This window comes from Gordonia sp. SCSIO 19800 (assembly GCF_018132775.1).
Taxonomy (GTDB): Bacteria; Actinomycetota; Actinomycetes; order Mycobacteriales; family Mycobacteriaceae; genus Gordonia; species Gordonia hongkongensis.
Genome location: NZ_JAGRQM010000003.1, coordinates 171,545 through 228,837 on the forward strand (window position 1 = coordinate 171,545; position 57,293 = coordinate 228,837).

The following is a 57,293-nucleotide window of genomic DNA, read 5'->3' on the forward strand; positions in this document are numbered from 1 at the left end:
TGCCTGCCGGGTTCGGACACCCGCGCCGGGGCGCCGCTCGTGGACGGATGGGACCTCACCGTCGCAGGCCGCCTCGAGACGCCGGTGTCGGTGTCGATCGTCGGCGGATCGCGCCTGCTTCTCGTCGGACGCAACGGAACCGGCAAGTCGACCCTGCTCGCGGTGCTCGCCGGACTGCTCCCGCCCGACGAGGGCCGGCTCGACGTCCGTGCCGGTGCGCACCTCGGTTTCCTCACGCAGGAGGTCCCGCGGTGGGACCCCGACCGGACCGCGCACGAGATCTACGACGAGCAGCGGCGTCGGCTCGAAGTGCGCGGCGCCGACGCCCCGTCGCTGCGCGGCCTCGGTCTGCTCGACGCGGACGCCGCCCGCACCCCGGTCTCGCGGTTGTCGCAGGGGCAGCAGCGACGGCTCCACCTGGCGTCCTGCCTGGTCGCCCGGCCGGACGTCCTGCTCCTGGACGAGCCGACGAATCACCTCTCGGCCGGCCTCGTCGACGAGCTGACGGCCGGACTCGCCGACGCGGCGTGCGCGGTCGTGGTGGCCACTCATGATCGGCAGATGCGAGACGATCTCGACGGGTGGCCACGCATCGAACTCACCGATGGACGCGAACCGTGACGGTGAGCCGTCGCGGCGGGTGTACGGTCGTCGGGGGAGCGGAGGCGAGCCCGTTTTGGGTCCACCGCCCCGGTGATCTACACTGAAGTGTCTGATTGATTCAGACTTGCGCGCTACCCATAGGGTGGCGCGTTGGTTTTGTCGGCGACGAAACGTCGACGGGCCGCGAGGCCGGATCGAGAAGGACGGCAACGCCGACCACTCCGGTGGCGGGCGTCGCAAAGGGGCGTAGCTCAATTGGCAGAGCAGCGGTCTCCAAAACCGCAGGTTGCAGGTTCAAGTCCTGTCGCCCCTGCCCTGGTGAAGGGCACACGCTGACGAGAGGACCGCGAAGTTGAGCAAGCGAGACCGGGCCGCCCGCGCCAAAGACGCCGCAGAGGGTTCTGCGGCCGATTCGGCCGCGGCTGAGCTCGACGGTCGCGACGAGGCCACCGACGCGGGTACGGACGACGAGACGTCGACCGGAACCGCGAAGGAGCTGCGTCCGTCCGGTAAGCGCTCGGCTCGCGGACGTCGCTCGGCGGCGGGTGCAACCGACGGTGACACCGACTCCGACACGGGGTCCGTCGCCGTCAAGGAACGCAAGACCAAGAAGAAGGCGTCTGCCGAGGAGAGCCGGAATCCGTTCGTACGGATCTGGGTCTTCCTGACGCAGGTCGTCGCCGAGCTGAAGAAGGTCATCTGGCCTACGCGGCGCGAGATGATCACCTACACGATCGTCGTGCTCGTGTTCGTCATCGTGATGACCGCGTTCATTGCCGGCCTCGACCTCGCCTTCGCCAAGGGCGTGCTCTGGTTGTTCGGCTGACCCACGCGGTGGGCTCGGCCGGCGACGAGGAACACGACCGCCAGATGAACCATAAGGAGCGTGGGCTGCAGTGAGCACCCCGGAGAACGAACTCGCCTCGACCGATTCCGTCGACGTGGCTGCTGCCGACGTCGACGCTGTCGACGCGGCCGTGACCGACGCGGTGGACACCGAGGGTGACGCGGTCGCCGACGACGCGGTCGTCGAGGGTGACGAGGCCCCCGCCGAGGACACCGTCTCCGAGGATGCCGACGAGGTCCCGGTTGACGAGGCCGCCGCTGACGAGGCCCCTGTCGAAGAGGCCCTGGTTGAAGAGGCGGAGGTCGATCCGGTCGAGGAACTGCGCAAGCAGCTCCGCCGCGCGCCCGGCGACTGGTACGTGATCCACAGCTACGCCGGTTACGAGAACAAGGTCAAGGCCAACCTCGAGACCCGCGTGCAGAATCTCGACGTCGGCGACTACATCTTCCAGGTCGAGGTGCCGACCGAAGAGGTCACCGAGATCAAGAACGGCCAGCCCAAGAAGGTCAACCGCAAGGTGCTGCCGGGCTACATCCTCGTCCGCATGGAGCTCAACGACGAGTCGTGGGGCGCCGTGCGCAACACGCCGGGTGTCACCGGCTTCGTCGGGATGACCAGCAAGCCGTCGCCGCTCTCGCTCAACGAGGTGCTGCAGTTCCTGATGCCGCGGACCGAGGCCAAGAAGCCCGCCGCGTCGCGCGGTGCCGCTGCCGAGGGCGTGGAGGCCGCAGCTGCTGCCGCGTCGAACGTCATCGAGGTCGACTTCGAGGTCGGCGAGTCGGTCACCGTCATGGACGGCCCGTTCGCCACGCTGCCCGCGTCGATCAGCGAGGTCAACGCCGAGCAGCGCAAGGTCAAGGTCCTCGTGTCGATCTTCGGTCGCGAGACGCCGGTCGAGCTCGGGTTCAACCAGGTCGAGAAGATCTAGGGCCGGACCACAACCCAGAACTTTCACGTCTCCAGCGGGCGTGAATTCGCAAGGAAACAAGCAAGGAACAGAAGATGCCTCCCAAGAAGAAGAAGCTCGCCGGGATCATCAAGCTCCAGATCTCGGCAGGCCAGGCCAACCCGGCCCCGCCCGTGGGTCCGGCGCTTGGTCAGCACGGCGTGAACATCATGGAGTTCTGCAAGGCGTACAACGCGGCGACCGAGTCGCAGCGCGGCAACGTCATCCCGGTCGAGATCTTCGTGTACGAAGATCGCTCCTTCGACTTCAAGTTGAAGACCCCGCCGGCTGCGAAGCTCCTGCTGAAGGCCGCCGGCCTGCAGAAGGGCTCCGGCGAGCCCCACACCAACAAGGTCGGCAAGGTGAGCATGGACCAGGTCCGTGAGATCGCCAAGACCAAGGCCGAAGACCTGAACGCCAATGACATCGACCAGGCCGCGAAGATCATCGCCGGTACTGCTCGGTCCATGGGCATCACCGTCGAAGGCTGACAGACCTCATCATCACCGTGGGAGGGCCGGCTCGGCCCGCACCACACACCCCGCCGACTGACGGCGGAGAAGGAACAGAGCAATGAGCAAGAAGAGCAAGGCCTACGCGGCCGCGGCCGAGAAGGTCGACAAGACCAAGCTGTACAGCCCGCTGGAGGCTGTGGAGCTGGCCAAGGACACGTCGTCGAAGAACACCGACGCGACCGTCGAGGTCGCGATCCGGCTGGGCGTCGACCCCCGTAAGGCAGACCAGATGGTTCGAGGCACCGTCAATCTGCCGCACGGCACCGGTAAGACTGCCCGCGTGATCGTGTTCGCCGCCGGCGACAAGGCCGCCGAGGCCACCGCCGCCGGTGCCGACGAGGTCGGCGCCGAGGATCTGATCGAGCGCATCCAGGGCGGTTGGCTGGACTTCGACGCCGCGATCGCCACCCCGGATCAGATGGCCAAGGTCGGCCGTATCGCGCGTGTCCTCGGACCCCGCGGCCTGATGCCGAACCCGAAGACGGGCACCGTGACCACAGATGTCACCAAGGCCGTCAACGACATCAAGGGCGGCAAGATCAACTTCCGCGTCGACAAGGCTGCGAACCTGCACTTCGTCATCGGCAAGGCCTCGTTCGACCCGGCCAAGCTGGCCGAGAACTACGGCGCTGCCTACGACGAGATCATGCGCGCCAAGCCGTCGGCCGCCAAGGGCCGCTACATCAAGAAGGTCACCGTCTCCACGACGACGGGCCCGGGCATCCCGGTCGACCCGGCGGTCACCCGCAACTTCGCGGAGGCACCGCAGGCCTGATCTGATCAGGCGCACTGACACCCACGAGGGGCCCGGCATTCCGATGCCGGGCCCCTCGTGTTGTGTGCAATCACGCGTGGTCGGTGAGTATGCGTGCGAGTGCGGCTTCGACCGGGGTCAGCGGTGGGGTGGTGAGGTGCTCCGGCGGTGTTCGCGGATGGACGAGTTCTCGGTAGGCGAGTTCGAGGCGCCGGCCGCGGTCGCCGTAGCCGACGGCATCGGGGCGCCCGCTGCTCCCTGAGGAGCGCCCGGAGCTTGCGGAGGGCGCGTCACGAAGGGTTGGGCGTGACTCATCGCCGGGCCCGCTGCTCCCTGAGGAGTGCCCGGAGCTTGCGGAGGGTGCGTCACGAAGGGTCTGGCGACCGAGCCTGCGAAACCCTCGGGTGGCCGGCCCGTGGATCTCGTTGCGCACGGTGTTCAGGTGTTGTGCGAACCGCCGGGGTATGTCGGGTCGGCGGTTGAGGCGTTCGGGGTTGGGCGGGGCGCCGGGTTCGACGTTCAACCGCCACAGGCAGCGGCCTTCGTCGGGTCCGGACCGTTCGATGCGGGTCGTGTATTGGCCGGGTTGGTCGCCGACCATCCGGTTATGACGGGGGCAGGCAGGGGCGAGATCATCGATGTCGGTGAGACCGCCCTTGGCCCAGTCCCGTTGTGCGTGGTGGAGTTCGACCTGGGTGGCGGGCTGGTCGCAGCCGGGTGCCGAGCATACTTCCCCGTCGGGGCGGGCGAAGGAGACGAGGCGCTGTTCGCGGGTCGCCAGGCGTTTGCCCCGCCCGAAGTGCAGCGGCACAGCGGTGGCGTCTTTGAAGATCGCCAACCAAGGTTGGACGTCACCGGCCATCGCGATCAAGTCCCGGATGGGCAGCAGGGTGCCGGTGGCGGTGGTGGCGAGTCCGGCTTCTCGGATCAGGTCCCCGAGGTCGGCTTTGACGATCAGTTGCACGGGCAGGCCGCGGTGCGAGGTTCCCAGTGTTCCGTCGGCGAAGCCTGCGGCCAGGGCGGCGTCGAGCGCGTCGTGATTCGTTTGGGCGAAAGTGCGACCGTCGCGGTCGGCTGCGGCGGTCAGGGCGTCGGGGTCGGCGGTGCCGGCCGGCCCGCGTGGCGACTGCGGGTCGTCGGAGTTGTTCAGTCCAGGTTTGCCCCAGACCGCGAACATCATCGACAACCGGGCGTGGAGTTCGGGAGTCAGCGTGCCCGAGATCTTTGCGGTCCCGTCAGCGCGTTGCCGACCGATCCACAGGCCGCGGCGCCTCTTGCGTTCCGAATCGTCGGCCAGGGTGCCGTCGGGGTCGAGGTGGGCGAGCAGGCGGGCACCGAGTTGGGTGATCTCGGCGGGGGTGTGGGCTTCGGCGATCTCGGCCATCTGTCGTTCGGCGGCGACCTTGATGTCGTGGTCGATGGTGCCCGGGATGCGGTCGAGGACATCCACTGTGGCCTGCACGTGCGCGGTGCCGACTGCGCCCTGTGCGAAAGCTTCCGCAAGGCAGGGGTACTCGGGTGGGAGGACCTCGCCACCGAGGCTGGTCCGGTGGGCGGTGGCGTCCATCTGCTTACGGCGCCGCATCGGGTTCGACACTCGTAGCTGGTGCGTCATGTACTGCATGAGGGTGCGGCAGCCGGCCTTGCGTGGCAGGTCGCGAGCGACGGCCTGATCGATCTGCCGGTCACCGGCGACGGTCAGACGTGCGATGGCGCGTTCGGTCTCCGCGGCCACTTCAGCGAGTTCGGCATCGGTACACGGTGACAGGTCCACGGTCTGCAACTTGTCGAGGGTGCGGTGCAGGTCGGCCACCAACTCGAGGGCACGCGGTCGCCGCGACGCTTGTTCGTCAGACATGGTCACCCCCGAGAACCGTTGCCGCGAATGTACGTTCGAGTGTACACCGGTGCGAGCGCATTGCAAGCCAAAACTGATGTTGTGCAACGCTATTCGGAGCCGGTAACTTGTCGGTGCCTCGTGGTAGGGGTCCACCGACTTCTCCGTGGGGCGGCGGCATGACGATCGCCGCGGCCCCACGTGTTCAACGGGGCGTCCCGCGACTCACTCCAGCCAGTTGTTGCCCCCGAGGTCCAATTGCGCGACATCCAGGGACGGGGTGATACCGGATTCCGGTGCGAGGCCGTGGTTCTCGAGAACGCCGCGCATGATCTCGGCGGCGTCGATGTTGAGTGGGCTCGACACCCACATCGCGTACGGCAGGTTCACGAAGCGGTTCTCGCGCACGGCCTTCAGGTTCCGGCTCGCCGGATTGGAACGCAGGGCGGCGATCTTCTCGTCGACCGACTGGCCGGGATAGTCGACGAACACGATGACGTCGGGGTCCGCGGTGGTGAGGCGTTCCCAGCTCACGGCGGTCCAGGTGTCCTCGATGTCCTCGGTCGCGTTGCGCGCGCCCGCGGCGTCGATGATGCCCTGCGGGCCGCCGAAGGATCCGGAGGAGAAGATGGTGTCCGAGACGCTGTCGAAGACGAAGACCGTCGGTTTCGCGGCGGGTTGTGGTGCGGCGCGCAGCTTCTCGAGGCGGTCGGCCACCTCGTCGGCCGCGGCGGCGCCCTGCTCGGGATTGCCGGTGAGGGTGCCGATGTTGCGCAGATCGGTGTCGAGCGCGACCCACGGGTCCATGGTGCCGCGCTGCGCCTCGCCCTCGGTCTGCCGGCACGCCTCGGACAACTGGTACACGTCGATGCCGTGTCCGGCGAGGATCTCGGGTGTGATCCCGCGCGATTCGCTCATGCCGTAGTTGTATCCGGCATACAGCACTTGGGGTTTCGCCGCGACGATGTTCTCGAGGGTGGGACGTTCGGTCGCGACCTCGTTCAGGGTGTCGACCTGGGGTCCGTACTCGAGCCGCAGGATGTCCTTGTCCCGGGCGAGCGCGCTGACCGCCACCATGTTGTCACGGGCACCGGCGGCGAGTGCGATCGCAATCATGCCGCCGTCGTTGACGAACAACCGGTCGAGGGGTTGCGGGAAGGCGACGTCGGCTCCGCAATTGGTTACGGTGACAGTGCTTTCCGACGCTGCGGTGCTGTCGGCACCGCAGGCGGTGGCAGTTCCCAGGATCAGTGTCGCCGCCACGATGGCGACGGTCGGGTGGACTCGGGACGTACGTATGGTCAAAGGATGTCCTCTCACGGGATGTCTTTCGTCAGAGCGCTGGGGGCGGGTGTGGTGGTGGGAGTGTTCAGGAGCAGATGGGGCAGGCCCGTCGATGGATGGTCGACGACGGTGCCGGACACCTCGAAGACGTCGGCCAGCAGAGCCGGCGTCAGCACCTCGACGGGTGGTCCGTGCACGATGACACCACCGTCGGAAACCACTGCGACGGAGTCGAAGTGACGCAACACCAGGTCGAGGTCGTGCATCGCCGCGACCACGGTGGCGTCGAGTTCGTCGAGGATCTCCATCAGTCGTAGTCGCCAGGCGGCGTCCAGGTGATTGGTGGGTTCGTCGAGCACCAGGATCGGGGTCTGCTGAGCGAGCGCGCGGGCGAGGACGACGCGGTGCCGTTCGCCGCCGGACAGCTGGGTGCACGAGCGGGTGCCCCAGCCGTCGAGCCCGACCTGGATCAACGCGCGATCGACCACCGTCTTGTCGTCGGAACTCCCGGTGGACCAGGCCGACCGGTACGGGGTCCGGCCGAGGCCGACCGCCTCGCCGACCGTCAGCTCCGCGGAGGGCTGTTCCTCCTGGCCGACCACCGCCATCGACATGGCGCGGCGTCGCGAGGGGATGCGGTGGAGGTCGTTTCCGTTCACCTCGACGGTGCCGGCGACCGGGCGTTCGAGACCGCACAGCGTGCGCAGCAGGGTGGTCTTGCCGGAACCGTTGGGCCCGACGATGGCCAGTCGGGTGCCGGCGGGGACCGCGAGATCGACATCCCGCAGTACGACGCGGCCACCTCGACGGCACGCAAGCGCGTTCGCGCGCAACGACATCGACGATGCGCGGGCGGGGTCGGTCACGAGCCTCCCCCGAACACGTACTGGCGTCGTCCCATGAGGAACAGGAAGATCGGTGCCCCGATCAGTCCGGTCACGATGCCCAGCGGCATCTCGCGCGGTGCGGCCGCCACCCGCGAGATCACGTCGACCCACACCAGGAAGAGCGCACCGCCGCAGACCGCCACCGGCAACATCGCGCGGTGGGTGGCGCCGACCAGGAGCCGCGCCGCGTGCGGGACGATCAGACCGACGAAGCCGATGCCGCCCGCCACCGCGACGAGCACGCCGACCAGGAGACCCTGGACACCGAACAGCGCGTTGAGCATCGCGCGTACCGGCACGCCCAGCGACGTCGCGGTGTCGGTGCCGGCCGCGTAGGCATCGAGCCAGGAGTGGATGGCGAGCATGGCCACGACGGTGACCAGCACGACCGCCCCGGCGATCTGCACTTTCGCCCAGGTGGCGCCCGCGACGCTGCCGAGCATCCAGAACATCACGTTGTCGGCGGCGTGCGGGTCGGCGGCGGTGAACACCAGCAGCGACGACAACGCCATGAACGCCGAGGACAACACCACCCCGGACAGGATGAGTCGCAGCGCGGTCAGCCCGCCCTGGGCGCGGGCCACCAGGTACACCGTGACGGTGGCGGCCAGCGCGCCGAGTAGCGCCCCGCCGGACAGCGCCCAGACTCCCAGTCCCGCGAGCACGCCGAGGGTCATTACCGCGGTGGCCCCGACCGCCGCGCCGGCGGACACACCCAGCAGATACGGCTCGGCCAGCGGGTTGCGGACCAGGGCCTGCATGAGTGCGCCGGCCAGCGCCAGCCCGGCTCCGACCAGCGCGGCCAGCACGGACCGGGGCAACCGGAGATCCCAGATGATGACGGCGTGCGCGGAGTCGAGCTCGGCCCCGGTCATCCGGCCGACGACGGTGTGCCACACGTCGCCGACGGGGATGGTCTCCGCGCCGAAAGCGGTGGCCAGGGCGATGCTGAGGAGGGTGAGGACGAACAGTACTGCGGCTAGCGGCGTCGACGGGAGTCGCCGGACCGGCGGGGCGGTCGCGCTCTCGGTCGTGCCGTCGGTACGACGGGACACGGGTGGTACTGCCTATCGGTCTGGGTATCTGTGCGCGAGATACACGATGGACTCGAGCGAGAACGGCCGGTAATCGGACTCGGGATCGTGGCGCCGGCGCCTTCCCGGGTCGCCCCGGTGTCCGCGCCGAATCCGTCTCCCATACCGTTGCGCGCCAGTCCCGGATTCACACCGGGTTCCCTGACACCCACGTGTGCGGGTGTGACCGTTCTCGGGGCTGAACATACCAACAACGATTCGCTACACCTGAGTCAGATGTCGCAGTTCGTGGTTCTGGGCGCAACGATGCGCGACAACGGTGCCCGGACAGCCGACACGCGAGCACCTACGCTGGGTGCCGACGATCGATGAACCCGACGCGGAAACGGTGAAGCGATGGACGTACGAGACACGAAGCTGGCCATCATCGGGGCGGGTGCGGTGGGCACCGCGATCGCCTACTCGTCCCTCATCCGAGGTGTCGCACGGACCATCGCCCTCCTCGACATCAACGCTGCCAAGGTGACCGCCGAGGTGCTCGACATGTCGCATGGCCTCGAGTTCGTGCCCCGCGCGGACATCATCGGATCCGACGACGTGTCGGTGTGCGCGGACGCCGACGTCGTCGTGTTCACCGCCGGCGCGAAGCAGAAGCCCGGGCAGTCGCGCCTCGAATTGGCCGAGGCCACAATCGGTCTGACACGCGCCATCCTCCCCGGGGTCTTGGCGGTGGCCCCGAACGCGATCTATGTGATGGTCACCAACCCCGTCGACATCGTCACCTACGCCGCCCAGGAGATCAGCGGGCTGTCACCGCACCAGGTCTTCGGGTCGGGCACGGTGCTGGACTCTTCCCGGCTGCGGTTCCTGATCGCGCAGCACTGCGGGGTCGCGGTGCAGAGCGTGCACTCCTACATCGTCGGCGAACACGGCGACAGTGAGATCCCGCTGTGGAGTTCGGCGTCGATCGGGGGCGTGCCGCTCACCTCGTGGACGCCGCTGCCCGGCCGTCCGGCGATGGACGCCGTTGCGCGCGAACGTATTCACCACGAGGTCGTGCACGCCGCGTACACCATCATCGAGGGCAAGGGGGCGACGAACTACGCGATCGGTCTGGCCTCGACGCGCATCGTCGAGGCGATCCTGAACAACGAACACCGGGTGCTGCCGGTGTCGACGAGGGCGGACGGCATCGAGGGGCTCGACGGCGTGTGCCTCTCGTTGCCGACCGTCGTCGACCGCGGTGGTGCCCAGACCCGCCTCGATGTCCCGCTGTCGGACTCCGAGCGGGCGGGTCTGCTGGCATCGGCGGAAACGCTGCGCGGGATGCAGGCGCGGTTCGGGTTCTGACGTCACACGGGGACGGTCCCGCGCAAGAACTCGAGCTGATCGGCGACCACCCGCTCGAAGTCGTCGCCGACGTAGATGTCGAAATGTCCTGCCGGATAACGAATCACTCGCGCTGCCGGGGCGCGGCGGGTGTACCGGGCAGTCGGTCCGGCCGGCGCCACGGTGTCCTCGTCGCAGATGCACACGAGCGTGGGACAGGTGAGCTTTCGCAATGCCCGACCAGGCGTGTGCAGCGGGATGGCGAGACCGACCCGCGCGGCGACCTCGTTGATGAACTCCAGGTCGTCGGGCACCAGCGGCAGGTATCCCGACACCGCGTCGGGTGCCGTCATCAGGGCGGCCGAGCCGGACGCACCGGCGAGGCCGACGGTGACCGGCGGACGGCCCAGTGCCGAACCCGCCAGATCCGCGAGCGCGCGCACGGTCACCTTTGCCCCGGACGCCACTCCCAGGGCAGCGGTGGAGGCTATTCCACTGGTGAAGGGGCACTGGGAGATCACCGCGGCCACCCGGCCGTCGCGTTCGCCCGCGACGAGGGCGTGTCCGCCGCCGAAGGAGGTGCCCCACAGTACTATTCGTGAGGTGTCGACACCGCTGAGTGTTCGGGCGAAGGCGATTGCCGCGGCCCAGTCGTCGAGTTGGCGGCGAATGGACAGCAGCTGTCGCGGTTCGCCGTCGCTGTCGCCGAAGTGGCGGTAGTCGAACACCAGGCACGAGTATCCCGCGGCGGTGAAGCGCTCGGCGAACGCGTCCAGGCGCATCCGCCGGACCGCACCGAGCCCGTGCGCCATCACGATGACCGGCGCCGGAGTGGTTCCCTCGGGCAGGTACCACCAGGCCCGGCATGTCGTCCCGGACGAATCGAACTCGACGTCGTTCCTGATCATCGTTTCCCCCGCTGTCGGTGGTTGCCTGGCCGGACTGTACCAATACGCGTTGTCGAATGGCAGGCTCGTGGCAGGCTGTGGAAAGCGAGATGGAACCCGACGTCGACGCTGCTAGCGTCTGCCGTCGTGAAGAGATTGATAGCGGGGGCGTTGATCGCCGGAACAGCAGTATTCGGATTGGCCGTGGGCGCGGGTGATTCCGACGCCAAGATCAAGCCGGGCAACTACAAACATCAGCAGCTCATCTACGGGGTCATCCCGACCCCGGAGTCGAACGTCCGGGTCATCGGCAACGGGTTGTACACCGACTACTACGGACTCGGACCGTGGAATCTGTCGCGTCAGCAGATCCAGCACACGAAGAGTGGTGGCGTCGTCGCGTTGACCGCGGACCCGCCCGTGCAGTGGTACCAACGGGTCGAGTATCGGCGTACCAAGAACGGTTACACCGGTACGACGTACATCCTCGGCGGCATCCCGACCGGCAACGTCCTGCTCAAGGAGCAACCCCGCCGCTGACCCCGCGCCTTCCGATCCCAGGTCCGGCCGATGGCGTGTCCGTCGGCCGGACCAATCTTCGCGTCGCATGCGCTTTTCGCCGGCCGGAACCCGTAGTGTCACTTCGTCACGTTGAGGTGTCGGGGGACACTACGAAGAAGGCCAAGCACGATGCGTTGCTCGCGAAAGATGGTTCTCGGATTCCTGGTCGCGGCGTCGATGACGATCGCTCCGCTGATGGTGGCGGCACCCGCCGCGGCGGCAACCGACTACGCCAATTGCACCGAACTGCGCGGCGACTACCCGCACGGTGTCGGGAAGACCGGCGCCGTCGACTCGACGTCGGGTACGCCGGTCACGACGTTCACCGTCGACGACGAACTGTACGAGGCGAACTCCGAGAGCGACCGCGACGGGGACGGCATCGCCTGCGAGAAGCACTGAGCGTGCGTCACACTGGGTGACGTGTTCACCCAGGTCGAGGACGAGAACCGCCGGTTGCTCCGTGCGCGCGACGCCATCGACCGCTCCTACGCCGACGACCTCGACATCGCAACGCTCGCCCGCATCTCGCTGATGTCGCCGTCGCACTTCATCCGCCGGTTCCGGGCCGTGTTCGGGGAGACGCCGCACCGCTACCTGCAGCGTCGGCGCATCGAGCGGGCCTGTGCCCTCCTTCGGACCACCGACGTCCTGGTGCTCGACGTCGCGTTGCTGGTCGGCTACGACAGTCCTGGCACGTTCGGCCGGACGTTCAGCCGAATCGTCGGCTCCAGTCCCACGGCCTACCGGCAGCGTGTCGCTCCGATTCCCGTTCCCGGTTGCTTCGTGCGCCAGTGGACCAGGCCGAGCGATGCTGCCACCGGGGTCCCGCGAGCGGCCGAAGTGAGCGATTTCGGAGAAGCGCCGGCCGGGCCGCCGGTCGTATCGTCGGGCGCATGATCAACGGCATCGGTATCCATTCCGTCTACGTCCTCGATCAGGACGTCACACTCGACTTCTACGTCGGCACACTCGGTTTCACGGTCGACACCGACGTCGACATGGGTTTCATGCGGTGGTTGACGATCGCGCCGCCCGGTCAACCCGACCGGCTCATCCTGCTCGAGAAGCCCGGGCCGCCCGCGCTTTCCGACGAGACCGCCGCGAAGATCCGCGACCTCGTGACGCAGGGGGCGATGCCGGTGACGATCCTGTCGACCGACGATTGCCGCGGCACCCACGCGGCGCTCGTCGCACGCGGCGTCGAGTTCACCCAGGACCCCGAAGACCAGCCCTACGGCACCGATTGTGCGTTCCGGGACCCGTTCGGCAATGCGTTGCGAATGACCCAGCGGGCCGTCTCCGCCCGGCCGATCCGAGCCGAGGACATCGCCTGCTGGGCACCGGACGATTGACCTGGTCCGCCGACCATCCCGACCGGCACGCAGGCGTTAGATTCGTGCCCATGGCGGTCCGACTCGACAAGTACCTGAGCAGCAACCACCCGGACATCGCGATCGCGGCGGCGTTGCTGTTCCTGGCCGGGCTGGTCGACGCCATCGCGTTCGTCGTGCTCAAGGGCAGCTTCGTCGCGTTCATGTCCGGCAATTCGACGATCCTGGGAGCGTCGACCGCCGCGGGCGGGTGGTCGACGATCGCGATCGTCGCCGGACTCGTCGCGGCCTTCTTCGGCGGGGCCGTGGGCGGCGCGGCACTCGGTCGCTGGGGCGGACAGCACTCGCCGGTCTGGGTTCTCGTGGCCGTGACGGTGACGCTTCTCGCCGGCACCGTTGTCGCGCTGACCGCGTCGCCGACGGCCGGGATGATCGTGGTGGCGACGGCGACCGGCGCGATCAACTCGGCGCTGTCGCACACGTCGGCGGTGCCGGGCGGCTTGACGTACGTCACCGGCACGCTGGTGAAGTCCGCGCACGAGCTGGTCGCCTCGCTGGGTACCGATCGACCGTGGGCGTGGCTGGCGGTGTTCTGGATGTGGCCGGTGTTCGTCCTGGGCGCGGTGTGCGGCGGTTTCGCAGAACGTCACTGGGGTGTCGCCGGGTTGTGGGCCGGGGTCGCGATCGCCGCCTGCACCCTCCTCCTTCGGGTTGCCGAGACGTTGTCTCGGGGCAATTCGCGCTCAGATGGAACCGATCTTGCCGCTGGATAGTCTGAGTTACATGCGCGACGACAAGCTGCTCACCCGGATCTCCGCCCTTCTCCGTCAAGCGGAGAACACCGACAACGAGCACGAGGCCGAGACCTTCATGCAGGCCGCCCAGCGGCTCGCGACGGCGTCGTCGATCGACCTGGCGGTAGCGCGGGCCCACGACCCCGCGGCGCGCAAGAAGGTCACCCCGATCAGTCGACAGATCGCGATCGGCGAGCCCGGCAAACGCGGACTGCGGACCTACGTGCAGCTCTTCGTTGCCATCACCGCCGCCAACGACGTGACCGTCGACGTGGCGAGCAACTCGACCTTCGTGCTCGCCTACGGGTACGAAGCCGACATCGACGCCTGCGAGGCCCTCTACACGTCGCTGATCGTGCAGATGGTCGCGGCCAGCGACGCCTACCTGCGGTCGGGTGCCTACAAGGGCGAGACGTTCGCGCGGGTCGTCACCCGCGGGAACGGGTGGCGAGCCCGGCGGGTGATCGAGGAGAAGCCGTTGTCGCCGATCACGGCGCGGCTCAACTTCCAGTCGGCGTTCGCCGAACGCATCGGCAAGCGTCTCGCCGAGGCCCGCGACGCGGCGCGTGCGGAGGCCCTGGCCGCCGAACGCGACTCCGGGGAGACCACGCGCTCGACGGCGGTCGCGTTGCGCAACAAGGAGATCGAGGTCACCGACTTCTACCGGACCGAGTCGAGCGCCCGCGGGACGTGGCGTCCGTCGAGCGCCTCGGCCGGCTACTCGGAGGCCGCACGCCGCGCCGGCGACCGCGCGGGACGTCGCGCGAAGATCGGTGCCGACCGCGAGTTCGGCGGTGCGCGTGGCGCTTTGGAGGGTTAGGGCTCCACGCGCGTGGGCGGGGCGTCCACCGGACTCCCGGGAGGCCGGTCGTACCAGGATGCAGACGGGTGCGGGACGAACGGTGTCGGTGTGCCGGCCCACCGCCGCACCCACCGGCCCAGACGACCCTCGTCCGTTGCCACGGCGTGCACGACGATGGCGGTGACGACGAGGATCAGCGCGAACACGAACAGCCAGCTGATCGCGACGAAGACGACACCGAGGGTGCCGTAACTGCGGATGGTGCCCGCCGCGAGCGTCGGCAGTGCGACGCGGCTGCCGGCGAGCAGGGCGGTGATGAGGATGCCGGTACCGAGGCCGTTGAGGACGAGCAGCTTCATCGGTACCTGCGACGACACCAGGAGCCGCGGGATCGCGGTGAAGGTGACCGACCAGATCAACACGGTCACGGCGACGATGAGCCCGATTCCCAGGACGCCCCGATCGCCGATGTGCATGCCAAACAGCGAGGTGGCCTCCACTCCGGTGGACAGACCCTGCACGGTGACCGCGGCGGGGATGAGGAAGACGACGACGACCCATCGCCAGAAGCTGCTCCACGGCAGTTTGGCGACGTCCCAGATCGACACATACATTCGGCCGAGAGCACGGGACAGGGAGGTGGCGCCGGCGATGGTCATCAGCGCACCGACGATGCCGAAGGTCGTCGCCGAGGTCGGGTCGTCGATCGTGGGCGTGTCGAGACTGCTGACGGGGATACCGAGCTGGGTCAGTGCGTCGTCGACGACGCTGGCGCCCGGCAGGGTGAGCACCAGGATCACGACCGGGAGGATCGAGGTGAAGGCCTGCGCGGCCAGGGTCATCGACCGGTCCGTGAGATTACCCCGAGCCATGTCGATGACGATGCGGAGCATCAGGGAGGCGCCGGGCAGTCGCATCACGCGCTCGCGTACGGCATCGAGGTCGGGACGGCGCATGAAGTCTCCCATCGGCTCCGGGGTGAGCTTCGGCCCGCTCGCTTCGCTCCCGGCGCCGTGGCTCCTCGGCCCGCTCGCTTCGCTCCCGGCGCCGTGGCTCCTCGGCCCGCTCGCTTCGCTCCCGGCGCCGGGTCTCTCATCATCGGCGATGCCGTGAGTGAACGGGACACCGGGCGCGCACGATTCTATGAGGCCGAGCACCTCGTGCATCGCCTGTTCGACAACGTGTCGTCGTCACGGACGGTGCAACTCGCCGGCACCGAGGTCACCCTCCCCGCGGAGGCGCGCTTCGCCTCGATCGACGCCGTCGACGACTACGTGGGCCGCGTGCTCGCGCTGCCGGGTGTGCGGTCGAGTTTCGAGCGCGCGTCGCACCCGGTATCGGTCCGCGAACGGCGCGGCCAGCGGTCCGCCCACTACGCGGCGCGGGTTCGCAGATCCGACGGTGTGCCGGTCGCCGCCGAGATCGCCATCCCGTCCGCGGCCGACGGACGCTGGGCGCTGCGTGAACTGGTGGTGCTGCACGAGCTCGCCCATCACCTCGACGGCACGACCGGCCCGGCTCACGGGCGCGGATTCGTGCTGACGCTCATCGAACTCGTCGGGCTCGTACTGGGGCCCGAAGCCGCGTTCGTCTATCGCGTCGTGCTGTCGGATTCCGGGGTGGGGTGAACGACCTCAGCGCAGCCCGTCGCCGGCGAGCAGCGTCAGGTGGCTCGGGTGGTCGGGGTCGAGGACCAGACGCTGGTGTCGTCGTCCGCGTGCCTTGATGAGGTCGGGCACGAGCGTCAGGTAGCGCGGCAGGCTCGCGGCGTAGACGTCGACCCGGAGCCGATGGCCCGGCTGCAGGACCGCGTCGGTGGGGACGAGATCGACGTCGAGGCGGATCGGTTCGTCGGCGGGCACCGGCAGCTTGCGCTTGCGGGACAGATAGTGGTGCGCCGAGAGCAGGCTGCCGTCGTCGGCGTACGTCGACTTCGATTGGTCCAGTGCGCGATTCGACGCCGACAGCGCGCCGTTGGTCAGCACCACCGACGTACCGTCGGGTGCGACGTCGTTCACGGTCACCGCCCAGACGGCCTCGTGTGCCGTGGTGGCGACGTTGAGGCGCAGGTTCATCGCACCGCTGATCGGAGTGGCCTCTCCGACCGGCTCGGTGGTGAACGACAACGCGCCCCGCTCCTGGTATCGCGCGTCCCGGGCGAAGTCCGCGCCGAGGGCCAGCGTCGCCCCCGCGGTCACCTGGGTCATGTCCCGGGACCGGAGCCCCCGGGTGTCGGGCCGGACGTGTAGGGACGAAACACCCTGTGCGGGAGTGGTGCTCAGCGAACCGTCATGGACGCAATGGTCGGCGGTCGACGACGATTCGGCAGTCAGGTAGAGCCGCGTCGGGGCCACCCCGGGACGGGGGAAGCTCTGGCCCGCGGTCCACGCCCCGCCCTGCTGCAGCATGGTGACCGGCCCGTAGTACTCGATCCCGTTGCGGTGCCCCTTGAGCCAGCGGTCGAACCACGCGCGTTCGAGGACGTCCAGGCGCGGTGGAGCGAACTTGCCGCCGTATCCCGACCCCACGTCGAGGTGATAGCCGTCGCCGACGATCATCTGCTTGCGGCCCGGCTCCATCTGCAGGCGTTCGTACACCCCGGTTGCGCTGCGGCCGAACAGATCATGCCAGGCACCGACGGTGAAGGTGGGAGCTTCGATGCGGTCGACGATCGGGTCGCGGTCGTCGAAGTACGGGTCGTCGAAGATGCGTGGATCGCGGGCGGTGAGGAACCCCCACAGCAGCGAGGGGATCTCGGTGGCCGGGGATTTCACCCGGTCGATCGCCCAGCGCACCGCGTCGCCGCGCACGAGGTCGCGGATCACGTTGGCGGGGTTGGGAACCCACTTGAGCATGTTGACCGCGGACAACCACACCGGGATGAAGGCCGACGGCATGCCGCCGGTGATGTAGATGTCGCGCACAAGGTCGTCGCAACCCTCTACGGCGAACACGGCTTTCAGCTGTGGCGGCCGCTTGTCCGCGGCCTGCAGCGAGTTGATCGCCGAGTACGACCAGCCGGCCATCCCGACGGTCCCGTCGCACCACTCCTGCTCGGTCACCCAATCGATGACCTCCACCGAGTCCTGCTGCTCGCGAGGGCCGAGGATCTGCCATTTACCCAGGCTCGCGCCGGTTCCGCGGACGTCGACGACGACCTGCACGTACCCGCTGCGTACCAGGTTGCGATTGATGCCGAAGACGTCGAAGACCCCGCCCGACAGGGTCTGTGTCAGCGTCGTGAGTCCCTCGAGGGCCGTGCCCGTCGCGTCCATCGACCGGGATGCAGTGTGCAGTGCCTTGCCGAGGACGGGGGCGTGGAGGGTCTGGTCGATGAAGTCGATGGCCGCGCGGTTGTACGGGTTGATGTTGATGACCGCGGGATAGGGCGTGAGGATCGTCTGCCCGAACCGGTTGGCGGGCCGGATGACCGTGGCGCGCAGCACCACGCCGTCGCTCATGGTGATGGAGACGTTCCGGTCGATGACGACGCGCGGGTAGAGCTGCTTGCCGTCGACCTGCTCGCGCCAGCGGATACCGTCGGCGCCGCCGGTGGGATCACCCAGGGGGAGCGTGCCGAAATGCGGCGCACCAGTGGTGCGGGTTCGCGTCGACGGAGCGACACGGGCGCGCGGCTGTGTGGGATCCAGCTGGTACGTCATGGTGCATCACCCTGCCTGGGATGAGGTGTCGCACCCGCGAGTTGTTGCACGGATCGAGACGGCCGGGTGGACACCGACACCCCGTCGTGTCGGTCGCTTGCTTCCCGGCCCGTCCGCTGGCTGCGGATTACAGTGTGGTCCAGGTCACTTCACGTAGTCGCTGAAGGATAACTCAGCGGCGGTATCGGATGGCTAACGAGGGGGCGTCTTTTGGTCATGCCCGCGTGTGTTCCTGGTCACATTCAGGTAAACCCAGATCGATGGCGGCCGCCGCCTCGAGCACCATCCACGCCGACAACTGCACCGACAGATCCCGCTCCGGGACCTCGGAAGGATTGACGGCGCCTGCCACGAACTGGGCTTTCGTGCCGGCGTCGGTCGGGATCACCGCGTTTCGTCGCCAGTCGCTGGAGAAGATCACCCGTCCGGCGACCTCGGTGCGATGAGCCCACGCGGCGTCCGCGCTACGGGTCACGATCCGGGCTGCCCGCGTACGGAGTTCATCCGAACCGTCGACCTCGGGCAGGTCGGTGGCGATGAGTGCGAGGTAGCGGGCCAGCACGCCGTGGAAGAGGCCGCCGTCGCCGCCGCCTCCGCCGTTGATCACCCCGTCGGTGCAGGAGTGGTGCTCGACGGCGCCGAGCAGCCGGGCCAGCCGGTCGAGGTGCCGGCGATCTCCGGTCGCCCGCAACGCCTCGAGTTCGGCGCCCAGCACGACGCCCTGGCAGTAGGTGTAGGTGCCGGTCTCGGGTTTCAGTGAACCGTCGGGCAGCTTCTTGAGACCGTCGATGACCAGATGGGTGTCGGGATCGACGAGGTTGGCGTCCATCCAGTCGCACATCGCCACGGCGCGTTCGACGTGACCCGTGCGTGCCAGCAGGATCGCGGCCGGGCCGTTGGCCGGTGCGTTGAAGAACTGATCGGCCTTGCGCCAGGGGATGCCGCCGCCGTCCGCGGGCACCCAGGCGTCGAGCATCTGCCCGGCGAGGACACGGAGTCCGCTCGCATGGTCGAGGTGCAGGTGCCGGTCGGCGCGTTCGATGGCCAGTCCCAGCCACGCCATGTCGTCGTAATAGTTGTTGGTCCAGCGGCCGCCGTTGCGGACCCGGATGCCGCGCAGCAGCCGGTTGGCGTCGTCGGCGACGTCGGGGTCGAAGGAGCGGTCCGAGCCGACACGGTGGATCGCGGCGTCGACGATCAGGTCGACGAGGTGTGCCTGCCACCAGTAATGCCAGGATCCGAACTGGGCCTGCACGCGCCCGATGGGCCAGGCGACAGCTCCGGCACGTGTCCCCGGCAGCCAGAAGGCCCGCTGCAGGTGACGGTCGTAGATGGCGTCCGCGGCGGCCTGTGCGCGGGCGTTGGGGTCCCGCAGGTCCGACGATTTGGATTGTTCGTCCACGTCCGCGTAGCCTAGTGGTCGATGTGATGCACACCCGTGCGTCGTATCGGTTCAACCAGAGACCGTTGGTCGTCGGGATTTCCCGGACGAAGGCGCGACGAGGTCGCCGGCCCACGCAGGATGAACGAGGAATGTCGCTCCACACGAACAGTGTGTGCGTTCACGCCCCGTGCCTGTGTGCCGGGGCGTTTGTCATCTCCGCCCTCGATCGCCTCCCGATGCCCGTCGCTCTTTTGTTGGACTCGACCAACTCATAGTGACGAGGAGAGGAGGCGAAGTATGGCCAAGTCCGAAAAGGTCGCCGCAGTTGCGGAGATCGCGGAGCAGTTCAAGAGCTCCACGGCGACGGTTGTCACGGAATACCGTGGCCTGTCCGTCACCCAGATCAGCACGTTGCGACGTTCCCTCGGTGAGGGTGCAACCTACTCCGTCGCCAAGAACACCCTGGTGAAGCGTGCCGCTGCTGAGGCGGGCGTGGAAGGGCTCGACGAGCTGTTCACCGGTCCGACCGCCATCGCCTTCATCGAAGGTGAGCCGGTCGTGGCCGCGAAGGCGATCAAGACGTTCGCCAAGGACAACAAGGCGCTGGTCATCAAGGGCGGGTACATGGACGGCCGCGCGCTGTCCATTGCCGAGATCGAGCAGATCGCCGACCTTGAGACCCGTGAGGTCTTGCTGGCCAAGCTCGCCGGTGCCATGAAGGGCAACTTGGCTAAGGCCGCCGGTCTGTTCAACCAGCCGGCTTCGCAGGTGGCGCGCCTGGCCGCGGCCCTGCAGGAGAAGAAGAACGAAGCCGGCGAGACCGAATAGGTCGTCCGCCGCACCACACCAATCCCCGAACCGTACGGGGATGAACACCAAAGCCCCGTACGGGGACTGACAGGAAGGACGCCAACCATGGCGAAGCTCACCGCTGACGAGCTCATCGATCAGTTCAAGGAACTGACCCTGCTGGAGCTCAGCGATTTCGTGAAGAAGTTCGAAGAGGTCTTCGAGGTCACCGCTGCGGCTCCGGTCGCCGTCGCCGCTGCCGGTGCCCCGGCTGCCGGTGGCGCCGAGGCCGCTGCCGAGCAGGACGAGTTCGACGTCATCCTCGAGGGTGCCGGCGACAAGAAGATCCAGGTCATCAAGGTCGTCCGCGAGGTCGTCTCGGGCCTGGGCCTGAAGGAAGCCAAGGACCTCGTCGAGAGCGCTCCGAAGGCCCTGCTGGAGAAGGTCGACAAGGAGGCCGCCGAGGCTGCCAAGGCCAAGCTCGAAGAGGCCGGCGCCAAGGTTTCGGTCAAGTAAGACCGACTCACGCGCAAGCGTTTCACGAGCCCGGGACAGCATCGCTGTCCCGGGCTCGTTGCTGTCTGCTGTCTGCGCCCCTCGCCCTCGGTCCGCGGCGAACTCGTCGGCCTGCTGCGGCTTCGGCCGGCGGTCTCCCCGGATTGAAGTCGCACGCGACATCGATCCGTCGGTGCGACCTCGATCGAAGTCGCACCGACGGACTGACATCGCATGCGACTTCGATCCGGGGGCTCGGCGCACGGTGCGCAGGGGGAAATCCGGAATGGGATGCAACCGAGACGGGGTCGTGTGCGTCCAAGACGCATGGCCTGGTTCCCTGCTGACAGTTTTCCCACCGACCGCCACGGGCTGATCCGTCGAGAGGCGACACTCCGGGCGGGTATCGGCGATGGCGTGGTCACCACTGCAGTCGCACGGGGAGCACTCGTCCGTCTCGCGCCGGGCGTGTGGATCGCCGCGTCGGCGGAGTTCGACGGCCCCGACGGCGCCGACAGGCTCTATCGGAAGCGGTCGATCGCCGTCGCCACCTCCGCGCGAGACCGCGGTGTCGCGACCCTCAGCCATCAGTCCGCTGCCGCTCTTCTCGGCCTCGCGACACTGCATCCTCAGCGTGAGACGGTCCACCTCACCAAGCCGTCGAGTTCGAGCGGCGGGTTCGTCCGTGGGCACCGCCACGTCCACAACGGCCCACTGGGCAGAGATGAGACGGTGGTCGTCGAAGGTGTCCTGGTCACCCGCGCCGAACGCACCGCGGTGGACATCGCCATGTCCGGCGACTTCGCTCAAGCGCTCGTCGTCTTCGACCAGGCGCTGCGCATGGGGGCGGATCCCGGGCTGATGTCCACGATGGTCGACAGCCGCGCAGGCTGGCGCAACGTCGGTGTCGCACGTCAGGCGCTGGATGTTGCCGACGCGCGCGCCGAGAGTGTCGGTGAGTCGTGGAGCCGAGCGCAGATGGTTCTGGCCGGACTGCCGACGCCGCGCCTGCAGCACACGTTCCAGACGCCGCACGGCGAGGCGCGGGCCGACTTCGACTGGGATGGACGAATCATCGGCGAGTTCGACGGTCTCCAGAAGTACGGACTCGTGGGTCCGGGCGAATCCCCTCGGGATGTGTTGATCCGAGAGAAGCGGCGCGAGGACGCCCTCCGCGCCCAAGGGATCGTCGTGATCCGTTGGACGTGGGCGACGCTGGAATCCGGCGAGCTCGTCGGCCTCTTGCGGCCGTGGCTGGCGAAATTCGGTCACACAGCTGCCTGAGCCGCACCTCCGCGCTAACGCCGGAGACCGCCGGATCGACATCATTCCGACGCCACCGCCCATCGACTTCGAGGGTGGTCATTGGGCGTCGGATCGTGTTCCACAGGTGGAGCCCAGGTCTGCGGTGGCCGTCACATCGAGGGGCCGGCCCGACTTCCCTCACCGCGAACCATCGGATATTGTCATCGTCGCGGCGAGAGTTACCGGGCGGTAGGTTTCCCGCAGCCATCACCGAGAACCACGCGGCGGCGTTGTGGGCGGGGACGGGTCGGTTAGAGTGACCCCAACCACAAATGCCACCGGTTGGTGTGCGGTCACACCGTGGCCGCCTTCGGGGGCAGCGATCGTCTGGAGGAAGTTGTGGGTGTTGAGGTCAGTGTCGAGGGGCTCACGAAGTCGTTTGGTTCGCAGAATATTTGGCGTGATGTCACGCTGACCCTCCCTGAGGGTGAGGTGTCTGCGCTGCTCGGTCCGTCGGGTACCGGTAAGTCGGTGTTCTTGAAGACGTTGATCGGGTTGCTGCATCCCGAGCAGGGGTCGGTGATCGTCGATGGCACCGATATCACGCAGTGTTCGGCCAAAGAGCTCTATGAGATCCGCAAGCTGTTCGGTGTGCTGTTCCAGGATGGTGCCCTGTTCGGTTCGATGTCGTTGTTCGACAACATCGCGTTCCCGCTTCGTGAGCACACGAAGAAGAAGGAGAACGAGGTCCGCGACATCGTGATGGAGAAGATCGATCTGGTCGGTCTGACCGGTGCCGAGGACAAGCTTCCCGGTGAGATCTCCGGTGGTATGCGCAAGCGTGCCGGTCTGGCGCGCGCGTTGGTGCTCGATCCGCAGATCATTTTGTGTGACGAGCCGGATTCGGGTCTGGATCCGGTGCGTACCGCCTACATCAGCCAGTTGTTGATCGACATCAACGCCCAGATCGATGCGACGATCCTGATCGTGACGCACAACATCAACATCGCGCGCACGATCCCGGACAACATCGGCATGTTGTTCCGGAAGGAGCTGGTGATGTTCGGTCCGCGTGAGCAGTTGCTGACCTCGGAGCAGCCGGTGGTCAAGCAGTTCCTCTCCGGTGACCGGTTCGGTCCGATCGGTATGTCGGAGGAGAAGGACGAGGCCGTCCAGAAGCAGGAAGAGGCCATGCAGGCCGCGGGTATCTCCGGTGGTGGTACCAAGGAGGACTTCACCGAGATCATCCCGCAGGTCCAGCCCAATCCGGGTATGCCCGAACGCAAGGCGGTCGCCCGTCACCGTGAGCGCGTGCATGCGATGCTGCCCGGCCTGCCGCAGAACGCGCAGGAGGCCATCCGTCGCAGCCAGGAGCAGGAAGACCAGATCCGCGAGGAGAGCCGCGCCCACGCCGAGGATGTGGCGAACGGACGCCACAGCGGGGACAACGAGTGGACGAGCGCTTCCTCGGGGAACCTGGCCGTCGCCGACGCCAAGACCGACGTGATCGACTACGGCGGCAGCGATGCGCCGACAGAGCAGTGGCAGACGCCCGGTGGCGGCGACGCACTGACCAAGCCCAGTCATCGTGCTTCAGACGCAAACGAAGGGCGGACGATCCAGGGATGACCAATGCCACCACGCGTGGCGTCGACCGAATCGCGCAGGCCGGAACGGGCGCCCTAGCCCAGACCGGCAATATCGTTCAGCTCTTCGTCGATGTTGCACGCCAGACCTTTGTGCGCCCGTTTCAGTGGCGGGAGTTCATCCAGCAGGCGTGGTTCATCGCCAGTGTGACGATCCTGCCCACCGCCCTGATCGCGATTCCGTTCGGCGCGATCGTCTCCTTGCAGACGGGTTCGCTGATCAAACAACTCGGCGCCGAGTCGTACACCGGTGCGGCCAGCGTGTTGGTGGTCATCCAGCAGGGGTCACCACTCGTGACCTCGCTCCTCATCGCGGGTGCGGCCGGGTCGGCGGTTGCCGCCGACCTCGGTTCGCGCACCATCCGCGAGGAGATCGACGCGATGGAAGTGTTGGGCATCAACCCCATCCAGCGACTCGTGGTCCCGCGTGTGCTGGCCATGGTCCTGGTCGCGATACTGCTCAACGGTCTGGTCGCCGTCATCGGCATCGGTGGTGGTTACTTCTTCAACGTGGTGATGCAGGGCGGCACCCCGGGCGCCTACCTGGCGTCGTTCGGTGCCCTCGCCCAGCTGCCCGACCTCTGGGTGTCGACGCTGAAGGCCGCGGTCTTCGGTGTCCTCGCCGGCGTCGTCGCCGCCTACAAGGGCCTCAATCCCAAGGGCGGCCCGAAGGGTGTGGGTGACGCCGTCAACCAGAGCGTCGTCATCACATTCCTTCTGCTGTTTCTCGCCAATCTGATCATCACTGCGGTCTACCTGCAGATCGTCCCACCGAAGGGGAGCTAGTCGTGACCGATGGTGGCGGCGGCGTGACGATCGCCAAGAGCAGGCCCGAGTACTACATGTACGAGGCCCGCAAACAGCTGGGCAGACCACTCAAGGTGCTCGACGGCGCCGGTGAGCAGATGTCGTTCTACGGCCGCACGCTCGCGTGGATGCCGAAGACGCTGGTGCACTACACCCGTGAGGTCCTGCGCCTACTCGCCGAAGTTGCCTTCGGCTCGGGCGGACTCGCGGTGATCGGCGGCACCATCGGCGTGATGGTGCTGATGTCGGGCTTCACCGGCGTCGTCGTCGGCCTTCAGGGTTATGCGGCACTCGACCAGATCGGGTCGCAGGCACTGACCGGCTTCCTGTCGGCCTATGTCAACACCCGTGAGGTGGCGCCTCTGGTGGCGGGCCTCGCCCTGTCCGCGACCGTCGGCTGTGGCTTCACCGCCCAGCTCGGCGCCATGCGCATCTCGGAGGAGATCGACGCCCTCGAGACGATGGCCGTGCCGTCGATCCCGTTCCTCGTGTCGACGCGCGTGATCGCCGGGTTCATCGCGGTCATCCCGCTGTACGTGCTCGGTCTGCTGTCGGCGTACCTGGCGTCTCGGGTGGTCACGACGGTCTTCAATGGACAGTCAGGCGGTTCCTACGACCACTACTTCAACCTGTTCCTGCCGCCGGCCGACGTGCTCTGGTCGTTCGGCAAGGTGCTGGTCTTCGCCTTCGTGATCATCCTGGTGCACTGCTACTACGGCTACTACGCATCGGGTGGACCCGCAGGTGTGGGCGTGGCCGTCGGTCACGCGGTCCGCTCGGCACTGGTCCTCATCGCGATCCTCGACTTCTTCCTGGGACTCGCGATCTGGGGCACCACGACGACGGTCAGAGTGGGAGGTTAGCGGTGTCGGTCCTGCGTAGAAGGCTGCTCGGCCTGGTCTTCTTTCTCGTGGTCGCACTGTTCCTCACCGCGACCATCACCAAGTTCAACAAGACGTTCCAGGACTTCACCGACGTCACCCTGATGACCGACTCCACCGGCAACGCGCTGCCCGCGAACGCCGACGTGAAGGCGCGCGGCATGGTCGTCGGCGAGGTCCGTGAGGTGAAGCCGGCGCCCGACGGGTCGGTCGAGGTCATCCTCGGCCTCGACCCGAACAAGGCGAAGGAACTGTCGGACAAGACCACCGCGCGGATCCTGCCGAAGACGCTCTTCGGCGAGCGGTACGTGGCGCTGCAGGTCCCCGAGGACAACACCGGACCGACGCTGACCAACGGCGCGACCATCGAGACCGATCGCAGCGGCAACGCACTCGAGGTCCAGGAGTTGTTCGACAAGCTGCTTCCGGTCCTCGACGCCATCCCGCCGCAGGATCTCAACGCCACGCTGACCGCGCTGTCGAAGGCGTTGTCGGGCCGCGGTGAGCAGCTCGGCACGACGCTCGAAGAGCTCGACCAGATCTTCGTCGAGGTCAACAAGAACCTGCCCGACCTCGAGGGCACCCTCGAGGGCCTGGCGACCTTCTCGCAGACCTACTCGCAGGCGCTGCCCGACGTCGTCGACGCGCTGGACTCGTTCCGGACGACGTCGAACACCATCGTCGAACGGCAGGCAGATCTGCGGACGCTCATCGCGACCCTCGGTGTGGCATCCGACGACCTCACCGGCTGGCTGCGCCAGAACCGCACCGACCTGATCGACCTCGCTGTCGACTCGGAAGAGTTGCTCGTCGGACTCGCGAAGCAGTCGCCGACCTTCGTCTGCACGTTCCGCAACTTCGTGGGTCTGATCCCCGAGTCACGCAGAATCGTGGGCGAGGGCACCAAGAACCCGGGTGTGCGGGTGAACCTGCAGTTCATCAATCCTCGTGGCCGCTATCTACCGAACCAGGACGAACCCCGCTTCATGGATCTCGACCCACCCGCCGTCTGCTACGAGCCCCCCACCGACGGTCGCCCGTTCCCGCAGTATCCGGGTGGCAGTCTCGCCGACGGCAGCTACCAGCCGCCGTCACGCAACGCCGGTCCGCGCAACGTTCAGAAGCTGCCGCAGCCGCAGTTCAGCGGCGTGCCTGCCGGTACCGCATCGGTCCGGTCCAACCCGTTCGACGATCCGGACTACCGCAAGCAGCTGCAGGTCATCTACGGCGCCACGAGCGGCCGTTCGCCGGAGTCGGTGCCGACCTGGGTGACCATGATCGCCGGCGGTTCCCTCCAGGGAGCGCAGGTCGAGATCAAATGAGGTCGATAATCGCGCCCCTGGTCAAGCTGATCATCTTCGCGGTCGTCACCGTCGTGACGACCAGCCTGCTCGCGATCACCATCGCGAACGCCGGCGGCGGCGGAGACGCGAAGTTCAAGGCCGTCTTCGACGACGCCACCCTGCTGAACTCCGGCGACGACGTCCGCATCGCCGGCGTGCGAGTGGGACAGGTGGAGAAAGTCGAGGTCTACGACCGCAACCGGGCGATGGTCTCGTTCAACCTCGACCGCGACCGGTTGCCCGACGGGACCCAGCTCTACATCCGCTATCGCAACCTCACCGGCCTGCGGTATCTGGCGCTCGAACGCGGCGCCGGCGACCCGGCCCGGACCGTGTCGCAGGGTCACACGTTCGGGTTGGACGAGGACGACGACTCCACCCACCCGCCGGTCAACCTCACCGAGTTGTTCAACGGGTTCCGGCCGCTGTTCCAACAGCTGTCGGCCGACGACGTCAACAAGCTGACCTCCGAGATCATCGCGGTCTTCGACGGTCAGGGCGGCTCGATCACGCGGCTGGTCAGCGACACCGCGGACCTGACGAACGCGATCGCCGACAAGGACAAGGTGATCGGTGAGCTGATCGGCAACCTCACCAAGGTCCTCGACACGGTCAACCGCAACGACGAGCAGTTCACCAGCCTCCTCGACAACACCGAGAAGTTGGTGACCGGGCTTGCCGCGCAACGCGGTTCGGTAGGATCGGCGATCAGTTCCGTGTCGAATCTGACCTCGGTGACCGCGAACATCCTCGGTGCGACGCGCCCGTCGATCCAGGGCGACATCGCCGGACTGAAGTCGCTGTCCGACGAGATCAACAAGCGCAACGAGGACATCGAGGAGACGCTGACCAACCTCCCGGTCAAGCTGCGCAAGGTCGGCCGGGCCGCGACCTTCGGTTCCTGGTTCCAGTTCTATCTGTGCGGTATCGACGTCGTCGCCGGCAACGGCAAGTCGACGCTGCTGACACAGCCGCTGGTGCCGCTGCCCGACATCAATCACGTGCTCTACACCAGTGCGGCCACCCGTTGCTGGGCTGACGAGAAGCCAGGGGGGTGACCACGATGGCAGACGAGAACAACCGCGCCGACGACAACGGCGACGACGACGCCGCGAAGCAGCCGGCGCAGCACCCGCATCGCCGCTTCGGCGGACGACGCAGCCCGGTCAGCATCGGCGCCATCGGTGTCCTGATCCTCCTGATGCTCGGACTCAGTGCCTTCTACCTGACCGAGGTTCCGCTGCTGGGCGCCGGCGCCCGCTACACCGCGCAGTTCACCGAGGCCGCCGGACTCAGGGCGGGTAATGAGGTGCGCGTGGCAGGCGTCAAGGTCGGCGAGGTCGAGAGCGTGAAGCTCAACGGCGACCGCGTCGACGTCAGCTTCAAGGTGGAGAACACCTGGATCGGCGACCAGACACAGGCATCGATCCAGATCAAGACGATCCTGGGGCAGAAGTACCTGGGACTGAACCCGCGTGGCAGTGAACCGGCCGACCCCGACGTTCCGCTCACCGACACGGTCTCGCCCTACGACGTCATCGAGGCGTTCTCGGGTGCGGCGCAGCAGATCGAGGACTTCGACAACGATCAGCTGGCCGAGTCGATGCGCGTGCTGTCGGATGCCTTCTCCGGTACGGCCGGCAACACCGGACCCGCGCTCGACGGTCTCGCGCGGTTGTCCAACACGATCGCCAGCCGCGACCAGGAGGTGCAGAAGCTCCTCGCCGCGACCAAGGACACCTCGAAGCTCCTGGCCGATCGCAACGAGGAGTTCGTGCGCCTGATCGGCGGCGCGGGCCAGCTGCTCGACGAGTTGAACAACCGGCAGCAGTCCATCTCCGCTCTGCTGGCCAGCACGACGAGCCTCGGCGACTCGCTTACCGGCATCGTGCGCGACAACGAGGAGCAGATCGGCCCGGCGCTCGACGCGCTGAAGGGCGTGAACGAGCTGCTGCAGCGTCAGAACCAGAACATCCGCGACACGATCAAGAACATGGCGCCGTTCTACCGCCTGTACGCCAACGTCCTCGGCAACGGCCGTTGGTTCGATCAGGTCGTGGTGAACCTACTGCCGCCGGCGCTGCCGCAGCAGAACACCACACGGCCGCCGAACAAGATGGCGATGGAAAACAACGGCGGAACGGGGGCAGGCTGATGACCGCACCAGACCTGACACAGATCTCCGGCCCCGGCCGCTGGTTCACCCCGCGGCACATCGTCGCGCTCATCCTCGGGCTGATTCTCGCGCTCGTCGTCGCGGGCGCCCTGTGGTGGGTGTTCTCCGCGATCGGGACCACCAAGATCACCGCGACGTTCAAACGTTCGGTCGGCATCTATTCCGGTTCCGACGTCCGCATCCTCGGCGTGGCCGTGGGCAAGGTCGATTCGGTGACGCCGCAGGGTGAGACGGTGAAGGTGACCATGACGGTCGACCGCGGCATCACGCTGCCCGAGAACGTCCGTGCCGTGCAGATGATCCCATCGGTCGTCGCCGACCGTTTCGTGCAACTGACCCCGGCCTACTCGGGAGGCCCGAAGGCCGGTCGCGACATCACCCTGAACGAGGACCAGACCATGGTCCCGGTCGAGGTCGACGAGCTCTACGCCAGCGTCAAGGAACTGTCGGACGCCCTCGGGCCCGACGGCGCGAACAAGACCGACGGCACCGGACGCCAGGGCGCGGTGAGTGAACTCGTCGCGACGGGCGCCGAGAACCTCGCCGGCAACGGCGAGAAGCTCGGAAAGGCCATCGAGAACCTGTCGAAGGCCTCCACGACGCTGAGCGATTCGCGGAACAACCTCTTCGACACCGTCAAGGGCCTCAACACCTTCGTCGGCGCGCTGCGCGAGAACGACGCCCAGGTGCGGCAGTTCAACACCCAGATGGCGTCGTTCAACAGGTTCCTCGCGGGTGAGCGCGAACAACTCGCAGCCGCGCTGAACAAGTTGTCGATCGCGCTCGGGGATGTGGCCGGCTTCCTGGCCGACAACCGTGAGCAGATCGGGGAGACGGTCAAGGACCTGCAGCCGACCACGCAAGCGCTGCTCGATGAGAAGAACAACCTCAAAGAGGTCCTGACGGTCCTGCCGGTGGCCATGAACAACCTGATCAACGCCTACGACGCGGAGTCGGGAACGCTGGCCCTGCGTCTGACGATCCCGGAGCTGCAGGACCTGATCGGCGCGCAGTGCCGCCTGCTCGATCTGGGCGCGCTGATGCCGGGAAACCCGCAGTTCACGCAGTTCAGCAACACTCTGCGCCCGCTGATCAACCAATGTGAGGCCATCGGCAAGCAGATCACCGACGGGGTGCTCGAGCCGGTGTTACCGGTGCTGCCCTTCGGCATCATGAGCAACAACAAGCTGCAGAAGGCACCGGTTCCGGGCACGGTTCCGGGCAACCCCGACCCGCAGATCAACACGCCTGCACCGTCGGCGACGAAGACCCCGTCGACGAAGCCGTCACCGAGCTCGAGTGCCCCGCGACCCCGGGGAGGCAACTGATGAACCGACGCTCCGTACGGACCACCCTGGCCGGCGCCGCGCTCTCGCTGACCGTGATGGTGTCGGGCTGTATGTCCGGCGGCATCCAGTCGATCCCGCTGCCCGGCGGCGTCGACACCGGGAGCAGCCCGCGCACATACAAGATCCAGTTCGACGACGTGCTCGACCTGGTGCCGCAGTCGATGGTCAAACGCGACGGCATCCCCGTCGGGCGCGTCACCAAGGTCGAGGTGCCGAACGACGCCTGGTTCGCGCAGGTCACCGTCGAGGTCCAGAACGACGTCGACCTGTCCGACGAGGCGCAGGCCAGCGTCCAACAGACCTCGCTTCTCGGTGAGAAGTTCGTGTCGCTGAGCGATCCGGACAACAGCGCGAACGCGCCGCGGCAGAATCCCGCCGAGCCGATCCCGGTGGACCGCACGCGTACCGCGACCGACATCGAGCAGGTTCTCGGAGCCCTGGCGTTGCTGCTGACCGGCGGTGGCATCAACCAGCTGCAGCCGATCGTCTCGGAGCTGAACAAGACGCTCGGCGGCCGTACCGACGAGGTGCGCAGCCTGATCGATCAGACGGAGAAACTCATCGCGGGGCTCAATCGTCAGCGCGACGACATCGTCGCCGCGATCGACGGTCTCGCGGATCTGTCCGCACGGACCGAGAAGCAGACCGCACAGATCGACCGCATCCTCAAGCAGCTCCCCGAGGGCATCGAGGTGCTCGAGGAACAGCGACCGCAGTTCGTCGACCTGCTGACCAAGCTCGATCAGCTCGGTCAGGTCGGTACCGATGTGCTGGGCAAGTCCCGCACGGCGCTGATCAACGATCTCAAGGCGCTGCGGCCGATCCTGAGCGAGCTGACCAAGGCCGCACCGGACCTGATCACCGCGGCGCCGCTGATGCTGACGCTCCCGTTCCCGGACTGGGTCCTCCCGGCCTTCCACGGTGACTCGGCCAATCTGTTCATGACGCTGGACCTGCGCATCCTCAACCAGCTCGAGGCCCTCGGCGTCGGGCAGGGGACACCGAAGTACTCGCCGCCGGCCCGCGTGAAGGTGCCGGTCAATCCGCGCAACCCGTACTACAACGGCAACGGGCCGCGGTACGGCTGGCCGACGATCACGCTGCTCCCGCCGGCCCCGAACTCACGGCCGGGACCCAACACCCCACCGTCGGGTGGCACCTACCCGGCCTCGGCGCCCGTACCGGCGGCGCCCGGCCAGGGGGTTCTCGACAGCCCGCTCGCGGCCATGGGTCTGGCCCCCAAGTCCCAGGCCCCTGAGTCACCGACAGGAGCAGGACGATGATCGGCAAGCTCGTCAAGATCCAGCTGATCGCCTTCGTCATCGTCGGCCTCGTCGCACTGGCCTACGTCGGCGCGAAGTACGCACGGCTGGACAAGCTGGTCGGCGTCGGCATGTACACCGTCACCGCCGAGCTGCCCGCCTCCGGCGGCATCTTCACCAACGCCGAGGTCACCTACCTGGGTGTGCCGGTCGGCCGGGTCGGTGCGCTCGACCTCACCCAGGAGGGTGTCGACGTCAAGCTCGAGCTCGACTCGGGCGGACCGAAGATCCCGGCGTCGGCGGTGGCCGTGGTGGCATCGCGTTCGGCGATCGGTGAGCAGTACGTCGACCTGCAGCCGACCTCGGCGTCGGGGCCCTATCTCGAGAACGGCTCGACCATCCGGGAATCGCGGTTGCCCGAGCCGCTCGAGGACGTGGTCAAGTCCGCGGTCGACTTCACCTCGTCGATCCCGGTCGACGACCTGCACACCGTCATCACCGAACTGGGTAACGCATTCAACGGCCAGGGGGAGAACCTCACCCGGCTCGTCGATTCCCTCGGCAAGCTCTCGCGGGCCGGCGTCGACAACCTGAGCGAGGTGGTCGGGCTGATCCAGGATTCGAACGTCGTCCTGGCGACACAGGCCGACCAGTCCGACGCAATCCTCAGCTGGTCGCGCAACCTCGACCTGATCACCGCGACCCTGGCGTCGTCGGATCCGGATCTGCGCCGGCTGCTGACCACCGGCACCTTGTCGGCGACGCAGATCTCCGAGTTGATCCAGAAGAACGGCAACGACATCTCCAAGGTGGTGAAGGATCTCGCCGAGGTGGCGCGCACGATCGAGCCGGTCACCTACACGACGTCGATGACGTTCGCGATGCTGTCGGCACTGTCTGCGGGCAGTCACTCGCCGGCTCCCGGTGACGGTCAGATCCACTTCGGTATCGTCCTGGAGACCAACAACCCGGCCTCGTGTACCCGCGGTTACGAGGGGACCCAGGAGATCATCGCGGAGATGAAGCGCAAGAACCCGAACTTCGACGTCCACTACGACGAGTTCCCGTTCAACACCGAGGCCCGATGCAAGGTGCCGTTCGGGAACCCGACGGGTGTGCGCGGCGCCGACCGTGCGCAGTACGCCAACCCGGCGTACCCGCAGCCGTGGGACAACACGCCGAAGAAGGACCCGGACAAGCTGAACCTCAACCCGCTCGCCATGCAGCTCAGTGCGCTGCTCGGCGTGCGGCCCAAGTAACGACGCGCGGCCTGCCGAGCCCGACGCCCCGCCCAGCGCGGGCCGATCGGGACTTAGGCTGTGCTCAGGAGCGATCTATACAGTGTCTTCTGCTATGACTGGCACCTCGACAATCACCGGCCCCGAGACCCCGGATTCCTCGGGTTCGACGACGACCCGCGTGGGACTACTCGCGCTGTCCGTGGTCGCGGTGATCGCGGCACTCGTGTGCGTGGCGGTCTTCGGTGTCCAGGCCATGGGTGCGTACGCCACCAAGGACGCGCGCGACGAGGCGACCCAGGCAGCCGAGCAGGCCGTCCTGAACATCACCACGATCGACCCGGCGAACATCGACGACTTCCGTCAGCGCGCGGAGGGTTCGCTTACCGGCAAGGCCAAGCAAGAGGTCCTCGGCGACGCGACGGACGGCGATGAGAAGGCCGGCGACGAGAAGGCCGGCGAGACCGGCAACGTCCTCGACGTGCTCGCCGAGGCGGGGGAGAACACCGCGAAGCTCAGTGCGCGGCTGCTGCGCAGTGCGCCGAGCGAGGTCGACGACGAGGGTGGCAAGGCGAAGGTCCTCGTCTACGTCCTCACGACTCTCCAGCGCGCCGGGGAGCCGAACGTCGACCAGACGCGCGGCTTCCAGGTCAGCATGACCCGTGAGGGAGACACCTGGAAGGCCGAGAACGTCGCCGGTCTCGAGGGCATCGAGTACGCCGACGCCGGCCAGGCGCCCGCGACGGGAGGCGGAAACTGATGGCACCGACCCCGAACCAGCCCCCGCGCAAGCGACGTCCGACGCCGAAGGTCGCCGGACACACCCGTGCCGCGCGTTCGGACGCCGACGAGCTGGCCACCGAATCCGGTGTGTCCCTGTCGAAGTCCGACGACGCGGAAGTCTCCGTGCCCGCTGAGGAGCGAGGAGCGGAGACGCCGGGCCTCGAAGGGGCCGAACCCACCCCGCCCACGACCAGGACCCGCCCGGTGTCGCGGGTTTCGACCCTGCGTCCCAGCGGAACGCAGACAGGCGCGGACGGTCCGTCGTCGACCGGTTCTGGGCCGTCTCGGCCGGCCCCCGAGCGGGGACCGGCGAAGAAGCGCAATCCGCTGCTGTTGACCGCGATGCTGGCCGGGGTGGCCGTGCTGCTCGGCGTCGCCGCGGTGATCCTGGCCTTCCGGCCGGGCCTCGGGGAGAACCGGGCGTTCGTCGATCAGAGCGCCACCACCGAGCTCATCGGCCAGTCGCAGGAGCAGATCTGCGCGGTGTGGGGACACGAGCACACCGACCTCGACGGCTGGGCGAAACGCGCCCAGAACGCGCTCACCGGAGATGCGCGCAAGGAATTCGACGAGTCGCTGAAGACCCAGCGCGACCTGATCACCCAGACCAAGTCGGGAGCCGAATGCCGGGTCGACGCGGTCGGCGTCACCAACCTGTCCGGCGCAGGCGACGGCGCGCGTGCGACGGTCATCGCGAACCTCATCATCAGCGAGACACAGAACAGCATCGCCACCAACAGTCTCGCCCCGCGTGTCCAGTTCGCGATGGTCAAGGAGGGGGATACGTGGCGGATCCAGGGCGTCGAGCCCTTCTGATCGCCGCGTGAGCGCCAGGTAGACGGGTGACTCGCGGGACAAGTTGGCGAAATTGGCGCGTACCGCTTGACGTTTGGGCGTTGTCGGGCCAGGCTGTGACCAGCGGTCGACGTGCAGGCAGCCACCCGTGCGAAATCGCTTCTTGACGGGCTTGACAAAGTGCGTCTATTTTCTGCTACAGTTGGACGTTGCGCTGGCTGCCTCCTGTCCAATCAATCGATCCTTCTACGGCCACTCTTAGTTGTGTGTGCTGCGGTGATCGCCGATCTCAGGGTGTCACCAGCGAACGGCCCATCAAGCCACTGCACATCTAGGTTGTGAATAACGTCGTGTTGGAAGGACGCATCTTGGCAGTCAACCGCCAGTCCACCTCAACAATCCCCGGCGCGCCGCATCGCGCGTCGTTTGCAAAGATCAGCGAGCCGCTGGAGGTCCCGGGCCTCCTCGACCTCCAACTCGATTCGTTCGAATGGCTCGTCGGTTCGCCGGAGTGGCGCGCGAAGGCGATCGCCCGCGGCGACGAGAACCCGACGGGCGGGCTGGAGGACATCCTCCACGAGCTGTCCCCGATCGAGGACTTCTCCGGTTCGATGTCCCTGTCGTTCTCCGAGCCGCACTTCGACGAGGTCAAGGCCTCCGTCGAGGAGTGCAAGGACAAGGACATGACCTACGCGGCGCCGCTGTTCGTCACCGCGGAGTTCATCAACAACAACACCGGTGAGATCAAGTCGCAGACCGTCTTCATGGGCGACTTCCCGATCATGACCGAAAAGGGCAGCTTCATTATCAACGGCACCGAGCGTGTCGTGGTGAGCCAGCTGGTCCGCAGCCCCGGCGTGTACTTCGACGCGTCGATCGACAAGGCCACCGAGAAGACCCTGCACACCGTCAAGGTGATCCCGGGTCGCGGTGCGTGGCTGGAGTTCGACGTCGACAAGCGCGACACCGTGGGTGTGCGTATCGACCGCAAGCGCCGTCAGCCGGTCACCGTGCTGCTCAAGGCGCTGGGCTTCACCGCCGAGGAGATCACCGAGCGTTTCGGTTTCTCCGAGATCATGATGTCGACGCTGGAGAAGGACAACACCGGCAACCAGGACGAGGCGCTGCTGGAGGTCTACCGCAAGCTGCGTCCGGGTGAGCCGCCGACCAAGGAGTCCGCGGAGAATCTCCTGGAGAACCTGTTCTTCAAGGACAAGCGTTACGACCTCGCCCGCGTGGGCCGCTACAAGGTCAACAAGAAGCTGGGTCTGACCGGCAACCCGATGGTGGGCGAGTCCACCCTGACCCGCGAGGACATCATCGCGACCGTCGAGTACCTGGTGCGTCTGCACGAGGCCGACCCGCACACGACCACCTACATGACCGTGCCCGGTGGTGTGGAGGTGCCCGTCGAGGTCGACGACATCGATCACTTCGGCAACCGTCGCCTGCGGACCGTCGGCGAGCTGATCCAGAACCAGATCCGCGTGGGCCTCTCGCGTATGGAGCGTGTTGTGCGTGAGCGCATGACCACTCAGGACGTCGAGGCGATCACCCCGCAGACCCTGATCAACATCCGTCCCGTCGTGGCGGCGATCAAGGAGTTCTTCGGAACCAGCCAGCTGTCGCAGTTCATGGACCAGAACAACCCGCTGTCGGGTCTGACCCACAAGCGTCGTCTGTCGGCGCTGGGCCCGGGCGGTCTGAGCCGTGAGCGTGCCGGCCTCGAGGTGCGCGACGTGCACCCGTCGCACTACGGCCGCATGTGCCCGATCGAGACCCCTGAGGGTCCGAACATCGGTCTGATCGGTTCGCTGTCGGTGTACGCGCGGGTCAACCCGTTCGGATTCATCGAGACCCCGTACCGCAAGGTCGTCGACGGCGTCGTCTCCGATGACATCGAGTACATGACCGCCGACGAGGAGGACCGCTTCCTCATCGGTCAGGCGAACACCAACTTCGACGGCAGCGGACGCATCACCGATGAGCGTGTCCTGGTGCGCAAGAAGGGCTCCGAGGTGGAGTTCGTCGGCGCGACCGATGTCGAGTACCTCGACGTCTCGCCGCGTCAGATGGTGTCCGTCGCGACCGCGATGATCCCGTTCCTCGAGCACGACGACGCCAACCGCGCCCTGATGGGTGCGAACATGCAGCGTCAGGCCGTGCCGCTGGTGCGCAACGAGTCGCCGCTGGTCGGTACCGGCATGGAGCTGCGTGCCGCGGTCGACGCCGGTGATGTCATCGTGTCGTCGAAGACCGGTGTGGTGGAAGAGGTCTCGGCCGACTACATCACCGTCATGTCCGACGACGGCACCCGCGACACGTACCGGATGCGCAAGTTCGCGCGCTCCAACCACGGCACCTGCGCCAACCAGCGTCCGATCGTGGACGAGGGTCAGCGCGTGGAGTCCGGCCAGGTCCTCGCCGACGGCCCCTGCACCGAGAACGGTGAGATGGCGCTCGGCAAGAACCTGCTCGTGGCGATCATGCCGTGGGAGGGCCACAACTACGAGGACGCGATCATCCTGAGCCAGCGGCTCGTGGAGGAGGACGTGCTCACCTCGATCCACATCGAGGAGCACGAGATCGACGCCCGCGACACCAAGCTCGGTGCCGAGGAGATCACCCGGGACATCCCGAACGTCTCCGACGAGGTCCTCGCCGATCTCGACGAGCGCGGCATCGTGCGCATCGGTGCCGAGGTCCGCGACGGCGACATCCTGGTCGGCAAGGTCACCCCGAAGGGTGAGACCGAGCTGACCCCGGAAGAGCGTCTGCTGCGTGCCATCTTCGGTGAGAAGGCCCGTGAGGTCCGCGACACGTCGCTGAAGGTGCCGCACGGCGAGACCGGCAAGGTCATCGGCGTGCGCGTGTTCAGCCGCGAGGACGACGACGACCTGGCTCCCGGCGTCAACGAGCTGGTCCGCGTGTACGTGGCCCAGAAGCGCAAGATCCAGGACGGCGACAAGCTCGCCGGTCGTCACGGCAACAAGGGCGTCATCGGCAAGATCCTCCCGCAGGAGGACATGCCGTTCCTGCCCGACGGCACCCCCGTCGACATCATCCTCAACACCCACGGTGTGCCGCGGCGTATGAACATCGGCCAGATCCTGGAGACCCACCTCGGGTGGGTGGCCAAGGCCGGCTGGAACATCAACGTCGCCGAGGGTGTGCCGGAGTGGGCGTCGCGTCTGCCCGAGGACATGTACTCGGCCGAGCCCGACACCAACACCGCCACCCCGGTGTTCGACGGCGCCCGCGAGGAGGAGCTGACCGGACTGCTGTCCTCGACGCTGCCGAACCGCGACGGTGAGGTCATGGTCAACGGCGACGGCAAGGCGACGCTGTTCGACGGTCGTTCCGGCGAGCCGTTCCCGTACCCGGTGTCGGTCGGCTACATGTACATCATCAAGCTGCACCACCTGGTCGACGACAAGATCCACGCTCGTTCGACCGGCCCGTACTCGATGATCACCCAGCAGCCGCTGGGCGGTAAGGCGCAGTTCGGTGGTCAGCGCTTCGGTGAGATGGAGTGTTGGGCCATGCAGGCCTACGGTGCCGCGTACACGCTGCAGGAACTGCTGACCATCAAGTCGGACGACGTGGTGGGCCGCGTCAAGGTCTACGAGGCGATCGTCAAGGGCGAGAACATCCCGGAGCCGGGTATCCCCGAGTCGTTCAAGGTGCTGCTGAAGGAGCTTCAGTCGCTGTGCCTGAACATCGAGGTGCTCAGCTCCGACGGTGCCGCCATCGAGATGCACGACACCGACGACGAGGACCTGGAGCGCGCCGCTGCCAACCTCGGCATCAACCTGTCGCGCAACGAGTCGGCCACCGTCGACGATCTCGCCAACTGATCTGACCCTCACCCGGCCGGGTTTCGCCCCGGCCACTGACAACAGAGCTCTGGAAAGGTAACAAGTGCTCGACGTCAACTTTTTCGACGAACTGAAGATCGGCCTGGCCACGGCCGACGACATCCACAACTGGTCATACGGTGAGGTCAAGAAGCCGGAGACGATCAACTACCGCACGCTCAAGCCGGAGAAGGACGGCCTGTTCTGCGAGAAGATCTTCGGCCCGACCCGCGACTGGGAGTGCTACTGCGGCAAGTACAAGCGCGTCCGCTTCAAGGGCATCATCTGTGAGCGCTGCGGCGTCGAGGTGACCAAGGCCAAGGTGCGCCGTGAGCGCATGGGCCACATCGAGCTGGCCGCCCCGGTCACGCACATCTGGTACTTCAAGGGTGTGCCGAGCCGGCTGGGCTACCTGCTCGACCTGGCGCCGAAGGATCTCGAGAAGATCATCTACTTCGCCGCCTACGTGATCACCGCGGTCGACGACGAGCTCCGTCACAACGAGCTCTCGACGCTCGAGGCCGAGATGGAGGTCGAGAAGAAGGCTGTCGCCGATCAGCGCGACGTCGACCTCAACGAGCGTCAGCAGAAGCTCGAGCAGGATCTCGCCGAGCTGGAGGCCGAGGGTGCCAAGGCCGACGTGCGCCGCAAGGTGCGCGACGGTGCCGACCGCGAGATGCGTCGTATGCGCGACGCCGCCCAGCGTGAGCTCGACGGTCTCGAGGAGATCTGGGACAAGTTCGTCAAGCTCGCCCCGGGCGACCTCATCATCGACGAGAAGCTCTACCGTCAGCTCGAAGAGCGCTACGGCGAGTACTTCCAGGGTTCGATGGGTGCCGAGGCGATCAAGAAGCTCCTGGAGACCTTCGACATCGACGCCGAGGCCGAGTCGCTGCGCGAGACCATCCGCAGCGGCAAGGGCCAGAAGAAGCTGCGCGCGCTCAAGCGGCTCAAGGTCGTCGCGGCGTTCCAGCAGTCGGGCAACTCGCCGCTGGGCATGGTTCTCGACGCCGTTCCGGTGATCCCGCCGGAGCTGCGTCCGATGGTGCAGCTCGACGGTGGCCGCTTCGCGACCTCCGACCTGAACGACCTGTACCGCCGCGTCATCAACCGCAACAACCGCCTCAAGCGACTGATCGATCTGGGTGCTCCCGAGATCATCGTCAACAACGAGAAGCGGATGCTGCAGGAGTCGGTCGACGCCCTGTTCGACAACGGTCGTCGTGGCCGTCCGGTCACCGGGCCGGGCAACCGCCCGCTGAAGTCGTTGAGCGATCTGCTCAAGGGCAAGCAGGGTCGTTTCCGTCAGAACCTGCTCGGCAAGCGCGTCGACTACTCGGGCCGTTCGGTCATCGTGGTCGGTCCGCAGCTCAAGCTGCACCAGTGCGGTCTGCCGAAGCTGATGGCTCTCGAGCTGTTCAAGCCGTTCGTGATGAAGCGTCTGGTCGACCTGAACCAGGCGCAGAACATCAAGTCGGCCAAGCGCATGGTCGAGCGTCAGCGCCCGGCGGTGTGGGACGTCCTCGAAGAGGTCATCGCCGAGCACCCGGTTCTGCTGAACCGTGCACCGACGCTGCACCGCCTCGGCATCCAGGCCTTCGAGCCGCAGCTGGTGGAGGGCAAGGCCATTCAGCTCCACCCGCTGGTGTGTGAGGCCTTCAACGCCGACTTCGACGGTGACCAGATGGCCGTGCACCTCCCGCTGTCGGCGGAGGCGCAGGCCGAGGCGCGCATCCTGATGCTGTCGTCGAACAACATCCTGTCGCCGGCGTCGGGCCGTCCGCTCGCCATGCCGCGTCTGGACATGGTGACCGGTCTGTACTACCTGACCACCCTCAAGGAGGGTGCGGCGGGCGAGTACACCCCGGCGAACGGCGACGACGTCGAGCGTGGTGTCTACTCGACCCCGGCCGAGGCCATCATGGCCGTCGACCGCGGTGTGCTGACCGTGCAGTCGCGCATCAAGGTGCGTCTGACCGACCAGCGTCCGCCGGCCGACATCGAGGCCGAGCAGTTCCCCGACGGCTGGAAGTACGGCTCGCCGTGGGACATCGAGACCACGCTGGGCCGGGTGCTGTTCAACGAGCTGCTGCCGATCGAGTACCCGTTCGTCAACGAGCAGATGCCGAAGAAGCGTCAGGCCGTGATCATCAACGATCTCGCCGAGCGCTACCCGATGATCGTGGTCGCCCAGACCGTCGACAAGCTGAAGGACGTCGGCTTCTACTGGGCCACCCGTTCGGGCGTCACGGTCTCGATGGCCGACGTGCTGGTGCCGCCGCAGAAGGCGGAGATCCTCGACAAGTACGAGGAGCGGGCCGACGGTCTGGAGCGCAAGTTCCAGCGCGGTGCCCTCACCCCGGACGAGCGTCGTGACTCCCTCGTGGAGATCTGGAAGCAGGCGACCGAAGAGGTCGGCGCGGCCATGGAGGCGCACTACCCGGACGACAACCCGATCCCGATGATCGTGAAGTCGGGTGCGGCGGGCAACATGACCCAGATCCGCTCGCTGGCGGGCATGAAGGGTCTGGTGACCAACCCGAAGGGTGAGTTCATCCCGCGTCCGATCAAGTCCTCGTTCCGCGAGGGCCTGACCGTGGCCGAGTACTTCATCAACACGCACGGTGCCCGCAAGGGTCTGGCCGACACCGCGCTTCGTACCGCCGACTCGGGTTACCTGACCCGTCGTCTGGTGGACGTGTCGCAGGACGTCATCGTGCGCGAGACCGACTGTGGCACCGAGCGTGGCATCACCACGACCATCGCCGAGAAGCAGGCCGACGGCACGCTCATCCGTGACGCGCACGTCGAGACCTCGACCTACGCCCGCACGCTGGCGCAGGACGCGGTCGACGCCGACGGCAACGTCATCGTCGAGCGCGGTCACGACCTGGGCGACCCGGCCATCGAGGCCCTGCTCGCCGCCGGCATCACGCAGGTGAAGGTCCGCTCGGTCCTGACCTGTGGGACCGGCACCGGTGTGTGTGCGATGTGCTACGGCCGTTCGATGGCCACCGGCAAGCTCGTCGACATCGGCGAGGCCGTCGGTATCATCGCGGCCCAGTCGATCGGTGAGCCCGGTACCCAGCTGACGATGCGTACGTTCCACCAGGGTGGCGTCGGTGACGACATCACCGGTGGTCTGCCGCGTGTCCAGGAGCTCTTCGAGGCCCGCGTCCCCAAGGGCGTCGCGCCGATCGCGGAGGTCTCCGGCCGGGTGCGTCTCGAAGACGACGACCGCTTCTACAAGATCACCCTCATCCCGGACGATGGTTCGGAAGAGGTTGTCATCGACAAGATCTCGAAGCGTCAGCGTCTGCGCGTGTTCAAGCACGACGACGGTTCCGAGCGGCTCCTCGCCGACGGTGACCACGTCGAGGTCGGCCAGCAGCTCATGGAGGGCTCGGCCAACCCGCACGAGGTGCTCCGTGTCATGGGTCCCCGTCAGGTGCAGATCCACCTGGTCAACGAGGTCCAGGAGGTCTACCGCAGCCAGGGTGTGTCGATCCACGACAAGCACATCGAGACCATCGTGCGTCAGATGCTGCGTCGCGTGACGATCATCGACCACGGTTCGACCGAGTTCCTGCCCGGTTCGCTCGTCGAGCGCGCCGAGTTCGAGGCGGCCAACCGTCAGGTCGTGACCGAGGGTGGCGAGCCCGCTGCCGGACGTCCGGTGCTGATGGGTATCACCAAGGCCTCGCTGGCGACCGAGTCGTGGCTGTCGGCGGCGTCGTTCCAGGAGACCACGCGTGTCCTGACCGACGCGGCGATCAACAGCCGCAGCGACAAGCTGATCGGTCTGAAGGAGAACGTGATCATCGGTAAGTTGATCCCGGCCGGTACCGGTATCAACCGCTACCGCAACATCCAGGTTCAGCCGACCGAGGAAGCTCGTGCCGCGGCGTACGCGGTGCCGTCCTACGACGACACCTACTACAGCCCGGACGGCACCTTCGGTGCTCCGGCCGGCGCTGCGGTGCCGCTGGACGACTACGGGTTCTCCAACGACTACCGGTAGGCGCTAGGACAAGACGACGCGGCCCCCGCACTCATCGCGAGTGCGGGGGCCGCGTCGTTTCTAGGGAACGGGAAGAGTTGTGACGGTGCGGGTTTTGAGCAGCAGGTCGTAGTAACGGCCGCCGGGGTAGTAGGTCGGGGTCGCGGTGTCGGCCACCATGTCCGACGACCAGCCAGTGGCGAGTGCGCGGATGACCCGTCCGTTGCGGGGACGCGGCACCGCAAGCTCGGACAGTTCGCCGATCAGGTCGGTCGACTCGCCTTCGGCGTCGATGTGGATTCCGGTCACCAGGCGCGAGCCGAGAAACTCCTGCCGCGTTGTCTCCTGCAGGACGGACACGCCTTGCCCGAAGTTGTTGGATACCGACGGTTGCGAGGCGATCACGCGAATCTGCAGCCCGGCGGCACTGAGAGATGCTGCGGCGGTGGCGAAGTTGACGCCGAAGAACGAGTTGACGGGGTCGAACAGCATGAGGCCGGCCAGGCGTCGGTAGGCGACGGGGTCGGCACGGCGGAGTGCGTCGGCCGCCACGACGACGAACTCGCCGCCGGCCGAGTGTCCGGAGAAGATCATCCGATACGGCATCGTCACGTCGGGGCGGTGGGCGGAATCGCGTGCTTTGCGAAGGCTTGTCGCGAGCGGACTGCCTCTGTCGCGGCCGGCACCGAAGACCCCGCCGATGGTCCGCGCGAACGCGGCGTTGTCGGCGATGTTGTAGGCGACGGCGCACCCGCCGAGGTTGACCGAGTCCAGCGTCGGGCTCACGACGAGGAACCCGGCTTTCGCATACGCGCGGGCCATGGCGTCGAGGTTGGCCGCCGTGCGGGAGAAGCCGTGCTGCAACCACACGATCGCCGAGGGTTCACCGGGCGGGAAGTACCACCGGGCCGCGACCCGGACGGGCTTGCCCGCACATTCGGTGGCGATGTCGGACCACGACACGGCCGCCGGCGCTGCTGTCACTGCCGACGGTGTCACACCGACGAACACCACGATCGCGGCAACAACCGCGATGCACCAGCGGAACAATCTTCCCGACATCCGGCAAGTCTAGGACCGGCCAGATGCCACGGTGCGCGGTTTCAGGGAGCGCGACCCCCTCCGGCCTCCGCTCCCTCTAACCCGAGAGAACCGCATAACCATTGCTCCCTGAGGTGCGAGGAGCGCAAGCCGCCGGGCCGAGCAGGCGACGAAGGAGCGCGTCGAGGTCGACGAGCCACGAAGGGCCTGGTGAGGCACCTTGCGAGCCCCTTCGTGGCTCGCTTCGCTCGCACCTCAGGGAGCATGGAGTTCAGACGCTCACGAATGTACTTTCGAAGTTCGCGACGGCCATCCCTCTGCTCCCTGAGGAGCGCCCGGAGCTTGCGGAGGGCGCGTCACGAAGGGTCACAGCCTGCGCTTGACCAACTTCCCGGTCGGCGTGCGCGGCAACGTGTCCCGGAAGATGACCTCGCGCGGCAGCTTGAACTTCGCGATCCGCGGTCGGAGGTGATCCAACAATGCATCGGCGAGCTCGTCGCCGGCGTCCTGCCCCGAGACCGGTTGCACGACCGCCGTCACCCGCTCGCCGAGATCGGGGTCGGGTACGCCGATGACCGCGGCGTCGAGCACCGACGGGTGGGCGAGGAGTGCATCCTCGATCTCCCGCGGGTAGATGTTCACCCCGCCGGAGATGATCAGGAACGAGTCGCGGTCGGTGAGGAACAGGTGGCCATCGTCGTCGACGTAACCGACATCGCCGGTGGTCGTCCATGTCGGATGCTCGGGATGCTGTGCGCCACTGGTCTTCTCGGGGTCATTGTGGTACTCGAACGGCAGCCGGTCGCGCTCGAAGTAGATCGTGCCGATCGTTCCCGGCGGCACCTCGGTGCCCTCGGGATCGCAGACCCGGATCGTGCCGAGGACGGCGCGCCCCACCGTGCCCGGGTACTCCAGCCACTCCGGGGTGTCGACGATGGTGAGACCGTTGAGCTCGGTGGACGAGTAGTACTCGGACAGGATCGGACCCCACCAGTTGATCATGGCCCGTTTGACGTCGACGGGACACGGCGCGGCGGCGTGCACCGCGACCTTCAGGCTCGACGTGTCGTACCGGGCCCGCACCTCCTCGGGAAGTCGGAGCATGCGCACGAACATCGTCGGCACCCACTGGCTATAGGTGACGCGGTGTTCCTCGATGAGGGCCAGCGCCCGTTCCGCGTCGAACCGCTCCATCACCACCACCGTGCCGCCAAGCGCCTGCACCGAGGCGCAGGTGCGAAGCGGCGCAGCGTGATACAGCGGTGCCGGCGACAGGTAGACGGTGTCGGGACCGACGCCCCACACGGACTGGTTCATCGCGATCATGGTGTCGCCGGGCTCGTCGACCTGCCGGTTCGGCAGTTCGGGTTTGATGCCCTTCGGTCGTCCGGTGGTGCCGGACGAGTAGAGCATGTCCGCGCCTCGCGGCTGGTCGGCGAGCGGTTCGGTCGACTGCGTCGCCGCGGCGGCGTCGAGGTCCTCGTGACCCTCGATCCGGCCGGAGTAGGCGAAACGTGTCTCGACGCCGGGGGTGAGCGGGACCAGCTCGGCGCCGAGGTCGGCGAGAGCGGCGTCGACGATGAGGGCCTTCGCGCCGCAGTCGGTGACGATGTAGGCGCTCTCGGCGGCGGTGAGGTGCCAGTTCACCATGGTCAGGTAGAGGCCCGAACGCATTGCCGCCCAATAGATGTCGAAGATCCGCGCGGTGTTGGTGGCGAGCACCGCGAGGTGGTCGCCTGGCCGTAGGCCGCGGTCGGCCAGGGCCCGGGCGACCTGGACCGACCGGGTCTCCAACTGGGTGAACGTCACCGTCTCACTCCCGTCGGCCATGATGACCGCGGGATCGTGCGGGCGGGTGGAGAGATGAGCTCCGGGGTACATCAACACTCCTCGTGCATGAGTGGGGCGAGTCGTTCTAGTACAGGTAGTCCTCGCCGCTGGCGCGCACGGTGACATCGGAAAGGCTGATGCCCCAGGGCTGGTCGATGACGTGGACGACGGCGTCGGCGAGATCCTCGGGCTTGATCAGCCAGTACTTGATGGAGTCGACGTCGGTGAGTTCGGCGGGCAGGTCGTCGTTCAGAAGGGCCGTGACGTGCTCGCCGTAAGAGGCGGCGCGCTGGCCGACGAGGCCCATGATCGCGGTGTCGTTGACGATCCAGCTGGCGAGGTTGGTGCCGGTGATGCCGGTCGGCTTGACGGTGGTGACCTTGATCTTGCCCTTGGCCTCGATGCGCAATGAGTCCGAGATGGTGGTGACCGCGGCCTTGGTCGCGCTGTACACGCCCGAACCCTCGATGCCGGCATTGCCGTAGATCGACGAGATGTTGACGACCTGGCCGCGACCCTGCGCGATCATCTGGTCGTAGACCGCGGAGATGCCGTTGACGACGCCCTTGATGTTGATGTCGATGGCGGCGTGCCACTTCTGCCAGGCGCGGGCGTGGTCGGCGAAGTAGGCGAGCGGCATGACGCCGGCGTTGTTGACGAGGACGTCGATGGCGCCGAAGTGCTCCACGGTGGCGTTCGCCGCCGCGGCGACCTGCTCCATGTCGGTGACGTCGGCGACCTGGGCGAGCGCCGAACCACCGGCCGCGCGGATGCCCTCGACGACGGCGTTGACGTTGTCGGCGTTGACGTCGACTCCGACGACGTGCGCGCCGGCGGCCGCGGTCTTCTCCGCGATCAGCTTGCCGAAGCCGCTTCCGGCGCCGGTGATGACGATGACCTTGTCCTTCAGGTACTCGGACATGGGGGTACTCCGTTTCTGTTCTGGGTGAGACGAATTGAGTGAGTTCAGACGATGTCGACGGCGTCGAGGACGCCGGCGACGCGCTGTCGGTCGCCGCTGACGATGACCGCCGACCGCCAGGCGCTGCGGGTGGTGCCCCAGCGCAGGAAGTCGGTGGCCGAGGAGGTGGCGACGTCGGCCGGCAGGTCGGCGGTCTCGCGCACGGTGACGATCGTGCCCGCGGTGTCCCGGTCGAGGACGAACGAGCGATCCGTCGCGCCGGTGAGCCGCAGGCCGATCGGTCGCTCGAGTGTGGGATACAGTGCCGCACAGTTCATCTGGGGCAGCCCGGCGATCATCCAGTCGATGGCGGGATCGATGGCCGCGCTCACCGACACCTCAGCGGCGTCCAGTGGTCCGAACGGCTGCATCAGGTCGCTGGTGAGGTGCACGAGGTGGTCGAAGGCGACGGCGTCGCTCAGCTGGCGCAACCGGTAGGTGCCCAGGTCGAGCATGTCCAGCGGCTGGTCACGAAGGTCCTCGCCCTGCAACGCGGCCAGGGTCGCGAGGCCGGCCTCGGACTGCGCGCGGTAATACTCGACAGCCTGTTCCGACGACCAGTCGGCCCGCTCGCGTACCGCGGCGTCGTTGAGTCGCTCGGACTTTCCGCTCGGATTGTCGGGGAAGACCAGGTCGGGGTCGGCGATGAAGTTGAAGAAGAAGCCCATGTGGGTGACGACGTCGTGCACGCGCCACCCGTGACAGGCGCTGTCGGCCGCCCAGTCGGCGGGCGTGAGCCGGTCGAGCAGGGCGAGGGTGTCGTTCACCAGTGCCTTGGCAGCGGTGACTCCGGCATCGGACATGGCCGATCGCCTCCTTGAGAAGGATTGTGCGAGAAACTATGTGGGGAGATGCGCGTCAGGCGGGCAGGAAGATCGACTTGAGGTTCTGGTAGGCGGCCAGGCCCTCGGGGCCGAGCTCGCGGCCGATGCCGCTGGCCTTGACGCCGCCGAAGGGCGAACCCCAGTCGAGGTTGAAGTAGTTGACGCCGAACGAGCCGGTCTCGACGCGGCGGGCGACGTCGACGCCGCGGTCGGGGTCGGAGGTCCACACCGTTCCGCCGAGCCCGTACGACGAATCGTTGGCGAGAGCGATCGCGTCGTCGACGTCGTCGTAGCGCAGCACGGTGAGGACGGGACCGAAGACCTCTTCGCGGGCGATGGTGGCCGAGTTGTCGACGCCTCCGAAGACGGTCGGCTCGACGAAGAATCCGCGGTCGACACCCGACGGCGTCCCGCCACCGGTGGTGACCGTGCCACCCTCGGTGCGGCCGCGCTCGATCAGCGACAGCACCCGATCCCGGTGCCGGCCGCTGGCGAGCGGACCGACCGCGACGGTCTCGTCCATCGGGTCGCCGACGGGCAGCGACGCGCACATCGCGCTGATGGCGTCGAGGTATTCGTCATAACGGCTGCCCGGCACCAGGATTCGGGTGGACATGTAGCAGGTCTGACCGGTGTTGAGCAGGGATGCGGTGGCGAGTCCGCCGACGGTCTGCTCGAGATCGGCGTCGTCGAGCACCAGCGCTGCGGACTTGCCGCCGAGTTCGAGGGTCACCGGACGGATGAGTTCGCCACAGACGCGGCCGATCTCGCGGCCGGCCGGGGTCGAGCCGGTGAACGCGACCTTGTCGACGTGCGGGTGCGACACCAGGTGGCGGCCGATTTCGCTGCCGCCGTTGACGATGTTGAGGACACCGGCGGGCAGGTCGGCGGCGATGGCCGCCTCGGCGAGGACGTAGGCGTCGAGGCTCGTCTCGGGGGATGGCTTGAGGACCACGGTGCAGCCGGCGGCCAGCGCGGGCGCGATCTTGAACATCGAGAGGATCGCGGGGAAGTTCCATGGCGCGATCGCCCCGACGACGCCGATGGCCTCGCGGCGCACGATCGTCGAGCCGGGCAACGGCTGGCTGGTACGCGTCTCCTCCACCGGGGTGGCCTCGACGAGGTCGGCGTAATAGCGCAGCAGCTGGACCGGCGCGGCGCCCTCGGCGAACCGCGCCAGCGCGATCGGCATGCCGTTCTCGGACGTCACCGCCGACGCGCGGTCCTCGGCGCGCTTGTCGAGCTCGTTGGCGAACCGGCGCAGGTGTGCGGCACGGTCGGCAGGGGACAGGTCGCGCCAGCCCGACGACCGGAACGCGGTGCGGGCGGCCTCGACGGCCGCGTCGACGTCGGCGGTGGTGGCCTCGGGTACCGAGCCGAACTGCTCCTCGGTGAGCGGGGAGATGACCGGGATCGTCGCCGAACCGGCCGGCGCGCGCCAGCCGCCGTCGATGAAGAAACTCGAGCGGATGGTGTCGATGGTGGTCATGGGTACTCCTCGCTGAGTGTGTCGGCCGTCGAGCGGTCGGCGGCGTGTGTCCATGATCACTCCCACCCAGGTCGGATTTCTTGACATCTCATGACGACTTCTTGACAGTTGATGCCATGGCCGACTTGATCTGCGCATCCTCGCTCAGTCAGTTACCCGAGCTGATTGCCGAACACGATGGAGATGCCCGCGCGATCCTCGGCCGCGTCGGCATCGACCCGGCCGTCGTCGGCGCGTACGACCGGTTCGTCCCGTTCACCGCTCTGTCGACGGTCATCGGTTTGTGCGCGGCCGAGTTCGACGTCCCCGACTTCGGGCTGCGCCTCGCCGCCCGGCAGGACCCCGACATCCTCGGCCCGGTCGCGATCGCGGCCCGCAACGCCGAGACCGTCGGCGACTCGTTTCGACAGGTCTCGGCCTTCGCGCACGTGTACAGCCCGGCCATCACCGCCCAGATGCACTACGGCGAGCGGGAGGTCGCCTACGAGTTCGATACCGTGCTGCAGCGTGTGCCGTACCGGCCGCACGTCGTCGAACTCGCGATGGGCGTCACCCGGTCGACGTTCGCGATGACGCTGGGCCACGGCTTCCGCGCGAACCGGATCACCTTGGCGCACCCGGCGATGTCCGAGCCGCGCGTCTACACCGACTATTTCGGTTGCCCGGTCGAGTTCGAGGCGCCGGCCAACCTGGTGGTCTTCCCGCGCGGGGTGATGCAGCAGACGTTGCGGCGGGTCGACCCCCTGGCCTACGACGTGGCCATCCGATTCATGACCGGACACGATCGCGAGAGGGCCTTCGGCGAGGCGGTCTCGGCGCTGATCGTGCGCGCCCTGCCGGCGGGGGCGGCCACGCTGGAGGCGGTGTCGAAGCTGCTGATGATGCACCCGCGTGCGGTGCAGCGGGGTCTGGCCGACGAGGGCGCGACGTTCGAGCAACTCGTCGACGACGCGCGCCGCGACCTCGCCGTCTCACTGCTGTCGAATCGGGGTGTCCCGCTGGCGGCGGTGGCGCGGCAGATCGGATACTCCGAGCAGAGCACGCTGACCCGCAGTTGCCGACGCTGGTTCGGCGTGCCGCCGCTGGCGAAGCGCCGCGAGCTGACTGCCCCGGGCCAGGACTTGTCCCGAGATCTCTAGGAGTCGTCGCTGTCCGGGGTGTCGTCGCTGTCCGGGGTGTCGTCGCTGTCCGGGATGTCGTCGCCATCCGAGAAGTCGTCGTCAGCCGAAGCGTCGTCCAGGAGGCCATCGGGGTCTTCGATGCGGACGTCGTAGTCGTCGCCGAGGCGCCGGGCCACCTCACCGATGAGGCGCCGCGCGGCGTCGTCCAGTACCCGCACGTGGGTCAGGTCGAGGACGACGGCCTCGGTGCCGAACCCCTCGCACGCACGGCTGGCGAGGATTTCCGCACCCGCGAAGCGCACATCGCCCTGCAGCTCGACGACTGTAGTGCCGTCGTGTTCGGTCACCGATCGCAGCGCGGGCCGACCGGTGGGGGCCACGTGCATCATGTGCAGTTCCATGTCGCGCGACAGCCGTTCGAAAACGGCGACGCCGCGCACGCTGTTGCCCTGTCGGTCGAGCCGCGGTGACCACACCGCGAGCCCGACCTGGCCGGGCAGTACGCCCAGGATCGCGCCGCTGACACCGCTTTTCGCGGGGATTCCGACCGTCGCCATCCAGCTGCCGCTGCCGTCGTACATGCCGCACGTGGCCATGACCGACAGGACGTGCCGGGTGATCCAGCCTTCCAGGATGCGCTCGTCGTCGCCGGTCGACAGTCCGCCGTTGGCGAGTACCGACCCCATGACGGCGAGGTCGCGGCAGGAGACTCGGATCGAACACTGGGCTGCGTACCCGTCGACGACCTCGTCGGGTTCGCAGTCGAGTTTGCCCGCCGAGCGCAGCAGGTAGGCCAGCGCGGTGTTGTGGTCGTCGGAGGCGAGTTCGGCGCGGTGGACCTCCTTGTCGACCGAGACCTCGCGTCCGGCGAGAGTGCTGACGAGGTCGATGACGCGGTCGACGCGTTCGTTGGGATCCGCGCCGTTGATCATCCCGTGCACGGCGACGGCGCCCGCGTTGATCAGCGCGTTGCGCGGCCGACCGGTCTCGGCCTCGAGCGAGATCTCGTTGAAGGCGTCGCCGGACGGTTCGGTGTCGACGCGTTCGAGTACGGCGTCGAGCCCGCGGTCGCGCAGGGCGAGTGCGTAGGCCGGTACCTTGCCGATGGACTGGATGGAGAACTCGTGATCGGCGTCGCCGGCGGTGTACACGGTGCCGTCGATGGTGGCCAGGGCGATACCGAACGACGACGGATCCGCCTGCTCGAGTTCACGATTGCCGCTCGCGACCTCACCGCCGTCGTCGTCGCGGCATTCGGAGAGTACGCGTTCGAGGTAGTCGTCGATGGGGGAGCGCATATCCCACGGTAGCCACCTGGGCTCAGTTCTGGCGGTACGGCATGTACTGCACCGACCAGTGGTTGCCGTCCGGATCGTCGAAGTACACGAAGTGGCCCCACGCCTGTTCGTCGATCTCGCCGGGGTCGACGCCGGCCGCGAGCAGCTGCTCGCGGGCCTCGTTGATGTCGGTGACGACGACCTGCAGACCCTTCACCGATCCCGGTTCCGCGTCGCTCAGTCCCTTGCCGAAGGCGATGGAGCACGCCGACCCGGGCGGGGTCATCTGGACGAACCGGATCTCGTCGGACACGACGTGATCGTGGTCGACGTTGAATCCGATCTTGGAGTAGAAGTCTCGCGCCCGGTCGACGTCGCTGACCGGCAGGATGACGAGTTCGAGTGTCCAGTTCACGGTTCCTCCTGGGGTTGTGGTGTAGCACCAGCCTCTCAAGAGTCGAGGACAGTTTCGGTCCTTATTCGAGACGTTGGCCCGCCCCCCTCTGAGTAGGCGAGGTGCCTGCCGAGGGCCGTCTCGCCCGCTCCCTGATCCGAAAGAACGCCCTGCCCCCTGCTCCCTGAGGAGCGCCCGGAGCTCGCGGAGGGCGCGTCACGAAGGGTCTTCGCAACCCGACTCACCAGGACCCTTCGTGACGCTCGCAAGCTCGCTCCTCAGGGAGCAGTACAAGGGCTCGCGCCGCGCTCAACAGTTCTTTCGCGATCCACGACGGCCGCCCGACCGCTCCCTGAGGAGGCGCGGAGCTTGCGGAGGGCCGTCTCGCCCGCTCCCGGAGGAGGCCCGGAGCTCGCGGAGGGCGCGTCACGAAGGGTCGCCCCGTCGGCGGATGCGGTGCCGGTCGGGGCGTGTCAGCGCGCGGATCTCCTCGAGGACCTCCTCCCAGTCGTACAGCACGTCGTCGTAGGTGAGGCGCATCGTCATCCAGCGGTCGAGCATGGTCATCCGGTCCCGCCGACGGTCGTTGCGGAATGCGGCTCGGTCGGAGTGGTACGACTCGCCGTCGCACTCGATGAGCAACGAACCCGTGCGGAGATCAGCGTGTTCGCGGTCGCCGATCGACGGTTGCACCTCCACGTCGAATCCCGCGGCGATGAGCCGGAGCCGGACGAGCGACTCGGTGCCGGATTGCGAACGGGCATCACATCGGTCGAACATCGCCGAGACCGCACGGGTTACACGACCCATCTCGGCCTGGAGGTCCGGGATGGTCAAGTCGGTGGCGTTGAGGACCGAGTCGACCACCGCTATCCACTCCTCGGCCGGAAGGCACCGTGCGGCGCAGCCGACCGCCACGGCGATCGGGTCGACGGCCGTCGTCACGGGGAGCGGGCGGCCGAAGCCCTGGCACCACCGGAACGGGCCGCTGGGCTTCGTGGCGGACTTCGCGTGTTTGCTGAGACGAACGTGGGTCTCGTTGTGGCCCGGCGGTATCCAAAGATCCGGCAGGCCGCGCCGCTGATGGAACCGCAGCGCGCTGATGCAGGACAGCGCACCTCCTGCCGTCACCGCGGACACGACGTGGGGGTCCGCCGCGGACGTCCGCACCCAGCCGTATCGGAGCGACGTCAGGGTCTCGGCCTTGCGCGCCTGCGCAATGGCATCGGGCGCCCAGCCCATCGCGGTCAGTTCTCTCAGCGAGTACACGCCACAATCCGAAGTCACACCTGCTTTGACGCACGGAACCGGTCGGTGGTTTCGTCAGATCGGGCCGGGTGTGGAAAGTGTTGTCCCCGTGAGAGTCGTGGGAGGGCAATATGCCCTTCGAGGTCGCTCATGGGGACGAGACTTTGACTCACCCCGCCGAGAACCGGACCGTGGTGCGGATCTGGGTGGCTCCGGGGTGGTCACAGGCGGTAGTCGTGCCGGCTTTGGGCGTGGCCAGGCGCGACGGGCCGGTTCCTAGGCTTCGTCGGGCCGGGTGTGGAAAGTGTCGTCCCCGTGAGTGTCGTGGGAGGGCAATGTGCCCTTCGAGGTCGCTCATGGGGACGAGACTTCGGCTCACCCCGCCGAGAACCGGATGGCGGCGCGCACCTGGGCCACGATCGCCCGCCCGGCGCCGAGCGGCCACCGGTGCATGACGTAGTCGGCGGCCGCATCGACAGAGAGTTGGCGGGTGGAGTTTCCCGCGCGCACCCAGAACTCGGGCGGGGCGTTCTTCCCGGCCCGCAGGTAGACCGGCCGCGGGGACGGTGAGCACGTCACCCGGCAGACCGGGACGTCCCCCGATGCGTCGGGCCGCGCGACCGATTCGACGGCGATCCCGACGGCCGCCGCGGTGTTCTGGCCGAGGGTCGTGGTCAGCAGATCGCGCAGCCACAGTTCGAAACGGTCGGCGTCGGGCACCTTCAGCGTCGCGAAGTCGGGTTCGAGACCGAGTGGGGTGCCGTCGTCGGCGACACCGATGAGCAGGGTGCCTCCGTCGGAATTGAGGAACGCCGACACCGTCTTGACGATCACCTGTTCCATGCGCGGGTCTTTCTCGCCGCTGCGCAGGTTGACCCGGGCGGTCGACTTGAACTCGAGCCGATCGGATTCGCCGTCGGAGAGCAGTTGCGCGACAGGGGCATTGGATTGACGTTGCAACCGCGCCGCGAGCAGGCCGTAGGCGCCGACCGCGACGACCGAACTGATGAGTCCCAGCACGACCGTCGTCACGCTCCACACCCGGAGGTGCTTGTCGACGAGGCCGGCGATGTAGAGGCCGAGCGCGGTGCCCAGGATCGACAGCACCATCGCCGTCGTCGCGTCGAGGCGGGCGCGTCGGCGCAGCAACCACCTGGCGACGACGCCGAACACCCACGCGACCACCAGCACCAGTACCAGCGCAGTCGCCGTCGCCCAGACCGGTACCGCGAACTCGATTCCGCCGATCGTTCCCACACAGCTTTATAGCCCGGAGCCTCGCTCAGCGCGGCTCCGGGCTATGGAAACGTCGAACTCAGACGGCGTCGCCGCCGTCGATGCTGCCGAAGTCGCCGACCTCGACGTTGCCTTCGTCGTCGACGGCGGTGTCGAAGGTGCCGTCGCCGTCGGTGTCGGCGACCGCGATGTCGGTGTAGCCGTCGGCGTCGGTGTCGGCTTCGATGATGTCGATCTCGCCGTCGGCGTTGGTGTCGTAGGCGATGGAGTCGGCCTGGCCGTCGCCGTCGGTGTCGAGGATGGCGTCGGTGGTTCCGTCACCGTCGACGTCGGTGAGTGCGGCGTCGACGGCTCCGTCGCCATCGGTGTCGACGAAAACGGCGTCGGCGGGGATCTCGGTGCTCATGGTGGGTCCTTTCGGGGTTCGGCGCGGTGGTGCCGGGGGGTTGTGAAGTGGTTCTGGTTACTTGGAGGTGAGTCTGCCCCGGTTTGTTCCCCACGGCCTCGAAGTCGCGTCGGGATCATTCGCGGGGAGTACCCCCCCCGTCAGCGCAGATCGGCCAGCAACTCCGACAGGAGGGACCGCGCGCGGGAGATGCGACTGCGCACGGTCTGCAGGCCGATGCCCTGGGCCTCGGCGATCTCGGAGTAGCTGAGCTCGCCGTAGACGCGCAGCACGAAGGTCGCCCGATAGGCGTCGGGAACCTGCGCCAACGCTTCGGCGATCCGGTCGGACACGACGACCTGCGCCGCGACGTCCAGATGGCTCATCGGGTCGTGCTCGGCGATGTCGTCGGCGTCGGTGCGTTTGCGGATCCGGGCGAGCGCGGCGTTGGACCCGATGCGGTACAGCCAGGTCGACAGTTGCGCGTCGCCACGGAAGTTGCCGATGGCCCGCCACGCGGCGACGAGCGCGTCCTGCATGGCGTCCTCGGCGTCGTGCTGATTGCCGGTGATGCGTAAACAGATGGCCCACAGCCGGTCTCGATGCTGTTCGACGAGCGTGGTGAAGGCCGCCTGATCGCCGGCGCGGGCGCGTTCGAGGAGGTCCGCGCCAGAGGGGGATTCGTCGATCAACGACTGCACCCGCTCATCGTAGGGCCGTGCCCCGACCATGGCAGCACATCGCGACTTTCGGTGCCGCGCAGCTCAGAAGTCGTCATCGAACGTCCCGTCCGCCACCGGGTCGACGACGGAATCCTCGTCGTCGCCGAAGACGTCGTCGGAGCTGCCTTCGAAGTCGTCCCCGAAGTCGCCACCGATCGGATCGTCACCCGCGAGGTCGGATTCCGCAGACATTTCGCCGTCGAACTCCTCGTCCGCCGGATCCGGCCCGGGTGCGGCGGTCAAGTCGGTGTCGAGTTCATACGACGGGTCGAACGCGGTTCCGACGGCGGTCTCCCACGCGCCCTCGGGCACGCTCAGCTCGCCCGGCGGGTCGGTGTCGCGCAGCCAGTCGTCGAAGCCGCTCTCCCCGGAGCCGCTGTCATCGTCAAGGTCGTCGGTCATGGTCGTTCGCCTCCGCAGGTGTCTCTGTCATCCGGTCGACTGCCGGGCGCCGAGGAGTGATGGACAATTCTCGGCACGTACCTAGGAGTGTCGCCGAGCCCGGAATGTTCCCGCCGGATCGGAAGAAGTCTCGGGAGGTCAGATCTCGTGGAGCAGCGCATGACCGTGCGTGGTCGCGTGGAGCAGTTGCTCGACGAGGTGGGCCCGCTGGCGCCGGACCCGGCGACGATTCCCGCCCTGCGGGCCCGACTCGCCGAACCGCTGACCGTCGCGCTCGTCGGACGCGTCAGCTCCGGCAAGTCGACGCTGCTCAACGCCCTCGTCGGGGACCGTGTCGCCCCGACCGACCGCGCCGAGTGCACCCGCGTCGCCGCCCTCTACGTCGAGGGTAACCCGCAGCGGGTCGAGGTCATCGGACTCGACGGCACGGTCACCGAACTTCCCGGACCCATGCGCGGCGACATCGGCCGGCCACCGGAGGAGATCGACCATGCGATCGTCCACACCCCGTCCCGGTTGTTGCGCGAGCGCTTCCGCGTCATCGACACCCCCGGCCTTTCGGGATTCACCGACACCGCCGAGATCGCGACCCGGCGGGTGTTCGGTGGCCAGAGCAGGCTGGCCCGGCCGGACGTCGTCCTCTTCCTGCTCGACGACGCCGCGGGACCGAAGGCTGACGAGGTCGCCTTCCTCGCCGACGCCGGTGCGTCGGCGCAGAACACCATCCTGGTGATCTCCCAGGCCGACCTCATCGCCGCCGACAACCCGATGCTCAAGGCGCAGGAGATCGCTCGCCGGGTCTGGCGACGCTTCCCGGCGATCGCGGGCGCCGTGGTCGCCGTGTCCGGGCTGATGGCCGAGGCGGGCGTCTGCGGGGTCACCGAACGTGAGACCGCCCAGATCTCGCGCCGCGGACAGCTCGAGTCCTGGGAGCTGTTGACCATCCTCGACGGCGGGATGCCCGCGCCCCCGGGGATCGACGTCGACGAACTGGGCCGGCTCGAGCAACTCGTGGGCACCTATGCGATGGATGCCGGGGGCGAGATCGCGCGGCAGGGTGCACGGGCGTACAGCGAATGGCTGCACCGGGTTTCGGGTATCGACGAGTTGCGGCTGGCCATCGGCCGGCGATTCCTGGCCGTCGGCGACATCCTCAAGGCACGCACGGTGCTGGCCGCGCTGCGCGAATCGGCCTACCGCAGTCCGCGACGCGACGTCTTCCTGGAGGCGATCGACGAGGCCGAGACGTCCCCGGCGCTGCACCGGCTCCGCGAGATCGCCGCGCTCGAGGCCCTCGCCCGGTGGCAGCCCGACAGCGAACTGGTCGGCGAGCTCAACGTCGTCGTCGCGAGTCGCGATGTGCGCGTGCTGTTGTCGTTGCCGCCGAATGCCGCACCACCGGCGATAGCGGACGCCGCGCGGCTGCGGGCCACCGACTGCCGGTCGCGGCGCGCCTTCGCGGCGACGTCTGCCGAACGGGAGGCGTTGCTGGTGCTCGAGCAGACCTATCAACTCGTCCGGCGCGGACTGTGGGTCAACTGAGGTGACGGTGAAGGAGAGCAGACAGTGACTTCCAGCGAACCCGCCGCCATGTCCGGGGCTGGGACCAAGGGACTCGAGAAGGCCCCGGCGAAGAGTGCGACGCCGACGCCGGAGGCGGTCCTGCGGTCGGCGATCGACGCATTGCGCAAGCACGGCGAGGACGCCATCGCCGACCGCGCGGCCCGCGTCCGCGACCGACCGGCACCGCAGGGGACCGTGGTCGTCATCGGCGAGGTCAGCCGGGGCAAGAGCTCACTGGTCAACACGCTTCTCGGGGTCGGCGACCTCGCGCCCGTCGACGCCGAGATCACCACCTCGGTGTACGTCCGGTTCACCCCTGCAACCGACGACCTGCCCGCCGGCACCGCGCTCGTCGAGTTCCCCGGTGCCGCCCACCGCATCCCGGCGACCGAACTGTCCGACTGGGTGACCGTCGGCGGGCGCCGCGCGGCCGGGGTGCCGGCGGAACGTCTCGCGCCCGGCACGCCCGTCGATTCCGTTCTCGTGCCCCCGGTCTCGGCGCGGGTGGGGGTCGACGCCACGGTGCTGCCCGGCGTCACCGTCGTCGACACACCGGGTGTCGGGTCGCTGGTCCCCGAACACGTCGAGGCCGCGGTCAGCGCGGCGCGCGGCGCGTCGGTACTGGTGATGGTGTGCGACGCGACCGCACCGCTCAGCGCACCCGAACTCGACTT

Annotated in this window: 52 protein-coding genes, 1 tRNA gene and 1 riboswitch (2 of these 54 running past the window's edge); of the genes, 33 read left to right on the top strand and 20 right to left on the bottom strand. The window is 67.5% G+C overall.

What is annotated here, in order from left to right; genetic code table 11:
• The 6 genes from KB201_RS04795 to rplA all read left to right on the top strand — a co-directional run.
• Window positions 1-621, top strand: partial view of an ATP-binding cassette domain-containing protein gene (locus KB201_RS04795; protein ID WP_078113043.1) — the end only. It extends 1,032 nt beyond the left edge of the window; 621 of the gene's 1,653 nt are visible here — the last part of the coding sequence; its start codon lies beyond the left edge, outside the window; it ends in the stop codon at window positions 619-621.
• Between the two features lie 222 nt (window positions 622-843).
• A tRNA-Trp gene (locus KB201_RS04800) sits at window positions 844-916 on the top strand.
• 39 nt (window positions 917-955) lie between these two features.
• Window positions 956-1,429: a preprotein translocase subunit SecE gene (gene secE, locus KB201_RS04805; protein WP_058253327.1), complete on the top strand. Its 474-nt coding sequence runs from the start codon at window positions 956-958 to the stop codon at window positions 1,427-1,429.
• A gap of 70 nt (window positions 1,430-1,499) precedes the next feature.
• The gene (nusG, locus tag KB201_RS04810) at window positions 1,500-2,378 is read left to right on the top strand and encodes a transcription termination/antitermination protein NusG (RefSeq protein ID WP_078113044.1); all 879 of its coding nucleotides are present in this window, start codon (window positions 1,500-1,502) and stop codon (window positions 2,376-2,378) included.
• Between the two features lie 74 nt (window positions 2,379-2,452).
• The gene (gene rplK, locus KB201_RS04815) at window positions 2,453-2,887 is read left to right on the top strand and encodes a 50S ribosomal protein L11 (RefSeq protein ID WP_004021736.1); all 435 of its coding nucleotides are present in this window, start codon (window positions 2,453-2,455) and stop codon (window positions 2,885-2,887) included.
• A gap of 82 nt (window positions 2,888-2,969) precedes the next feature.
• Window positions 2,970-3,686 (top strand): 50S ribosomal protein L1, encoded by a 717-nt coding sequence (rplA, locus tag KB201_RS04820; protein WP_065629251.1) that lies wholly within the window; start codon window positions 2,970-2,972, stop codon window positions 3,684-3,686.
• Window positions 3,687-3,756: 70 nt separating this feature from the next.
• Here rplA and KB201_RS04825 read toward each other — a convergent pair whose 3' ends face one another.
• From KB201_RS04825 to KB201_RS04840, 4 genes are all read right to left on the bottom strand, one after another.
• Entirely contained in the window at window positions 3,757-5,523 is a 1,767-nt protein-coding gene (locus tag KB201_RS04825; RefSeq protein ID WP_211538501.1) for an HNH endonuclease signature motif containing protein, read from the bottom strand.
• 204 nt (window positions 5,524-5,727) lie between these two features.
• Complete coding sequence (locus tag KB201_RS04830) at window positions 5,728-6,765, bottom strand: ABC transporter substrate-binding protein (protein ID WP_254859671.1); 1,038 nt, start codon at window positions 6,763-6,765, stop codon at window positions 5,728-5,730.
• Window positions 6,766-6,818: 53 nt separating this feature from the next.
• A complete protein-coding gene (locus tag KB201_RS04835) occupies window positions 6,819-7,625 on the bottom strand; it encodes an ABC transporter ATP-binding protein (protein WP_211538565.1) in 807 nt (268 codons plus the stop codon).
• A 23-nt stretch (window positions 7,626-7,648) separates the two neighbouring features.
• Complete coding sequence (locus KB201_RS04840; RefSeq protein ID WP_211538502.1) at window positions 7,649-8,728, bottom strand: iron ABC transporter permease; 1,080 nt, start codon at window positions 8,726-8,728, stop codon at window positions 7,649-7,651.
• A gap of 46 nt (window positions 8,729-8,774) precedes the next feature.
• A riboswitch (cobalamin riboswitch) is annotated at window positions 8,775-8,953 on the bottom strand.
• A 150-nt stretch (window positions 8,954-9,103) separates the two neighbouring features.
• Between KB201_RS04840 and KB201_RS04845 the strand changes: the two genes are divergently transcribed.
• Entirely contained in the window at window positions 9,104-10,057 is a 954-nt protein-coding gene (locus tag KB201_RS04845; protein WP_078113046.1) for an L-lactate dehydrogenase, read from the top strand.
• Window positions 10,058-10,059: 2 nt separating this feature from the next.
• On the opposite strand, the gene KB201_RS04850 is transcribed toward KB201_RS04845, so the two are convergent.
• Window positions 10,060-10,944 carry an alpha/beta hydrolase gene (locus tag KB201_RS04850; RefSeq protein ID WP_078113047.1) on the bottom strand — a complete coding sequence of 295 codons (885 nt, stop codon included), beginning with the start codon at window positions 10,942-10,944 and terminating at the stop codon, window positions 10,060-10,062.
• A 126-nt stretch (window positions 10,945-11,070) separates the two neighbouring features.
• Here KB201_RS04850 and KB201_RS04855 point away from each other — a divergent pair, with 126 nt between their 5' ends.
• The 6 genes from KB201_RS04855 (at window position 11,071) to KB201_RS04880 (ending at window position 14,432) form a co-directional block, all read left to right on the top strand.
• Window positions 11,071-11,463 carry a hypothetical protein gene (locus KB201_RS04855; RefSeq protein WP_068971791.1) on the top strand — a complete coding sequence of 131 codons (393 nt, stop codon included), beginning with the start codon at window positions 11,071-11,073 and terminating at the stop codon, window positions 11,461-11,463.
• 150 nt (window positions 11,464-11,613) lie between these two features.
• Window positions 11,614-11,886, top strand: a complete 273-nt coding sequence (locus KB201_RS04860) for an excalibur calcium-binding domain-containing protein (protein ID WP_078113048.1) — start codon at window positions 11,614-11,616, stop codon at window positions 11,884-11,886.
• Between the two features lie 21 nt (window positions 11,887-11,907).
• Window positions 11,908-12,384, top strand: coding sequence for a helix-turn-helix domain-containing protein (locus KB201_RS04865; protein WP_078113049.1), 477 nt, complete (start codon window positions 11,908-11,910; stop codon window positions 12,382-12,384).
• Window positions 12,381-12,839 (top strand): VOC family protein, encoded by a 459-nt coding sequence (locus tag KB201_RS04870; protein WP_078113050.1) that lies wholly within the window; start codon window positions 12,381-12,383, stop codon window positions 12,837-12,839. Before KB201_RS04865 ends, KB201_RS04870 begins: the two co-directional genes overlap by 4 nt.
• A gap of 50 nt (window positions 12,840-12,889) precedes the next feature.
• Entirely contained in the window at window positions 12,890-13,591 is a 702-nt protein-coding gene (locus KB201_RS04875) for a YoaK family protein (protein ID WP_249145100.1), read from the top strand.
• Between the two features lie 10 nt (window positions 13,592-13,601).
• Window positions 13,602-14,432: a DUF2786 domain-containing protein gene (locus KB201_RS04880; RefSeq protein WP_058253315.1), complete on the top strand. Its 831-nt coding sequence runs from the start codon at window positions 13,602-13,604 to the stop codon at window positions 14,430-14,432.
• Here the strand turns inward: KB201_RS04880 and KB201_RS04885 are convergent.
• The gene (locus KB201_RS04885; RefSeq protein WP_058253352.1) at window positions 14,429-15,370 is read right to left on the bottom strand and encodes a YhjD/YihY/BrkB family envelope integrity protein; all 942 of its coding nucleotides are present in this window, start codon (window positions 15,368-15,370) and stop codon (window positions 14,429-14,431) included. The two genes, KB201_RS04880 and KB201_RS04885, sit on opposite strands and share 4 nt — an antisense overlap.
• 153 nt (window positions 15,371-15,523) lie before the next feature.
• Between KB201_RS04885 and KB201_RS04890 the strand changes: the two genes are divergently transcribed.
• On the top strand, window positions 15,524-16,042 hold the full coding sequence (locus KB201_RS04890; protein ID WP_058253351.1) for a TIGR04338 family metallohydrolase: 519 nt from the start codon (window positions 15,524-15,526) through the stop codon (window positions 16,040-16,042).
• A gap of 6 nt (window positions 16,043-16,048) precedes the next feature.
• Here KB201_RS04890 and KB201_RS04895 read toward each other — a convergent pair whose 3' ends face one another.
• Both KB201_RS04895 and KB201_RS04900 read right to left on the bottom strand, forming a co-directional pair.
• Complete coding sequence (locus KB201_RS04895; RefSeq protein ID WP_058253310.1) at window positions 16,049-18,076, bottom strand: CocE/NonD family hydrolase; 2,028 nt, start codon at window positions 18,074-18,076, stop codon at window positions 16,049-16,051.
• Between the two features lie 214 nt (window positions 18,077-18,290).
• Window positions 18,291-19,478, bottom strand: a complete 1,188-nt coding sequence (locus tag KB201_RS04900; RefSeq protein ID WP_211538504.1) for a glycoside hydrolase family 76 protein — start codon at window positions 19,476-19,478, stop codon at window positions 18,291-18,293.
• A gap of 279 nt (window positions 19,479-19,757) precedes the next feature.
• Between KB201_RS04900 and rplJ the strand changes: the two genes are divergently transcribed.
• The 16 genes from rplJ (at window position 19,758) to KB201_RS04980 (ending at window position 42,147) form a co-directional block, all read left to right on the top strand.
• The gene (gene rplJ, locus KB201_RS04905) at window positions 19,758-20,288 is read left to right on the top strand and encodes a 50S ribosomal protein L10 (protein WP_004019499.1); all 531 of its coding nucleotides are present in this window, start codon (window positions 19,758-19,760) and stop codon (window positions 20,286-20,288) included.
• Between the two features lie 87 nt (window positions 20,289-20,375).
• A complete protein-coding gene (gene rplL, locus KB201_RS04910; RefSeq protein ID WP_004019500.1) occupies window positions 20,376-20,765 on the top strand; it encodes a 50S ribosomal protein L7/L12 in 390 nt (129 codons plus the stop codon).
• Window positions 20,766-21,071: 306 nt separating this feature from the next.
• Window positions 21,072-22,028: a hypothetical protein gene (locus tag KB201_RS04915; protein ID WP_211538505.1), complete on the top strand. Its 957-nt coding sequence runs from the start codon at window positions 21,072-21,074 to the stop codon at window positions 22,026-22,028.
• Window positions 22,029-22,388: 360 nt separating this feature from the next.
• On the top strand, window positions 22,389-23,618 hold the full coding sequence (locus tag KB201_RS04920; protein WP_005199659.1) for an ABC transporter ATP-binding protein: 1,230 nt from the start codon (window positions 22,389-22,391) through the stop codon (window positions 23,616-23,618).
• Complete coding sequence (locus KB201_RS04925) at window positions 23,615-24,421, top strand: ABC transporter permease (protein WP_005199661.1); 807 nt, start codon at window positions 23,615-23,617, stop codon at window positions 24,419-24,421. The genes KB201_RS04920 and KB201_RS04925 overlap by 4 nt, the downstream gene beginning before the upstream one ends.
• 56 nt (window positions 24,422-24,477) lie before the next feature.
• Complete coding sequence (locus KB201_RS04930) at window positions 24,478-25,305, top strand: ABC transporter permease (protein WP_081598192.1); 828 nt, start codon at window positions 24,478-24,480, stop codon at window positions 25,303-25,305.
• A gap of 2 nt (window positions 25,306-25,307) precedes the next feature.
• Window positions 25,308-26,645, top strand: coding sequence for an MCE family protein (locus tag KB201_RS04935; RefSeq protein ID WP_005199664.1), 1,338 nt, complete (start codon window positions 25,308-25,310; stop codon window positions 26,643-26,645).
• On the top strand, window positions 26,642-27,724 hold the full coding sequence (locus KB201_RS04940; RefSeq protein WP_005199666.1) for an MCE family protein: 1,083 nt from the start codon (window positions 26,642-26,644) through the stop codon (window positions 27,722-27,724). The genes KB201_RS04935 and KB201_RS04940 overlap by 4 nt, the downstream gene beginning before the upstream one ends.
• Window positions 27,725-27,729: 5 nt before the next feature.
• A complete protein-coding gene (locus tag KB201_RS04945; protein ID WP_039880842.1) occupies window positions 27,730-28,821 on the top strand; it encodes an MCE family protein in 1,092 nt (363 codons plus the stop codon).
• A complete protein-coding gene (locus KB201_RS04950; protein ID WP_005199668.1) occupies window positions 28,821-30,170 on the top strand; it encodes an MCE family protein in 1,350 nt (449 codons plus the stop codon). The genes KB201_RS04945 and KB201_RS04950 overlap by 1 nt, the downstream gene beginning before the upstream one ends.
• A complete protein-coding gene (locus KB201_RS04955) occupies window positions 30,170-31,474 on the top strand; it encodes an MCE family protein (protein ID WP_005199669.1) in 1,305 nt (434 codons plus the stop codon). Before KB201_RS04950 ends, KB201_RS04955 begins: the two co-directional genes overlap by 1 nt.
• Entirely contained in the window at window positions 31,471-32,712 is a 1,242-nt protein-coding gene (locus KB201_RS04960) for an MCE family protein (RefSeq protein WP_005199670.1), read from the top strand. The genes KB201_RS04955 and KB201_RS04960 overlap by 4 nt, the downstream gene beginning before the upstream one ends.
• A gap of 94 nt (window positions 32,713-32,806) precedes the next feature.
• Window positions 32,807-33,451, top strand: coding sequence for a hypothetical protein (locus KB201_RS04965; protein ID WP_210735179.1), 645 nt, complete (start codon window positions 32,807-32,809; stop codon window positions 33,449-33,451).
• Window positions 33,451-34,290, top strand: coding sequence for a hypothetical protein (locus KB201_RS04970; protein WP_005199672.1), 840 nt, complete (start codon window positions 33,451-33,453; stop codon window positions 34,288-34,290). Before KB201_RS04965 ends, KB201_RS04970 begins: the two co-directional genes overlap by 1 nt.
• 329 nt (window positions 34,291-34,619) lie before the next feature.
• The gene (locus tag KB201_RS04975) at window positions 34,620-38,126 is read left to right on the top strand and encodes a DNA-directed RNA polymerase subunit beta (protein WP_211538506.1); all 3,507 of its coding nucleotides are present in this window, start codon (window positions 34,620-34,622) and stop codon (window positions 38,124-38,126) included.
• A gap of 64 nt (window positions 38,127-38,190) precedes the next feature.
• Window positions 38,191-42,147 carry a DNA-directed RNA polymerase subunit beta' gene (locus KB201_RS04980; RefSeq protein ID WP_058253299.1) on the top strand — a complete coding sequence of 1,319 codons (3,957 nt, stop codon included), beginning with the start codon at window positions 38,191-38,193 and terminating at the stop codon, window positions 42,145-42,147.
• Between the two features lie 60 nt (window positions 42,148-42,207).
• Here the strand turns inward: KB201_RS04980 and KB201_RS04985 are convergent, their stop codons facing one another.
• The 5 genes from KB201_RS04985 to KB201_RS05005 all read right to left on the bottom strand — a co-directional run bounded on the left by KB201_RS04985 (window position 42,208) and on the right by KB201_RS05005 (window position 48,271).
• Window positions 42,208-43,188: an alpha/beta hydrolase gene (locus KB201_RS04985; protein ID WP_137809772.1), complete on the bottom strand. Its 981-nt coding sequence runs from the start codon at window positions 43,186-43,188 to the stop codon at window positions 42,208-42,210.
• 345 nt (window positions 43,189-43,533) lie between these two features.
• A complete protein-coding gene (locus tag KB201_RS04990) occupies window positions 43,534-45,048 on the bottom strand; it encodes an acyl-CoA synthetase (RefSeq protein WP_211538507.1) in 1,515 nt (504 codons plus the stop codon).
• 34 nt (window positions 45,049-45,082) lie between these two features.
• On the bottom strand, window positions 45,083-45,919 hold the full coding sequence (locus tag KB201_RS04995; protein ID WP_065629274.1) for an SDR family oxidoreductase: 837 nt from the start codon (window positions 45,917-45,919) through the stop codon (window positions 45,083-45,085).
• A 44-nt stretch (window positions 45,920-45,963) separates the two neighbouring features.
• Window positions 45,964-46,761: a maleylpyruvate isomerase N-terminal domain-containing protein gene (locus KB201_RS05000; protein WP_211538508.1), complete on the bottom strand. Its 798-nt coding sequence runs from the start codon at window positions 46,759-46,761 to the stop codon at window positions 45,964-45,966.
• Between the two features lie 55 nt (window positions 46,762-46,816).
• Window positions 46,817-48,271, bottom strand: coding sequence for an aldehyde dehydrogenase (locus tag KB201_RS05005; protein WP_211538509.1), 1,455 nt, complete (start codon window positions 48,269-48,271; stop codon window positions 46,817-46,819).
• A gap of 116 nt (window positions 48,272-48,387) precedes the next feature.
• Between KB201_RS05005 and KB201_RS05010 the strand changes: the two genes are divergently transcribed.
• On the top strand, window positions 48,388-49,410 hold the full coding sequence (locus KB201_RS05010; RefSeq protein WP_065629277.1) for an AraC family transcriptional regulator: 1,023 nt from the start codon (window positions 48,388-48,390) through the stop codon (window positions 49,408-49,410).
• On the opposite strand, the gene glsA is transcribed toward KB201_RS05010, so the two are convergent.
• The 7 genes from glsA to KB201_RS05045 form a co-directional block, all read right to left on the bottom strand.
• Entirely contained in the window at window positions 49,407-50,690 is a 1,284-nt protein-coding gene (gene glsA / locus KB201_RS05015) for a glutaminase A (RefSeq protein WP_211538510.1), read from the bottom strand. The two genes, KB201_RS05010 and glsA, sit on opposite strands and share 4 nt — an antisense overlap.
• A 22-nt stretch (window positions 50,691-50,712) precedes the next feature.
• Window positions 50,713-51,084, bottom strand: a complete 372-nt coding sequence (locus KB201_RS05020) for a glyoxalase superfamily protein (protein ID WP_058253291.1) — start codon at window positions 51,082-51,084, stop codon at window positions 50,713-50,715.
• A gap of 405 nt (window positions 51,085-51,489) precedes the next feature.
• Window positions 51,490-52,305 (bottom strand): endonuclease domain-containing protein, encoded by an 816-nt coding sequence (locus tag KB201_RS05025; protein ID WP_249145131.1) that lies wholly within the window; start codon window positions 52,303-52,305, stop codon window positions 51,490-51,492.
• A 381-nt stretch (window positions 52,306-52,686) separates the two neighbouring features.
• On the bottom strand, window positions 52,687-53,568 hold the full coding sequence (locus KB201_RS05030; RefSeq protein WP_211538511.1) for a helix-turn-helix domain-containing protein: 882 nt from the start codon (window positions 53,566-53,568) through the stop codon (window positions 52,687-52,689).
• Window positions 53,569-53,626: 58 nt separating this feature from the next.
• The gene (locus KB201_RS05035; RefSeq protein WP_211538512.1) at window positions 53,627-53,953 is read right to left on the bottom strand and encodes a hypothetical protein; all 327 of its coding nucleotides are present in this window, start codon (window positions 53,951-53,953) and stop codon (window positions 53,627-53,629) included.
• 140 nt (window positions 53,954-54,093) lie between these two features.
• The gene (locus tag KB201_RS05040) at window positions 54,094-54,633 is read right to left on the bottom strand and encodes an RNA polymerase sigma factor (protein ID WP_211538513.1); all 540 of its coding nucleotides are present in this window, start codon (window positions 54,631-54,633) and stop codon (window positions 54,094-54,096) included.
• 63 nt (window positions 54,634-54,696) lie between these two features.
• On the bottom strand, window positions 54,697-55,056 hold the full coding sequence (locus KB201_RS05045; RefSeq protein ID WP_211538514.1) for a hypothetical protein: 360 nt from the start codon (window positions 55,054-55,056) through the stop codon (window positions 54,697-54,699).
• 159 nt (window positions 55,057-55,215) lie between these two features.
• On the opposite strand from KB201_RS05045, the gene KB201_RS05050 reads away from it, so the two are divergent.
• Window positions 55,216-56,598: a GTPase gene (locus KB201_RS05050; RefSeq protein WP_249145103.1), complete on the top strand. Its 1,383-nt coding sequence runs from the start codon at window positions 55,216-55,218 to the stop codon at window positions 56,596-56,598.
• Window positions 56,599-56,646: 48 nt separating this feature from the next.
• Window positions 56,647-57,293, top strand: partial view of a dynamin family protein gene (locus tag KB201_RS05055; RefSeq protein ID WP_211538566.1) — the start only. 1,207 nt of this gene lie beyond the right edge of the window; only the first 647 of its 1,854 coding nucleotides appear in the window; its start codon is at window positions 56,647-56,649; its stop codon lies off the right edge, out of view.

What these genes read in the sequence shown, in the direction of transcription:
- rplK (WP_004021736.1), top strand. Translation starts at nt 2,453, where the DNA reads ATGCCTCCCAAGAAGAAGAAGCTCGCCGGGATCATCAAGCTCCAGATC.
- rplA (WP_065629251.1), top strand. Translation starts at nt 2,970, where the DNA reads ATGAGCAAGAAGAGCAAGGCCTACGCGGCCGCGGCCGAGAAGGTCGAC.
- KB201_RS04825 (WP_211538501.1), bottom strand. Translation starts at nt 5,523, where the DNA reads ATGTCTGACGAACAAGCGTCGCGGCGACCGCGTGCCCTCGAGTTGGTG.
- KB201_RS04835 (WP_211538565.1), bottom strand. Translation starts at nt 7,625, where the DNA reads ATGTCGTTGCGCGCGAACGCGCTTGCGTGCCGTCGAGGTGGCCGCGTC.
- KB201_RS04845 (WP_078113046.1), top strand. Translation starts at nt 9,104, where the DNA reads ATGGACGTACGAGACACGAAGCTGGCCATCATCGGGGCGGGTGCGGTG.
- KB201_RS04850 (WP_078113047.1), bottom strand. Translation starts at nt 10,944, where the DNA reads ATGATCAGGAACGACGTCGAGTTCGATTCGTCCGGGACGACATGCCGG.
- KB201_RS04860 (WP_078113048.1), top strand. Translation starts at nt 11,614, where the DNA reads ATGCGTTGCTCGCGAAAGATGGTTCTCGGATTCCTGGTCGCGGCGTCG.
- KB201_RS04870 (WP_078113050.1), top strand. Translation starts at nt 12,381, where the DNA reads ATGATCAACGGCATCGGTATCCATTCCGTCTACGTCCTCGATCAGGAC.
- KB201_RS04875 (WP_249145100.1), top strand. Translation starts at nt 12,890, where the DNA reads ATGGCGGTCCGACTCGACAAGTACCTGAGCAGCAACCACCCGGACATC.
- KB201_RS04880 (WP_058253315.1), top strand. Translation starts at nt 13,602, where the DNA reads ATGCGCGACGACAAGCTGCTCACCCGGATCTCCGCCCTTCTCCGTCAA.
- KB201_RS04885 (WP_058253352.1), bottom strand. Translation starts at nt 15,370, where the DNA reads ATGCGCCGTCCCGACCTCGATGCCGTACGCGAGCGCGTGATGCGACTG.
- KB201_RS04895 (WP_058253310.1), bottom strand. Translation starts at nt 18,076, where the DNA reads ATGACGTACCAGCTGGATCCCACACAGCCGCGCGCCCGTGTCGCTCCG.
- rplJ (WP_004019499.1), top strand. Translation starts at nt 19,758, where the DNA reads ATGGCCAAGTCCGAAAAGGTCGCCGCAGTTGCGGAGATCGCGGAGCAG.
- rplL (WP_004019500.1), top strand. Translation starts at nt 20,376, where the DNA reads ATGGCGAAGCTCACCGCTGACGAGCTCATCGATCAGTTCAAGGAACTG.
- KB201_RS04915 (WP_211538505.1), top strand. Translation starts at nt 21,072, where the DNA reads ATGGCCTGGTTCCCTGCTGACAGTTTTCCCACCGACCGCCACGGGCTG.
- KB201_RS04925 (WP_005199661.1), top strand. Translation starts at nt 23,615, where the DNA reads ATGACCAATGCCACCACGCGTGGCGTCGACCGAATCGCGCAGGCCGGA.
- KB201_RS04930 (WP_081598192.1), top strand. Translation starts at nt 24,478, where the DNA reads ATGTACGAGGCCCGCAAACAGCTGGGCAGACCACTCAAGGTGCTCGAC.
- KB201_RS04940 (WP_005199666.1), top strand. Translation starts at nt 26,642, where the DNA reads ATGAGGTCGATAATCGCGCCCCTGGTCAAGCTGATCATCTTCGCGGTC.
- KB201_RS04945 (WP_039880842.1), top strand. Translation starts at nt 27,730, where the DNA reads ATGGCAGACGAGAACAACCGCGCCGACGACAACGGCGACGACGACGCC.
- KB201_RS04950 (WP_005199668.1), top strand. Translation starts at nt 28,821, where the DNA reads ATGACCGCACCAGACCTGACACAGATCTCCGGCCCCGGCCGCTGGTTC.
- KB201_RS04955 (WP_005199669.1), top strand. Translation starts at nt 30,170, where the DNA reads ATGAACCGACGCTCCGTACGGACCACCCTGGCCGGCGCCGCGCTCTCG.
- KB201_RS04960 (WP_005199670.1), top strand. Translation starts at nt 31,471, where the DNA reads ATGATCGGCAAGCTCGTCAAGATCCAGCTGATCGCCTTCGTCATCGTC.
- KB201_RS04965 (WP_210735179.1), top strand. Translation starts at nt 32,807, where the DNA reads ATGACTGGCACCTCGACAATCACCGGCCCCGAGACCCCGGATTCCTCG.
- KB201_RS04970 (WP_005199672.1), top strand. Translation starts at nt 33,451, where the DNA reads ATGGCACCGACCCCGAACCAGCCCCCGCGCAAGCGACGTCCGACGCCG.
- KB201_RS04985 (WP_137809772.1), bottom strand. Translation starts at nt 43,188, where the DNA reads ATGTCGGGAAGATTGTTCCGCTGGTGCATCGCGGTTGTTGCCGCGATC.
- KB201_RS04990 (WP_211538507.1), bottom strand. Translation starts at nt 45,048, where the DNA reads ATGTACCCCGGAGCTCATCTCTCCACCCGCCCGCACGATCCCGCGGTC.
- KB201_RS04995 (WP_065629274.1), bottom strand. Translation starts at nt 45,919, where the DNA reads ATGTCCGAGTACCTGAAGGACAAGGTCATCGTCATCACCGGCGCCGGA.
- KB201_RS05000 (WP_211538508.1), bottom strand. Translation starts at nt 46,761, where the DNA reads ATGTCCGATGCCGGAGTCACCGCTGCCAAGGCACTGGTGAACGACACC.
- KB201_RS05005 (WP_211538509.1), bottom strand. Translation starts at nt 48,271, where the DNA reads ATGACCACCATCGACACCATCCGCTCGAGTTTCTTCATCGACGGCGGC.
- KB201_RS05010 (WP_065629277.1), top strand. Translation starts at nt 48,388, where the DNA reads ATGGCCGACTTGATCTGCGCATCCTCGCTCAGTCAGTTACCCGAGCTG.
- glsA (WP_211538510.1), bottom strand. Translation starts at nt 50,690, where the DNA reads ATGCGCTCCCCCATCGACGACTACCTCGAACGCGTACTCTCCGAATGC.
- KB201_RS05025 (WP_249145131.1), bottom strand. Translation starts at nt 52,305, where the DNA reads ATGGGCTGGGCGCCCGATGCCATTGCGCAGGCGCGCAAGGCCGAGACC.
- KB201_RS05035 (WP_211538512.1), bottom strand. Translation starts at nt 53,953, where the DNA reads ATGAGCACCGAGATCCCCGCCGACGCCGTTTTCGTCGACACCGATGGC.
- KB201_RS05045 (WP_211538514.1), bottom strand. Translation starts at nt 55,056, where the DNA reads ATGACCGACGACCTTGACGATGACAGCGGCTCCGGGGAGAGCGGCTTC.
- KB201_RS05050 (WP_249145103.1), top strand. Translation starts at nt 55,216, where the DNA reads ATGACCGTGCGTGGTCGCGTGGAGCAGTTGCTCGACGAGGTGGGCCCG.